Origin of the sequence: Gordonia sp. (in: high G+C Gram-positive bacteria) (genome assembly GCF_049647785.1) — a bacterium.
Classification (GTDB): domain Bacteria; phylum Actinomycetota; class Actinomycetes; order Mycobacteriales; family Mycobacteriaceae; genus Gordonia.
Window position 1 is genome coordinate 56416 of record NZ_JBARYI010000015.1, and the last position, 57671, is coordinate 114086.

Annotated in this window: 50 protein-coding genes (1 of these 50 running past the window's edge); 13 read left to right on the forward strand and 37 right to left on the reverse strand. The window is 63.7% G+C overall.

The genetic code is table 11. From position 1 onward, the window contains the following. Positions 1 to 37: 37 nt before the first annotated feature. Positions 38 to 757, reverse strand: a complete 720-nt coding sequence (locus WBA38_RS01700) for an aldehyde dehydrogenase family protein (protein WP_424321890.1) — start codon at positions 755 to 757, stop codon at positions 38 to 40. Between the two features lie 1069 nt (positions 758 to 1826). Between WBA38_RS01700 and WBA38_RS01705 the strand changes: the two genes are divergently transcribed. Beyond that, positions 1827 to 2630, forward strand: coding sequence for a crotonase/enoyl-CoA hydratase family protein (locus tag WBA38_RS01705; protein ID WP_424321891.1), 804 nt, complete (start codon positions 1827 to 1829; stop codon positions 2628 to 2630). A 344-nt stretch (positions 2631 to 2974) separates the two neighbouring features. Here the strand turns inward: WBA38_RS01705 and WBA38_RS01710 are convergent, their stop codons facing one another. Both WBA38_RS01710 and WBA38_RS01715 read right to left on the reverse strand, forming a co-directional pair. Beyond that, positions 2975 to 4567, reverse strand: coding sequence for an FAD-dependent oxidoreductase (locus WBA38_RS01710; protein ID WP_424321892.1), 1593 nt, complete (start codon positions 4565 to 4567; stop codon positions 2975 to 2977). 78 nt (positions 4568 to 4645) lie between these two features. Continuing rightward, positions 4646 to 4909 carry a hypothetical protein gene (locus WBA38_RS01715; RefSeq protein WP_424321893.1) on the reverse strand — a complete coding sequence of 88 codons (264 nt, stop codon included), beginning with the start codon at positions 4907 to 4909 and terminating at the stop codon, positions 4646 to 4648. Positions 4910 to 5750: 841 nt separating this feature from the next. Between WBA38_RS01715 and WBA38_RS01720 the strand changes: the two genes are divergently transcribed. The 4 genes from WBA38_RS01720 to WBA38_RS01735 are packed head-to-tail and all read left to right on the forward strand — an operon-like array spanning position 5751 to position 10391. Further along, positions 5751 to 6080: a hypothetical protein gene (locus tag WBA38_RS01720; RefSeq protein ID WP_424321894.1), complete on the forward strand. Its 330-nt coding sequence runs from the start codon at positions 5751 to 5753 to the stop codon at positions 6078 to 6080. Next, positions 6077 to 6514 (forward strand): hypothetical protein, encoded by a 438-nt coding sequence (locus tag WBA38_RS01725; RefSeq protein WP_424321895.1) that lies wholly within the window; start codon positions 6077 to 6079, stop codon positions 6512 to 6514. Before WBA38_RS01720 ends, WBA38_RS01725 begins: the two co-directional genes overlap by 4 nt. Before the next feature lie 27 nt (positions 6515 to 6541). Further along, positions 6542 to 7996, forward strand: coding sequence for an aldehyde dehydrogenase (locus WBA38_RS01730; RefSeq protein WP_424321896.1), 1455 nt, complete (start codon positions 6542 to 6544; stop codon positions 7994 to 7996). Between the two features lie 19 nt (positions 7997 to 8015). Next, entirely contained in the window at positions 8016 to 10391 is a 2376-nt protein-coding gene (locus WBA38_RS01735) for a CoA transferase (protein ID WP_424321897.1), read from the forward strand. Between the two features lie 103 nt (positions 10392 to 10494). Here WBA38_RS01735 and WBA38_RS01740 read toward each other — a convergent pair whose 3' ends face one another. Together WBA38_RS01740 and WBA38_RS01745 are read right to left on the reverse strand one after the other, a co-directional pair. Continuing rightward, positions 10495 to 11319: a mycofactocin-coupled SDR family oxidoreductase gene (locus WBA38_RS01740; protein ID WP_424321898.1), complete on the reverse strand. Its 825-nt coding sequence runs from the start codon at positions 11317 to 11319 to the stop codon at positions 10495 to 10497. A 44-nt stretch (positions 11320 to 11363) separates the two neighbouring features. Further along, positions 11364 to 12233 (reverse strand): alpha/beta fold hydrolase, encoded by an 870-nt coding sequence (locus WBA38_RS01745; RefSeq protein WP_424321924.1) that lies wholly within the window; start codon positions 12231 to 12233, stop codon positions 11364 to 11366. Between the two features lie 149 nt (positions 12234 to 12382). On the opposite strand from WBA38_RS01745, the gene WBA38_RS01750 reads away from it, so the two are divergent. Continuing rightward, positions 12383 to 13327 (forward strand): PDR/VanB family oxidoreductase, encoded by a 945-nt coding sequence (locus tag WBA38_RS01750; RefSeq protein ID WP_424321899.1) that lies wholly within the window; start codon positions 12383 to 12385, stop codon positions 13325 to 13327. Positions 13328 to 13499: 172 nt separating this feature from the next. On the opposite strand, the gene WBA38_RS01755 is transcribed toward WBA38_RS01750, so the two are convergent. From WBA38_RS01755 to WBA38_RS01800, 10 genes are all read right to left on the reverse strand, one after another. After that, positions 13500 to 13697: a TetR family transcriptional regulator gene (locus WBA38_RS01755; RefSeq protein WP_424321900.1), complete on the reverse strand. Its 198-nt coding sequence runs from the start codon at positions 13695 to 13697 to the stop codon at positions 13500 to 13502. Positions 13698 to 13729: 32 nt separating this feature from the next. Continuing rightward, positions 13730 to 14428, reverse strand: coding sequence for a TetR/AcrR family transcriptional regulator (locus WBA38_RS01760; RefSeq protein WP_424321901.1), 699 nt, complete (start codon positions 14426 to 14428; stop codon positions 13730 to 13732). A 58-nt stretch (positions 14429 to 14486) separates the two neighbouring features. After that, entirely contained in the window at positions 14487 to 15326 is an 840-nt protein-coding gene (locus WBA38_RS01765; RefSeq protein ID WP_424321925.1) for an enoyl-CoA hydratase-related protein, read from the reverse strand. Between the two features lie 35 nt (positions 15327 to 15361). Next, the gene (locus WBA38_RS01770) at positions 15362 to 16882 is read right to left on the reverse strand and encodes a class I adenylate-forming enzyme family protein (RefSeq protein WP_424321902.1); all 1521 of its coding nucleotides are present in this window, start codon (positions 16880 to 16882) and stop codon (positions 15362 to 15364) included. A gap of 72 nt (positions 16883 to 16954) precedes the next feature. Next, positions 16955 to 18115 (reverse strand): acyl-CoA dehydrogenase family protein, encoded by a 1161-nt coding sequence (locus WBA38_RS01775; protein WP_424321903.1) that lies wholly within the window; start codon positions 18113 to 18115, stop codon positions 16955 to 16957. Positions 18116 to 18130: 15 nt separating this feature from the next. Further along, positions 18131 to 19072: an N-acetyltransferase gene (locus tag WBA38_RS01780; protein WP_424321904.1), complete on the reverse strand. Its 942-nt coding sequence runs from the start codon at positions 19070 to 19072 to the stop codon at positions 18131 to 18133. Between the two features lie 13 nt (positions 19073 to 19085). After that, positions 19086 to 20273: an aromatic ring-hydroxylating oxygenase subunit alpha gene (locus WBA38_RS01785; protein WP_424321905.1), complete on the reverse strand. Its 1188-nt coding sequence runs from the start codon at positions 20271 to 20273 to the stop codon at positions 19086 to 19088. A 218-nt stretch (positions 20274 to 20491) separates the two neighbouring features. Then, positions 20492 to 21724, reverse strand: coding sequence for a cytochrome P450 (locus tag WBA38_RS01790; protein WP_424321906.1), 1233 nt, complete (start codon positions 21722 to 21724; stop codon positions 20492 to 20494). A 37-nt stretch (positions 21725 to 21761) separates the two neighbouring features. Then, positions 21762 to 21977, reverse strand: a complete 216-nt coding sequence (locus WBA38_RS01795; RefSeq protein WP_424321907.1) for a ferredoxin — start codon at positions 21975 to 21977, stop codon at positions 21762 to 21764. After that, on the reverse strand, positions 21974 to 22846 hold the full coding sequence (locus tag WBA38_RS01800) for an SDR family NAD(P)-dependent oxidoreductase (protein WP_424321908.1): 873 nt from the start codon (positions 22844 to 22846) through the stop codon (positions 21974 to 21976). The genes WBA38_RS01795 and WBA38_RS01800 overlap by 4 nt, the downstream gene beginning before the upstream one ends. 302 nt (positions 22847 to 23148) lie before the next feature. Between WBA38_RS01800 and WBA38_RS01805 the strand changes: the two genes are divergently transcribed. Next, positions 23149 to 23772 (forward strand): TetR family transcriptional regulator, encoded by a 624-nt coding sequence (locus tag WBA38_RS01805; RefSeq protein WP_424321909.1) that lies wholly within the window; start codon positions 23149 to 23151, stop codon positions 23770 to 23772. 40 nt (positions 23773 to 23812) lie between these two features. Here the strand turns inward: WBA38_RS01805 and WBA38_RS01810 are convergent, their stop codons facing one another. The 6 genes from WBA38_RS01810 to rpmF all read right to left on the reverse strand — a co-directional run bounded on the left by WBA38_RS01810 (position 23813) and on the right by rpmF (position 32579). Then, positions 23813 to 25291, reverse strand: a complete 1479-nt coding sequence (locus WBA38_RS01810; RefSeq protein ID WP_424321910.1) for an aldehyde dehydrogenase — start codon at positions 25289 to 25291, stop codon at positions 23813 to 23815. 140 nt (positions 25292 to 25431) lie between these two features. Further along, the gene (locus WBA38_RS01815; protein WP_424296428.1) at positions 25432 to 26916 is read right to left on the reverse strand and encodes an acetyl-CoA acetyltransferase; all 1485 of its coding nucleotides are present in this window, start codon (positions 26914 to 26916) and stop codon (positions 25432 to 25434) included. Positions 26917 to 26987: 71 nt separating this feature from the next. Beyond that, positions 26988 to 28559, reverse strand: coding sequence for a GMC family oxidoreductase (locus WBA38_RS01820; protein WP_424296430.1), 1572 nt, complete (start codon positions 28557 to 28559; stop codon positions 26988 to 26990). Continuing rightward, positions 28559 to 30064, reverse strand: a complete 1506-nt coding sequence (locus WBA38_RS01825) for an aldehyde dehydrogenase family protein (RefSeq protein ID WP_424296432.1) — start codon at positions 30062 to 30064, stop codon at positions 28559 to 28561. Before WBA38_RS01825 ends, WBA38_RS01820 begins: the two co-directional genes overlap by 1 nt. Further along, on the reverse strand, positions 30054 to 32201 hold the full coding sequence (gene betT / locus WBA38_RS01830; protein WP_424296434.1) for a choline BCCT transporter BetT: 2148 nt from the start codon (positions 32199 to 32201) through the stop codon (positions 30054 to 30056). Before betT ends, WBA38_RS01825 begins: the two co-directional genes overlap by 11 nt. 204 nt (positions 32202 to 32405) lie before the next feature. Continuing rightward, a complete protein-coding gene (gene rpmF, locus WBA38_RS01835) occupies positions 32406 to 32579 on the reverse strand; it encodes a 50S ribosomal protein L32 (RefSeq protein WP_424296435.1) in 174 nt (57 codons plus the stop codon). A gap of 210 nt (positions 32580 to 32789) precedes the next feature. On the opposite strand from rpmF, the gene WBA38_RS01840 reads away from it, so the two are divergent. Beyond that, on the forward strand, positions 32790 to 33737 hold the full coding sequence (locus tag WBA38_RS01840; RefSeq protein ID WP_424296437.1) for an AEC family transporter: 948 nt from the start codon (positions 32790 to 32792) through the stop codon (positions 33735 to 33737). On the opposite strand, the gene WBA38_RS01845 is transcribed toward WBA38_RS01840, so the two are convergent. The 3 genes from WBA38_RS01845 to WBA38_RS01855 are packed head-to-tail and all read right to left on the reverse strand — an operon-like array spanning position 33734 to position 37852. Beyond that, complete coding sequence (locus tag WBA38_RS01845; RefSeq protein ID WP_424296439.1) at positions 33734 to 34378, reverse strand: DUF1707 SHOCT-like domain-containing protein; 645 nt, start codon at positions 34376 to 34378, stop codon at positions 33734 to 33736. The two genes, WBA38_RS01840 and WBA38_RS01845, sit on opposite strands and share 4 nt — an antisense overlap. Before the next feature lie 38 nt (positions 34379 to 34416). Beyond that, complete coding sequence (locus WBA38_RS01850; protein WP_424296441.1) at positions 34417 to 36402, reverse strand: VWA domain-containing protein; 1986 nt, start codon at positions 36400 to 36402, stop codon at positions 34417 to 34419. 7 nt (positions 36403 to 36409) lie between these two features. Further along, positions 36410 to 37852: a magnesium chelatase gene (locus WBA38_RS01855; RefSeq protein WP_424296445.1), complete on the reverse strand. Its 1443-nt coding sequence runs from the start codon at positions 37850 to 37852 to the stop codon at positions 36410 to 36412. A gap of 93 nt (positions 37853 to 37945) precedes the next feature. Between WBA38_RS01855 and WBA38_RS01860 the strand changes: the two genes are divergently transcribed. Further along, positions 37946 to 38530 carry a TIGR03086 family metal-binding protein gene (locus tag WBA38_RS01860; RefSeq protein ID WP_424321911.1) on the forward strand — a complete coding sequence of 195 codons (585 nt, stop codon included), beginning with the start codon at positions 37946 to 37948 and terminating at the stop codon, positions 38528 to 38530. Positions 38531 to 38624: 94 nt separating this feature from the next. After that, positions 38625 to 40013: a lipase family protein gene (locus WBA38_RS01865; RefSeq protein WP_424321912.1), complete on the forward strand. Its 1389-nt coding sequence runs from the start codon at positions 38625 to 38627 to the stop codon at positions 40011 to 40013. Positions 40014 to 40020: 7 nt separating this feature from the next. On the opposite strand, the gene WBA38_RS01870 is transcribed toward WBA38_RS01865, so the two are convergent. Both WBA38_RS01870 and WBA38_RS01875 read right to left on the reverse strand, forming a co-directional pair. Further along, on the reverse strand, positions 40021 to 40902 hold the full coding sequence (locus WBA38_RS01870; protein ID WP_424295581.1) for a TauD/TfdA dioxygenase family protein: 882 nt from the start codon (positions 40900 to 40902) through the stop codon (positions 40021 to 40023). Positions 40903 to 41101: 199 nt separating this feature from the next. Beyond that, the gene (locus tag WBA38_RS01875) at positions 41102 to 41494 is read right to left on the reverse strand and encodes a YchJ family protein (protein WP_424293675.1); all 393 of its coding nucleotides are present in this window, start codon (positions 41492 to 41494) and stop codon (positions 41102 to 41104) included. 93 nt (positions 41495 to 41587) lie between these two features. Here WBA38_RS01875 and WBA38_RS01880 point away from each other — a divergent pair, with 93 nt between their 5' ends. The 3 genes from WBA38_RS01880 to WBA38_RS01890 are packed head-to-tail and all read left to right on the forward strand — an operon-like array spanning position 41588 to position 43604. Further along, positions 41588 to 41968, forward strand: coding sequence for a GntR family transcriptional regulator (locus WBA38_RS01880; protein WP_424321913.1), 381 nt, complete (start codon positions 41588 to 41590; stop codon positions 41966 to 41968). Next, a complete protein-coding gene (locus tag WBA38_RS01885; protein WP_424321914.1) occupies positions 41965 to 42891 on the forward strand; it encodes an ABC transporter ATP-binding protein in 927 nt (308 codons plus the stop codon). Before WBA38_RS01880 ends, WBA38_RS01885 begins: the two co-directional genes overlap by 4 nt. Next, complete coding sequence (locus WBA38_RS01890) at positions 42888 to 43604, forward strand: hypothetical protein (protein ID WP_424293678.1); 717 nt, start codon at positions 42888 to 42890, stop codon at positions 43602 to 43604. Before WBA38_RS01885 ends, WBA38_RS01890 begins: the two co-directional genes overlap by 4 nt. A 12-nt stretch (positions 43605 to 43616) precedes the next feature. Here the strand turns inward: WBA38_RS01890 and WBA38_RS01895 are convergent, their stop codons facing one another. The 11 genes from WBA38_RS01895 to WBA38_RS01945 form a co-directional block, all read right to left on the reverse strand. After that, positions 43617 to 44366: a sulfite exporter TauE/SafE family protein gene (locus WBA38_RS01895; RefSeq protein WP_424293683.1), complete on the reverse strand. Its 750-nt coding sequence runs from the start codon at positions 44364 to 44366 to the stop codon at positions 43617 to 43619. After that, entirely contained in the window at positions 44363 to 45934 is a 1572-nt protein-coding gene (gene purH / locus WBA38_RS01900; protein ID WP_424293679.1) for a bifunctional phosphoribosylaminoimidazolecarboxamide formyltransferase/IMP cyclohydrolase, read from the reverse strand. Before purH ends, WBA38_RS01895 begins: the two co-directional genes overlap by 4 nt. Beyond that, positions 45931 to 46512 (reverse strand): phosphoribosylglycinamide formyltransferase, encoded by a 582-nt coding sequence (gene purN, locus WBA38_RS01905; protein ID WP_424293684.1) that lies wholly within the window; start codon positions 46510 to 46512, stop codon positions 45931 to 45933. Before purN ends, purH begins: the two co-directional genes overlap by 4 nt. A gap of 365 nt (positions 46513 to 46877) precedes the next feature. After that, positions 46878 to 48257: a DUF6350 family protein gene (locus tag WBA38_RS01910; RefSeq protein WP_424321915.1), complete on the reverse strand. Its 1380-nt coding sequence runs from the start codon at positions 48255 to 48257 to the stop codon at positions 46878 to 46880. 140 nt (positions 48258 to 48397) lie between these two features. Further along, positions 48398 to 49240 (reverse strand): DUF5336 domain-containing protein, encoded by an 843-nt coding sequence (locus WBA38_RS01915; protein WP_424293681.1) that lies wholly within the window; start codon positions 49238 to 49240, stop codon positions 48398 to 48400. A 107-nt stretch (positions 49241 to 49347) separates the two neighbouring features. After that, the gene (locus WBA38_RS01920) at positions 49348 to 51255 is read right to left on the reverse strand and encodes an acetoacetate--CoA ligase (protein ID WP_424321926.1); all 1908 of its coding nucleotides are present in this window, start codon (positions 51253 to 51255) and stop codon (positions 49348 to 49350) included. Between the two features lie 26 nt (positions 51256 to 51281). After that, positions 51282 to 53030, reverse strand: a complete 1749-nt coding sequence (locus WBA38_RS01925) for an AMP-binding protein (protein WP_424321916.1) — start codon at positions 53028 to 53030, stop codon at positions 51282 to 51284. 22 nt (positions 53031 to 53052) lie between these two features. Next, positions 53053 to 53898, reverse strand: a complete 846-nt coding sequence (locus WBA38_RS01930) for an HpcH/HpaI aldolase/citrate lyase family protein (protein WP_424321917.1) — start codon at positions 53896 to 53898, stop codon at positions 53053 to 53055. A 2-nt stretch (positions 53899 to 53900) separates the two neighbouring features. Continuing rightward, entirely contained in the window at positions 53901 to 54389 is a 489-nt protein-coding gene (locus WBA38_RS01935) for a MaoC family dehydratase (RefSeq protein WP_424296075.1), read from the reverse strand. Next, positions 54386 to 55534, reverse strand: coding sequence for an acyl-CoA dehydrogenase family protein (locus tag WBA38_RS01940; RefSeq protein ID WP_424296077.1), 1149 nt, complete (start codon positions 55532 to 55534; stop codon positions 54386 to 54388). Before WBA38_RS01940 ends, WBA38_RS01935 begins: the two co-directional genes overlap by 4 nt. Positions 55535 to 55588: 54 nt before the next feature. After that, a protein-coding gene (locus tag WBA38_RS01945) for an acetyl/propionyl/methylcrotonyl-CoA carboxylase subunit alpha (protein WP_424296079.1) crosses the window boundary here: on the reverse strand, positions 55589 to 57671 show its 3' portion. It continues 2 nt past the right edge of the window; only the last 2083 of its 2085 coding nucleotides appear in the window; its start codon straddles the right edge of the window (only 1 of its three bases is visible, at position 57671); it ends in the stop codon at positions 55589 to 55591.

Here is a 57671-nt window from a genome sequence, read left to right on the forward strand (position 1 = left end):
CTGTGAAATTCAAGCTGTTCGCACGTCGCCGTGCCATTCAGCCCATCGACTCGGTAAACAGGTACAACGCCAGCGACTTCGGGTGGTCGTTGATGTGCTCGATGGCGGTATCGATAGACGGCACGCTAACCAGCGGCAATACCGGACCAAAGATTTCCTCGCGCATGAGCTCGGAGTCGAGATCGGGATCGGTCATCAGCGCGAGACTCATCATTAGTGCATTCACATCGATCACCCCGCCAAACGTTTCGCCGCCGTGCGTCATCGAGAGTCCGGCGCGCCGATCGAGGTGGTGCCGATTGACGATGTGGGTGGTGTCGTGTCCCGCTTGCACGGGACTGTCTTTCAACAGTCGCTCAACGAACCGGGGTCGGACAGATTCTTCGACGAGGACGAGGACGAGGACCACGCCCTTGGGCTCGAGAATCGTGAAGGTCTTGCCCGGTACCGTTGCTGCACTGATCGGCACCGACGTGGGCTTGGTCCACGCACTGAGTCGGCTCAAGGTGTGCCGGATCTCGTGACGAACGGGACCGATATCGGCCATGAGCGACGCCATCGCACGCCGGCCAAGATCGGCTCCACTCGCCGCCAAAATCTCCACCTCGCACTCATCGACAAACCGGAGCAGCCCCTGGAGTTGACTTACTCCCCAGGAGAGCGCGCGCGTCCGACCGTCACGGAAGTCGCGTCGAGCGATCTCTCCGTCCTCACTGACAGACGATCGACCGGTCGTCGCAATTTCGGTAACACTCAAGGGAAACTCCTGAAATCTTGGCCGAAGCGAAAATGCCTGCGGCACTAGATCGGCCTGGGATGTACGATCGCGAACTCGTCGAACATGGCGAGCACACAAAACGTTTTTGACGTGATGTCAATCACGCCTAAGCGCCACCATGACGCTGGACGGGACTAAATGCCCTTGTGATTCACAACACCTGCTGCGCCTACACTAAGTAGGTTTACATGAAACGTCAAGCGTAATTTGTCAGCAGATGAAAAGGTTCAGGCGACGACACCGAAACACCCCCACCCACCGGGCATACATGCAGGCCAAACCAACATCCGGCGAAATTCGGACATTTCGAGCCCAAATTGAGTGACGGAGAGTTTTCCATCCGCACTCACCTCGCGGAGTGACACGCCACCGGTCGCGAAGCGGCCCCGGAGTTACGTCCGGCAGGCCTACTAGGACGTCGGTATCGCCGCCCGCCCAGGAATGTGGTTCGGCCATTAAGCCTTCGAGGAGGGCTCTCGGCGGGCGTAGATCGTGGCATAAAGACATCGCCGACAGCGGCGGGCCGTACGCTCGATGCCCCCAGCGTGGCGGCATACTGCGGCGCAAGAGGCTTGCCGGGTGCCATGCCGCGCGCCCAATCAGTCTCGATAATCGCCTCAAGCGTCGCCTCCGTGGCCTCCATCGTCGCGAGGTAATCCGATCTCAGATCCGACGACGCGGCCGTGCGCCGACCACTCTATTTCGCCAGGCGGCATCTCGAGCCAGCCAAGACACCGATGTCCTGGATTCGGAGACGCACGCACCGATTCTGGCGGCCATGCGCGAGCGTTTGGTGGACCAGTCGCTCGCGAAACTGAGGGTGGCGAAGGTGCTTGAGAAGGCTGGGACCTCTCGAGGCCAACTCCGCCTCGGTTCGGCGCGGTGCGCCCACCGTAGATTGTGTCCGCGAATCGCCTCGCCCGTCCCGACAATTACTATAAATCTATACATGTAAGATTTACGCCAAATCCCAACCAGCCCTTTCCGATGGCGGTCCCACGGGGCGCAATGCCTGGCCGTCGGCAGCGTCAAGCGAGAGAGAGACTCCATGACAAGCGAGAACAATCCAGCCGTCCTCGTCGAGAACCGCGGCAACGTTGCCGTCATCACCATCAATCGCCCCGATGCCCGGAACGCGGTCAACTCTGCGGTCGCCAACGGTCTCGGAATCGCGCTCGAGCAAGCCGATCAGAATCCGGAGATCCGTGCGATCGTGCTGACCGGCGCTGGCGACAAATCGTTCTGCGCGGGCGCAGACCTCAAAGCGATCGCCAGCGGCGAGGGCATCAATCCGACCGATAAGGCACACCGCAAATGGGGTTTCGCAGGCACGGTCAGTCACGCGATCAGCACACCGCTCATCGCCGCAGTTAACGGCACTGCACTCGGCGGCGGCACCGAGTTGGTCCTCTCCGCTGATCTCGCCATCGCGGCGGAGCGCGCCACCTTCGGCCTCCCCGAGGTCAAGCGCGGCCTCATCGCAGGTGCCGGAGGCGCCTTCCGCATTGTTGAAGCCCTCCCCAAGAAGATCGGCATGGAGATCCTACTGACCGGTCGGGCCATCACGGCAACTCAGGCAGCGGACCTCGGCCTGATTAATCACGTCGTCCCCGATGCTGAGGTACTCGACGCGGCAATCGTCCTCGCCGAGGAAATCGCAGCCAACGCACCGCTGGCGGTGCAGGCCTCCAAGCGTCTCGCGCAGGGCATCGTCGACCGCGAGGTTCCCGGCGAGACCGCCCAGTGGAGTGCCAACACCAAAGAAATCATGACCGTGTTCTCCAGCAAGGACGCCCGCGAAGGACCCCGCGCCTTCGCCGAAAAGCGCGCGCCAGTCTGGCGCGCCGAATAGCCGAACGCACGGCAGCGAAAAGCCAGCGTCTACCCTCAGGGTCGACCGAGCGCTCCTCGGTCTACCTCGAGAGGCATGTCGATTTTGCGACTCGGATCACTTGCTCAAGTCGACCATCTCAGTAAGCCCAAATGCTTTATCCTTCTTTGCCACACACCTTGAACCGCACAGTGAGGTATCGAGGCCACCGGAAATCATCAGATGGCAGAACTGCTCGGTAGGGCGTTTGTCCGCCACTGCAACGCCGCAGCTGGGCCCCTGCGGAGTCAAATCGGAGTTGCAGCTACGGTGGCCCACTGCCGAAGGTGGTCCAGGCCCGGTCCGGCAGTCTTGAGCATCGTGCGTCAGGTCAACGCTGGCCGTGGGTCAAGGAGTTTCACGCGGGGCCGCCGCTGCTTGCGGCCCGCACTGCGCTCGTGCCGATCGACGGTGAACCAATCGGCCGCCGTCATCGCCGTCGGCCGTCGGTCCTTCACGAGGGCATCAAATACCTCGGCGTCGGAGTTCGGATCACTGAGCGCTCCAGAAGCAAAATCGGCAATCAGCGCCTCGACGGTCTGCTGTGCGCAGACTCGGTTGGTACCAATCACCCCGGACGGGCCGCGTTTGATCCAACCGGTGACGTACCGTCCGGCGACAGGCGAACCGGTCGCTGTATTGACGACCCGCCCTTCCAGATTGGCAATAGTTCCGCGGGCCTCGTCGAAAGGCAGCCCGGGGAACGGAGCACCGCGATAACCGATCGATCGCAGAACCAGACCGCACGCAAGGTCACTTGGTCCGTCGAGGCCTGCTAGGCGGATCCCGCTGACCTGCGATTCACCGAGTATCTCCTCGGGCGCACTGTTGAACCGAAAGATGATGCGCCGATTCCCCGCGGTCGGCTGCGCGGCCGCGTACTCGGCCAGCAGCCCTTGCTTGTACGTCGCATCCTCGTCGACGGCTACGTCGCCGTCGACGAGGACGTCGACGCCCGACAGTCCCGCGAGTCCGAGCAACTCGGGGACAGTCCCCGCAGCCGCTTCGGGTCCGCGACGCCCCAGCACCACTACTTCGCGGACGGCGCTGCGTGCCAGCGCATCGAGCGCGTGGTCGGCTATGTCGGTGCCGCGTAGATAATCAATGTCGGCGACAAGCACCCGCGCGACGTCAAGGGCGACGTTGCCGTTGCCGACCACCACCACTCGCTCGGCGGACAGATCAAACTCCAGATCTGCATAATCGGGGTGCCCGTTGTACCAGGCCACGAACTCGCGCGCGCTGACGACACCGGGTAGCGACTCCCCCTCGATACCGAGACGCCGGTCTTCGGTGGCCCCGGTCGCGACAATCACTGCATGATGGTGGGCGGCGACCTCATCGAGGCTTAGATGACAGCCCACCTCGACGTTCAGATAAAAGCTCATGCCACTGCGACGAATGGTGCGGGTGAAAGTCTTGTCGACCCCTTTGGTCTTCGAATGATCGGGTGCGACACCATATCTCACCAATCCCCCGGCGAACGGCAGCCGCTCAATCATGGTTACCTCGGTGCGAATATCGCGCCGCGACAGCACTTCCTCGGCGGCGTAGCAGGCCGACGGGCCGGACCCAATGATTGCCACGCGGAGAACCGAGGCGTCCACTGCAGCAGTCACCTTCGGCGGAACCACCGGGGTCGGCAGAATGACCGACTGCCCCGCGTCGCGCGTATAGAAGTCGGCATTGACGTCGAGGTAGCGGAGGTCGAGACCGGAGAGGCTGTCGTCTGGGCTGATAGCTTCAACCGGGCAGACGTCCGCACAAGCACCGCAGTCGATGCAGGTATTTGGGTCGATGTAGAGCATCTCCGTGGTGGCGTAGCCGGGCTCACCAGGAGCTGGATGGATGCAGTCCACCGGGCAGACCTGCACACAGGTCGCGTCGTTGCAGCAGTTCTGCGTTACAACGAAGGTCATGGGTGTTCCTCATTTCGATTCTTCAGAGATGTCACAGTCACTCGGATCCCGTTGAACACCGGCGAATTCGTCAGTGCCTCAAGGCGTTCGGTGTCGTCGACCAGCGCGTTGCAATTGGCTTCGGGTGGCGCGGCCGACTTCGGGATGCACATACCGGGCCCGTGGTCCCCCATCCGCGGCGATGACCGATAGCAGGCCGAGCAGCACGTAGGCGCAACGGAGCCTCTGCACGTCGATGTCGGCGACGGTTGAGATATACAAGCGCACCGGGTCCACCACGACCAGGGTGCCGCCGCGCGCCCGCAGTTTCTGCAACTGTGCCCGCACGTCCGGTGCGGTCATCGTGGATCCGTTCGACACCAGTGGGTTCGAGCCAAGGCTTTGCAGGCAATCGGTCCAGGTGGATGTCGGGCAGGGTGAGCCCGAGGTCGGTGCCGTAGGGCTGCATGGGTGCCAGGCTCTTCGGCCAGGTATCGACACTGCCCGACGAGAAGATGTTGCCGACACCCAGCGCCGCGATCAACTCGCCGAGATTAAAAGTCGAGTCGAGACGATGCGCGACCGAATTGCCTTGGTAGACCGCGCACGATCCGGGATCGCCGTTGACTAAGGCAGGCAACCGCCGATCAATCTCCGCAGATGCCGCGTCCCAGGTCGCTTGGCCGGATGCGCTGTCAGCGGGGCTGGGCTCGACGTCGAGCAGCCTCGGCGGTTCGAGCGTGAACAGAAAGCCGCACGTCGACACGCAAAGTGGACAAGGGCGCGGGTGCGTGGCGATTTTCGGCATTGTCACCTCCCCGCTCACCAATCTAACACCAATAGATTTAAGTCACAATGTGACACAGCCGGGAGGGAATGGGAAATTGCACCCACTACGTTCACGCAGTCGATGCAATCGGCTAGCCGGACTGCGCCACCGACGTATAGAAGTTCATCGCCGGGCATGACCTTCAGGTCGCCGGCAGCCTTACTCCCGGCCGACGTTCAGCTGCGTTCCACCGGAAGCGAACAGCCGCGGCAGCCAGGAATGAATCCACCCCGTCGACCACTGAAACCCTTGCCATATTTACCTAAAGGCATTAGCTTTATGGATGCACAGGGTGTGCCGCTGGCCACCATCGGGTAATCAGCATCAGTCGCTCGACGCGGCCGAGGCGCTCGCCAACACACGCAGGAGCATCCCATGTCCTCTCCCAACCTCGACGATTTCCGAGCGCGCTATGAACAGCACGTCAGGCATGTGAAATCGGGCGACATGAAAGCCGCGATTGCCGACATGGTGCAGGCGAATCTCGCAACGGTGTTCGACGGTGTGCAGGTGCCTCGCGCCGCAGTCGAGAAAGCGGAGATCGTCGGTGTTCACGCCGATGGCGACACACTGGTCGGCGAGGCCATTTATCACTTGGCGGACGGCCCGGTCGGACTCCGCTCCATCTGGGAGAACCACGACGGCCAGTGGCTCGCAGTGAAGCTGGAGAACTTTACCGCAGACGCCCCCGAGACCACTGCATGACCACCGCCGAGATCACCGACTCGTGGGGCCAGCCGCCGACAGCCTCGAGCCGCAGGATCGGGACAGGCTGCTCGCCGATGAGCTGCGCCTGCAGCGCCGCGAATGTGCTGTCCTGCGACCAGGGCGCTCCGGGCTGCTCCTCGCTAATCGATAACGGTGACATGTACGCCTCAGCCCGCCCCACCGGCGCCGCCAGCGAGGTCCTCACAGCCGACGATCTCACCGCAGGTATCGGCAAGCTCCCGGTCAACACTTGCGGCGGCAACATCGCCGACAGCTTTCGTCAATCGCATCGCTTTCGCCGTCGAAGCGGTCCGCCGGATTTGCGGCACCTCTGCACCGGGGTCGACAGCGCCAGCACCTCGCTGTTCGTCGGCGCTCCGATGGCACCACTGGTCTCGTCCACCCTGTTCGGCAACCAGAACGCGCTCTAACCGCATCAGCCCGAAGGAATCTCTGCTATGTCAACACCTTCCACCGTCGATACCACCCTGGACCGGCGCGAGCTGTTCATCGACGGGCAGTGGGTGGCCCCCGCGAACGGTGCCACCACCGACGTAATCGAAGCCGCCACCGAGAATGTCCTCGGTGCGGCAGCCTCCGCCTCAGCATCGGACGTCGACGCCGCGGTCGATGCCGCTCGTCGTGCCCTGCCCGGCTGGCGTGGAATGGCCATCTCGGACCGAGCCGAGGTCCTCGATTGGTTCGCGCGCGAGCTCAAGACTCGCGCCAAGGCCACCGCGGTGCTCACCAGCCGTGAGAACGGCATGCCGATCTCCTTGTCGATCGGCGCCAACGGCTATGCACCGTCGATGATGGTGTCGTACTACGCGAAGTTGGTGCGCGAAAGTGCCGCCGAGGATATCCGCCCAAGCGCGATGGGCAAGCGCACCGTGGTGCGGCACGAGCCGGTTGGCGTGGTCGCGGCGATCACCCCGTGGAATTACCCCCAGTCCCTGGCCGCGATGAAGATCGCCCCCGCACTCGCCGCAGGCTGCACCATCGTACTCAAGCCCTCTCCTGAAACAGCCTTGGATGCCTACGCTTTCGCCGATGCCGCCCACGCTGCGGGACTGCCCGCAGGCGTGCTGAACATCGTCCCCGGCGGCCGCGAGGCCGGTGCGTACCTCGTGGAGCATCCCGGCGTCGACAAGGTCGCATTTACCGGGTCGACGCCCGCGGGCCGCGCGATTGGTGAGGTCTGCGGACGTCTCCTGCGTCCAGTCACCCTGGAACTTGGCGGCAAATCGGCGTCGATCGTCGCCGACGATGCCGACCTCGACCACTTTGCGGCACAACTCGCAGGCGTCTCGCTGCCTAACAATGGGCAGACCTGCCACGCGTGCACCCGGATCCTCGCGCCGCGCTCCCGCTACGGCGAAGTGGTCGATGCAGTGACCGCTGCGGTCGCCGCCCTGCAAATCGGCGACCCCCTGGACAAGAGCACCCAGATCGGCCCGTTGGTGACGCGGGCACAGCAACTCCGCGTCCTCGACTACATCGAGATCGGCAAGCACACCGGGCACCAGCTCACCGTCGGCGGCGACATCCCCGACGGGATCGACACCGGGTGGTACGTCGCACCGACTGTTTTCGCCGATGTCGACAACTCAGCGCGGCTCGCTCAGGAAGAGATCTTCGGGCCGGTCCTCACCATCACCCCTTACACCGACGAGGCCGAGGCGATCGCCATCGCAAACGATTCCCCGTACGGCCTCGGCGGCTCGGTGTGGACCTCCGACGAGGAACACGGCCTCGCCATCGCAGATCAGATTTACAGCGGAACGGTCGGCGTGAACCACTACGCGCTCGACTTCGCCGCCCCATTCGGTGGTGTCAAAGCGTCCGGCCTTGGCCGGGAACTCGGCCCCGAGGGCCTTGCTCCGTACCGCCGAACCAAGTCCATCTACCTGTAAGTGAAGCGAGTTCAGTGACATGGCCCTCCCACTTTCGGCAATCCGCGTCGTCGATCTGACCGACGGCTTCGGCGAATCCGCCGGACGACTCCTGGCCGATTTCGGTGCTGACGTCGTGCGCATCAGCGGCGAGGCCCCCTTGGCGACCTTCGATGCCACGACCGCCCTGCGTAACGCCAACAAGTCGATCCTGCGTCTCGACCCAGCGGCAGCCGATGCTGCAACCACGGTGCGGCAGTTGATCGTCGCCTCCGACATCGTCATCACGTCCGCAACCTCCGCAACGGTGCCCGGCTGGGATATCGACATCAACGCACTGCGCGCCGATGCACCGCATCTGGTTTGGCTGGCCATCACCGGGTTCGGGTTGACCGGCCCCTACCGCGACCGGACTGCCGACGAGCAGGTGCTCTATGCCATGTCCGGGGTGCTCTCGAGGTCCGGAGTGCCCGGCGAGGTGCCGCTACTGCCACCGGAGGGCCTCGCCGAGGGATCGGTCGCCGCGCACGCGGTGTGGGCGGCGTTGCTCGCGTACCACCGGCGGCTCGACACCGGCGTCGGCGACAACGTAGATGTGTCCGCCCTCGAAGCCATGGTTCACGGCTTCGATCCCGGCTTCGGCACGCAGGGATCGGCAGCCGCCGGGCGCTCCGAGGACTACCCGCGCAACCGGCCCGACGCCGCCAGCTTTTATCCAGTCTTCGGCTGCAAGGATGGCCAGGTCCGCATCTGCCTGCTGGCCAAGCGGCAGTGGCGCAACATGTTCGACTGGCTCGGCCAGCCAGCAGAGTTCGCCGACACACGCTACGACACGATCGCCGCGCGCTTCGCCGACGCCGATCGGCTACATCCGCTGATCAGTGCGTTGTTCGCCGATCAGACCTGTGAGGACCTCGTCGCCGAAGGCGCGCACCGGGGTATCCCGGTCGGCGCGGTGTACACCCTCGACCAGGCACTTTCCGCCGAACACTTCGCTGAGTCCGGTGCCCTGATCGACGCGGAGATATTCCCTGGGGTCACCGCCCGCATCCCGTCCGGTTACGCGTGCTTTGGCGATCGGCGCGCTGGATTCCGTTCTGCGGCAACGGTTCTGCCTGGCACACCGACGTGGGCACCGCAGGCACTCGACACTCAAGAGTCCAACACGGCGGCACTGACCGACACCGCGCCGCTGGCAGGCATCCGCGTCCTCGACCTCGGCGTTATCGTGTTTGGTGCCGAACTGAGCCGACAGCTCGCCGACTACGGTGCCGACGTCATCAAGATCGAGAACGCAAAATACCCCGACGGACTTCGCCAGTCCAAACGCGGCGCCAAGATTCCGGCGTCGGTCGCCTGGGGGCACCGCAACAAGCGCAGTCTCGGTATCGACCTGCGGTCGGAAGCCGGTGCCGAACTGTTCACCCGGTTGGCTGCCGAGGCCGACGTCGTGGTCGCAAACTTCAAACCGGGAACCCTGGCATCAATGGGATTGTCGTACGAGGTCCTCTCGGCACTGAATCCGCGGATCATCGTGGCCGAATCCAGCGCCTTCGGCGACGTCGGCCCGTGGCGCACTCGGATGGGCTACGGCCCGCTGGTGCGTGCGGCCTCGGGCGTGTCCGCGCTGTGGCGCTACCCCGATGCCGATGGTGCTTGCGGCGGTTCGAATGCCGAGGATCTCCTGTGCGATGGTTCCACGGTCTATCCCGACCACATCGCAGGCTACATCTGTGCCACCAGCATCCTCGCCGCATTGATCGAGCGTCGACAGACCGGCCGCGGAACCTCGATCTCCCTCGCCCAAGTCGACGTCGCCCTCAATCAGATCGGCGCGGACCTGGCGGCGGAGAGTCTGCGCCCAGGCAGCATCTCGGCCCGTGGCAACGACGACCCCGCGCACGCCCCGAGCGGCGTCTTCGCCTGTGCGGGTGACGACGAGTGGAGTGTTCTGACCGTCCGTACCGATGGCCAGTGGGCGGCGCTGTGTCGCGTCATCGGTAGGCCCGAACTCGTGGCCGACCAACGGTTCTCGACGCCGCAGGAGCGCCTGGCGCATCGTAACGAAGTCGACGGCGTGGTCGCCGATTGGACCACCACGCGAACGCCGAGGGAAGTCGCCGCAGCTCTGCAGGCCGTCGGCATCGCCGCTGCCCCGATGGTGAGGTTGCCCGAGTTGCTCCAGGACGAGCACCTGCTGGCACGCCGTACCTACACCACGGTGACGCACGAGCTACTCGGAATGGCGCTTCCCGCGACCGCGCGGGCGGCAGTGTTCGGGGCGATCGCCGATCCGCCAACCAGGCAGGCACCGATTGCAGGCGAACACACTCGAGAGGTCTGCGCCGAGTTGCTGAACATGGACGACACCGAATTCGCCGCGCTGGTGCAAGCCGGTGTCCTGCAGCCGGACTAGCGCCCGCTGCGGGTCCCGTTCGCGATAGGCAGAACCCCTCATTTGCCTCGGGTGTAGGCCACTGAGGGGTTCTGTCAGTTCTGCGGGATGTCGCAGGTCCGGACTACCGGTTGTTGTAACCGGCGTCGACCGGCAGAGTCACACCAGTGACGTACCGCGCTTCGTCGGAGGCGAGGAACACAATCGCGTTGCTGATGTCGACGGACTCGACCAGTTCCACTGGCATCGGATTCTTGTAGGCGTCGTCGTTGGCCACTTCCGGATGCGACATCACAAACTCGCCATACTCCGCGTTGGCGACCATCGGCGTGTTGACGCCGGTTGGGTGAATAGTGTTGACGCGAATCAGATCCTTGGCGAGCTGCTTAGAGTACAGGCGCATCAGACCGACCACACCGTGCTTGGCAGCCGAGTAGCCCGCTTGACCGGGCAGGGTGTTCAGACCGATGCTGCGCAGTCCAGCAGCCGAGCTGGTGATGGTGATCGTGCCGCCGCGACCCTGTTCAACGAGGATCGGAGTCACCACGTCTAGCACCTGCCACACACCCGTCAGCATCACGTCGACGGCGTCGAACCACGCCTGCTTCTGTTCGCCTGGTCCAATAACCGGCATGATGCCCGCGTTGGCGATCACCGTGTCGAGGTGACCGAACTGCTCGATGCCGGTCTTCACGATGGCTTCGATGTCTTCGCGTTTGCGTACATCACCGATGCTGGTGACGATCTGGCCGCCAGCTTCCTTGACCAAGCGTTCGGTCTCGGCAAGGTCTTCGCGAGTGGCCATCGGGTAAAAGACCGACGGGATCTGTCCACAGATATCGATGCCGATGATCGACGCGCCTTCTTCGGCGAGACGAACCGCGTGCGAGCGTCCCTGACCGCGGGCGACACCGGTGATGAAGGCTACTTTGCCCTCGAGTCGTGCCATGTGTTCATTCCTTTCGTGGGGTCGAGCCTGTGTTAATGCGTGGATTAGGTAACGCCTGGGCGAAGCAGACTCGCGCAGAACTCGGCGATGCCGACGCTGAGAACGTCGTTGTCGTCACCGGAGACCATGTGCCCGGCACCGGCCACCTCAACGTGGCGGGCGGTGGGGATCAGGCTCAGCAGATCGGCAACTGCGTCCTCACCGACGACGTCTGACTGGGCGCCGCGAACCAGTAGGGTCGGCACCGAGATTCGTTGGGCAGCAAGCCGAGCCGTACGCTCCCGGGTGCCGGCCGCGGCAAGCGAATTCTCCCGTTGCGAGAGAATGCGGGGATCCCAGTGCCAGTACCAGCGCCCGTCTCGTTCCCGCAGATTCTTGCGCAAGCCTTCGACGCGAGGGGTCCGTCGGCGGTTTGGGTTGTAGGCAACGACAGCGGCCAAAGCATCGTCGAGACTGTCGAAACCTTCGATGCCGCGCGCCATGAAGTCGTGGATCTTGGCCAGGCCTTCAGGCTGAGCCTTGGGCGCGATATCGACGAGTACCAGCGCGCGCGCGAGGTCGGCATCTGCGGATTGGGCCAGTAACGACGCCATTCCACCCAGCGACGCCCCGATCAGCACCGGCGGCTCACTCAGCCCGCCCGCCACAGCGGCAACGTCGCGCGCGTGCGCGGCCGTCGTGTAGTCGCCGTCGGGAGCCCAGTCGCTACCGCCGTGCCCGCGCAGATCCAGTGCGTGCACCAACCAACCCTGCTCGGCCAACCGCTGACCGGTGCGCTGCCACGAATGCCTCGTCTGCCCGCCACCATGGAGCAGCAGGACGATTCCGGCGGGCTCCTCCACGGCGGCGAAGGTACTCGCAGCGAGGTCCACTCCGTCGCCACGAAAGCGGTGGAGAGCTTCGGAGAGGGGCATAGCGGCACCGCCTTGAGCGGGCCGATCAAGACCCGCAAGAGTCATGGCATTTCCACGGAAGTTGAGTCGACACCAGCAAGAATTGGTTGCTCCCCTAAAACTAATAGCATAAGATTAATGGGTACTCAACCATTTTCGGAAGGCCCGTAATGTGCACCACCTATCGCTCGCTGCGCATCGCGGCCCGCGACGATGTCGCCGACCAGGTGGTGTCGCTGCGCCTAGTCGACGCCGACGGCAAAGTCCTTCCGCAGTGGTTACCGGGCGCACATATCGACATCAATCTCGCCAATGGCCTGACCAGGCAGTATTCACTCTGCGGCGAACCGAACGACGACTTCTGGCAAATTGCGGTGCTCCGGGAGCACGCCGGTCGCGGCGGCTCCGCTTACGTTCACGACGAGCTTGAAGTCGCGATGGTCATCGACTCCGACGGCCCGCGAAATCATTTCGCGTTCGTCGACGCACAGTCGTACCTGTTCGTCGCAGGCGGCATCGGAATCACTCCACTGTTGCCGATGATGCGAGCAGCCGAACGCGCAGGCAAGCCGTGGAAACTGCTCTACGGCGGACGGACGCGTGGCAGCATGGCGTTTGCTGACGAGATCTCCACCCAGTTCCCCGCGCAAGTGAGCCTCGCACCGGCCGACGAAACCGGTTTGCTCGACCTGCAAACCGCCGTCGCGGACGTCGCGACCGGCGGCGTGGTGTACTCGTGCGGACCCGAGCCACTACTGGCGGCACTGGAGGATGTCTGCGACCAACTTTCCGTGACGTTGCATGTAGAACGCTTCGCCCCCAAAGAACTCCCGACCGATCTGGTCGACACGAGTTTTGAGGTCGAGTTGGCGCAGTCTGGTCAGACTATTGCGGTCAGCGAGGGGGAATCGATTCTCGACGCCGTGCTAACCGCGGGTATCGACGCCGATTTCTCCTGCCGCGAGGGAACCTGCGGCACTTGCGAAGTCGCGGTACTTAGCGGCACCCCCGACCATCGCGACTCGGTCCTCGATGAGGACGAGCAAGCCAAGAACGACGTGATGATGATCTGCGTTTCGCGGTGCAAGTCCAGCCACCTGGTCATCGACCTCTAAGCGACTACTGGCAGCAGGGCAGGCACCAGGGACAGCCGGAGCTTGGTCCGGAAGCGATCCATCGGCTCAGCAGTCGAATGTCGAGGATTTTACCCAATCCTCACCGAACAACTTCCGGTGCTGCGGTGGCGTTGACCCGCGAACTGTGGAGCCCAACCTCACCGAATCGCAGTCATGGCAAGTGCCGTCGACGAGACAATCGCGGAATTCGCGCCAACTGCCAATGGAGGGCCGCGCGGCGTCGTGATTCATGCGCGAGCGCCGGACCACCGACGCCATGATGTGCTGTCGCGGTCGCTAAATGATGGTAGACGGTGGCGCGGGATGTCTCCGCGGCCTGCGCGACATCCTCCATCGTGGTCTTGGCCATGCCGAATCGTTCAAAGCACGCCTCAGCTGCGGTCAGGATCCCATCGCCGACGTCGCCGGCGGCCCTTGATCGTCGGTCCCCGACTGCGTGTCAACTGGGATTCCGACTAGCGGCCCGCCCGAGCCCCCCGGTATGAACGCGGGTAGCACAAACGTGCGGAGCATCTCGCGGTGCGACGGATCATCAGAATTGTCGAAGTCGAGTCGGCCAACGAGGATGAATTGGACCAGGGCGATCCACTCCGCCATCTTCGTCCGATCGAGATCGTCGCGGACCTCGCCGTTTGCGATGGCCCGGTCGAGAATCGGCTCCCACATCTCTGCGGTCAACCGCGCCGCGAGGCCCGAGCTACCGACAAGTGGTTCAGCCAGTTGCATGTGCTCAGGGGACACCAGAACGCGAATGAGCGGGTCCTGACGACCACGATCCACCAGGTAGATCAGGCCTTCCACCAACTGGTCAGCAAAGGTCGGTTGCCGAAGCAGGAACTTCCGCGCCTTGGCGAACAACATGCGCGAGCGTCGTTCAATTAGTGCCGAGATCAGCGCATCGCGGCCCGCGAAGTAGCGATAGACGGTCGGGCGCGAGACACCTGCCTCACGCCCGATGTCGTCCATCGTCGTCTTCGCTGGGCCAAATTTGGCAAAGACCGTCTCCGCTGCCACCATGAGTTGATCACGGGCTTCATCTGCATCCTCGGAGAGGACACTTCCAGTCTTCCTGCGAGCCATTGTCCCAGTCCTGTCGTCGTGTCGTTAGAACACCACGTTACATGAGACACTTCGTGTTCTATGTTTTCGGTTGCCAATCGAAGTCGGCACCGTGCGCGCCAACGGCACCAGAAAATTCTGGCGGTCGCTTCTCCAAGAACGAAACAACGCCTTCTCTGGCATCGCTTGAGCTCCCACGTTCCACCAACAACCGGGATTCGACAGCGTGCGCCGTTTGAGGGCTCTCAGTCGCGAGCATCTGCCACAGCAGCTGCCGCGTGAGTGCCACCGAGACCGGTGCGGTGCCTGCCGCGAATTCGTCGGCGATCGCCAAAGCGCGTTGCAGGACTTCGGCTTTCGGAACTACTTCGGACACCAGACCTGCTTCGAGGGCCTCCCCGACCGATACCGTCGCGCCCGCCATCAACCACCGCAGCGCGGTTGCCACACCGACGATCCGCGGCAGGAACCACGACGAACACGCTTCCGGAACCAGGCCGCGGCGGGTGAAGACAAAGGCGAACTTGGCATCGTCGGACGCAATGCGCACGTCCGCAGGCAAGGTCATCGTCACACCAACTCCCGCCGATGGTCCATTGACAGCGACAATCACCGGCTTCAGCGAGGCGAAGATCCGCAACGACGTCGTGCCGCCAGAATCAGGCGGTACACCATCGAAGCCCGTTTCCGGGAGGAACGTCTCGCCGCCTGCTTCCAGGTCGGCGCCTGCACAGAATGCCCGGCCGGTGCCCGTGATCACCACGGCACGGACTGAATCGTCGGCATCGGTGGCGTCAAAGGCTGCGAGCAGGTCGTCGCGCATGGCAAGGGTGAATGCGTTGAGCCGGTCCGGCCGGTTTAGCCAAATCACGGCTGTGGTGCCGCGCCGTTGCACCCAGAGGGTCGGACGCTCCAACATCACGAAGTGGTGCTCGCCCGCGGCGTTGCCCGAACTCAACGCACCTTCTCGAACCGCTGGTGCACATCCTTGTACTCGTTGCGGATCGTCGCCTTGGCGATCTTTCCAGACGGCAGTCGAGGCAAAGGATCTTCCGTCACGACCACATAGCGAGGCACCTTGAAGTCTGCGAGAACGGTCGAGCAATGCTCGATTATTGCCTCCGCGTCTACACCGTTGCTCACCGTGACGATGGCTGCCGGAGTCTCGCCAAAGCGGTCGTCGTGAGCTGCAATGACGGCAACCTCGACGACTCCGTCGATGGAGCCAATCGCAACTTCCAACTCCACCGGCGAGATGTTAATGCCCCCCGAGATGATGAGGTCCTTCAACCGATCTACGAACTTGACACGGCCGGATTCGTCAGCCTCGCCTAGATCGCCACTGTGAAGCCAGCCATCGCGGAGCGCCTGCTCGGTGGTCTCCGGATCATTCCAGTACCCGGGGGTCACCCCGGGACCGCGGACCACCAGTTCGCCTGTTTCACCCGGAATTGCTTCCTTGCCATTGGCGTCGAACACCTTGACCTCGGTAAAGATGGAGCCGGTACCGCAGCGGTCCGGGTAGTCCATGGCCTCGGAGCGGATCGTTGCGGTCGCAACGCCTCCGGCTTCGGTCATGCCGTAGATCTGTCGCAGCAGCACGCCCTTGTCGGCCCACCGGCCCAGGAGATCGGTCGGCACCGCCGCTCCGCCGACGATCGCGGTCTTCAACGCCGACAGATCAGCATCGGCGAATTCCGGGGCCCGCGAGATGGCTTCGAAGATGAGCGGGACGCCGAAGATCGCCTCCACCGAGTGTTTCTCCAGCAGGGTCACCGCGCGCGAGGGCACCAAGTCGGGCTCGACGACCAACGTGCCGCCGAGCACTGTGGTAATCAGCAGTCCGTAGACCAGTCCGGGGGTGAACGCCAGCGGGAGAACCAGGAGGGTGGTGGTCCCGGGTCGGAACCCTTCCTCGGTCAGGGTGTTCTCGAGGACGATCGACAGCAGCGTGCGATTCGTGAGGACCACGCCCTTCGAGAGCCCCGTGGAACCGCTCGTGAACAGAATGGTTGTCGGCGCATCCGGCGCGACATCGACGCGGTAGCTGTCTGCGGAACCTTCGCGCAGACCCTCAAAGTGGGCGAACGGCACAATTGAGAAACCCTCGCCCATCGCCGCGGTCCGCTCCGCGAGCTCTTCAAAGCCGGGAGCGACGATCACAGCGGACAAACCCGCATCGTCGGCAATCTTGCGGAGCTCGGCTGGCTGATACCTACTGTTGAGCGGCACCAAGACCCCACCGGACTTCAAAATCGTCAGGGCCATGACCGGCCATTCGAGCGAGTTGGAACCCAACAGGCCCACCCGTTCCCCCGGGTTCACTTTCACCGTTTCCACGAGGTGGCGGGCCCCGCGACTTGTCCAGTCGCGCAGCGGTCCATAGGCGAGTTCCTTTCCGTTGAAAACGAGGGCGACGACGTCGGGCTTAGTGCGTCCCCACCAGTCGAGAGCTGCTCCAATAGATGCGGTCATGGTTACGTTCCTTTGATCGAAAGATGGGGCGGGATTGAAGTGCGGCCAACAGGGGATTCTGCGGCCAAGAAATCAAGTGGTAGGTCGGGCCAGTTCATGTCGACCGATGATGTGTTTCATGATCTCGTTTGTGCCGCCGTAGATCCGCTGAATGCGGGCATCCGTGAAAGCACGGCCGACCGGGTACTCGAGCATGTAGCCATATCCCCCGTGCAGTTGTACACAGGCGTCAATCACTGACCACTGGTTCTCCGTGGCAATCAGCTTCACTTTGGCCGCGTCTTCTGGCGTCAACGATCCGTCGTTGTACCGGGCGACTGCTCGGTCGAGATAGGCGCGGCACGCCTCGGTCCGGGTGATGTGATCGGCGATGGTGAAGGAAGTGTTCTGAAAGTCGCTGATCGCCTTGCCGAATGCGCGACGCTCCCGCACGTAGTCGACAGTCCACCGAAGTGTGGCTTCGGCGGAGAACTGCCCGGCAAGGGCAATTCCGAGCCGCTCCAGGGGGAGACTGTCCATCAGGTAGCCGAAACCGTGCCCGACGTCACCGAGGACGTTCGTGTCGGGCACGAAAACTTCGTCGAAGAACAACTCCGCGGTGTCCTGCGCATGGAGGCCGACTTTCCGTAGTTTGCGTCCACGACGGAATCCGGTCATCCCTTCCTCGACAACGAGGAGGGTGAAGCCCTTAGAGCCGGCGGCGACATCGGTGCGGGCAACCACGATCACCAGGTCGGCAAGAATGCCGCTGGTGATGAAAGTTTTGGATCCGGAGAGGTTCCAGCCACCATCAACCCGTTCTGCGGTGGTCGTGATGCCCTGTAGGTCGCTGCCAGTACCCGGCTCACTCATCGCAATCGCGCCGATGGTCTCACCGGTGGTAAAACCGCGGAGCCAGCGCTCGGACTGCTCTTCGTTCGCCAGCCGCAGCAGGTAATTGAGCACGATGTCGTCGTTGGTCGAGAACCCGGACTGCAGCGAACTGGCACCGACGCGGGCGAGTTCGTTGATCAGTGCCGCCCGGAATCGATAGTCGGTGACCGCACCGCCGCCGAAGCGTTCCGGGACCGACAGTCCAAGCAGCCCCTGCTTGCCCGCCGCCATCCACACCGACCGATCAATTTGCCGGTCTTCTTCCCACTCGTCCAGGTGGGGGACCACTTCGCGGGCCACAAACCTGCGCACCGAGTCAGCGTAGGCAAGGTGATCGGCCTCAAATAGATCACTATCCATGAAAACTTATCTCCCTCAATGGATTTCATAAAGCACGTCGGTGCGGTCGTGTTGGAAACCCAAGTGCCTACCGACCGCGACGAACTCTTCGTCGGCCGACGACGTGTACACAATGAGTCCATCCAGGCCAGCGTTTGCCGCACGCGCGCCAGCCCCAGCGAGGAGGTCTGTCAGGGCCGTGCCGCGATTGGGACCGACGATCCCCGGTGCCGTGCCGAGGTAGTCGATGCCTGCGCACTTGCCAATGTCGTCGATGTGCACCGGCGTCAGGTCAAGATCGACGACGCCTACGAGGTCAGCTCCATTCGACACACCAAGGGCAACACGCGTCGGTGCGTCCGACGCCGCAATCGCCAGCCGGTCACGCTCATTGTCGGATGCCTCCAATGCGGTGAGCAGCGCCGCGACCGCCGAATCGTCGGCCCCAGTCAGCTCGTTGATACGGCCACCGTCGTCAGCCCCACACTCACTGCTCGGGCGCACTAGCTTCCAGATTCGCCTGGTTCGGGGAAGCAAGTTGCGGTCGCCGATGCGCCCAGAGGCCGGGTGGTTGCCACGGGCCCAGCCGCGCACGCCCGCGAATCCGCTCGCCAGCCATCCGCCATCGGCGGAGAAGTCCGTTCCTTCGCGCTCGAGCAACAGCGTGACGATGCCAATCGACCGGAAGTCAGGATCGATCACGATGGTGCCATCGGCCCAGCCGTCACTGCGCGGCACAAACCGGATGACACCGGCAACCTGGTCTGCCATGGAGCCGTCCGGCATCTCCTGCCGTTCGGTGAGCCAGATGACGAGGTATCGCACCTCGCCGCCTGCGGCCAGATCCCGGTCGACCTCGTCCGGGTCGATCCGGTTGTACTCGGGTTCGGCGTCGTACGCGGCGGCCCTGACCAGCAGGTCGCGGAGTTGTTGCGCGTCCCCGCCTGTGAGATGCGTGCACCACTCATAACGAATCACTGTGACACTCGATCTAGCTGTCGGCGGCCGCGGCACGACCGGCTGCGACCAGCCGTCGCGTCTCTCGGCGGAAGACCTGGTTCGCGACCTCATTGCGGCCAAGCAGCATGCCTCCTGCATCGGCACTACCCAGCGCCTTCTGTGAGCTACGCAAGAGCGGGAAGTCCTCGTTGTGAAGGACTGCTAGGAGAATGTCCCAGTTCTTGGTCCAGATCCGCTGCCACCGCGCTTCGTCCATCCCACTATCCTCGACGCGCGGAACAATCAGTCGCTGCTCCATCCGACTCCGGGTCGGGTCCGTCGGGTGAGGCCGGAACGTCAGCAGCTGGAAGTGGTCTGGCTGCCGCAGCAGCGTGGAGTTCGGCAGCAGAAAGTGCGTCTCGGTGACGTGCTTGTCGAGCGGACTGTTACCCGGGTCTTCTTCAAGGTAGCGGTCGATCGACTTTCGAGGCGCAATAAACCGGCAGTGCCGACCGAAGTCCTCTATCGCCACGACGTTGGTGTGGATGATCTTGCCCGCGGTGTTCGGATGGGCATACTGGACGTGATAGGCGTCGAGGAAGGCATCCTGCATGAGCTTCCAGTTGGTCGGCTCATTAAACCCGCCAGCCTTGAAACATACCGAGTCTTCCAGGTGGTAGCTGCTCAGGATCGTGTCCATCTCTGGGCCCAACCAGCTCGCGACGTCGATCGTCGCGTGGGCGTTGTCCACGACCCAGACGAAGCCGTGACGTTCTTCCGCGGGAACCTCTATCAGACCGTGCTCAGAGCGCTCGACATCGCCGAAGGTGGCGTCGCGCGTAATGGTGCGTAGGCTGCCGTCTGGGTCGTACGACCACCGGTGGTACGGGCAAGAGAAGATGCGACTGCGCCCGCTCTCACACTCTTCGAGCATGGCGCCGCGGTGACGACAAAGGTTGACAAAGGCCTTCACACTGCCATCTTTCTGGCGAACGATGAGAAGGTTATTGCGGGGCATCTGCACCGTGACGAAGTCGTTCGGCCGGGCAATCTCGGAACCGTGAGCGACAATCGACGGCACGGTACCGAAGATGTAGTCACGCTCTTCTTGCGCAAGAGCCGGGTCGGTAAACTCCCCCGGCTCGAAGTCAACCACCTCGTCGAACTTGTCGGTGGTCTCGCCGCGGAGCAGGTCTAGTGCGCGCCGAATCCTGTCCTGGCGAGGTAGCGAAGTCGTCATGAGTATTCCCATCGTGTCTCGTGTCAACACTGTCGGCGTCCGCCGAACTCCGGTCGATCCGGTTAGAATTAACCTATCGCATTTAGGTTTAAGGGGCAACGAATTCGGGAAAAATCAGGCCCCAAGTTGATCCCAGAAAGAAGGGTCCGACCCGCGCCAAAGCCATCTAGGGTCGGACCTCTCCTTTCACACTGAAGAGCCCCCAAAAGGTCGGACAATCAGCGCGATTCGGGCGTGAACTCGATCGGCATCCGCGCACAACCACGAACCTGCGACGAGTGGAACACCGGCGGATCCGACTCTACGAATCGGTAGTCAGGAATCCGCGCGTGGATGGCTTCCATCGCTACCGCGAGTTCAATTCGTGCCAAGTGCGATCCGAGGCAGCGATGCGCACCGCCACCGAACGACAGGTGCCGATTAGGGCTGCGCTCGATGTCAAGCACTGCCGGATCGTCAAACTCGACGCTGTCACGGTTCGCAGCACACAGCATGAGAATGAGCTGCTCGCCCGCGGCAATTTCCTGTCCACCCAGAACCGTGTCGCGCGTTGCTCGACGTCCCGGGACCACTGCGGCTTCGATTCGGAGGATTTCTTCCACGGCGCTCGGAATCAGGGCCGGATCCTCGGCAACATCGCGGCGCTGATCGGGGTTGGCGACGAAGTGCTTTATCATCCACGCCAGCGACCCCTGGACGGTGTGCAGGCCGGCGATCAGCAGAAGGAAGAACATCCGATTGAGCTCTTCGTCGGTTAGCAGGCGCTTACCGTCGAGGAGTTCCACCTCGGTGTGAATCAACGTCGAGGTGATGTCCTCGCCTGGAGTTGCGCGCCGGTCGTCGACCATCTTCTGGAAGTAGCCGAGCATCTGCATGCCTGCAATTGCGCGGGCCTCCAGGGACTCCTGCTCAGTGCCTCCGGGCTTACCGAAGAGCACCACGTCCGTCGCCTCGGTAAACAACGGCGCATCAGACACCGGCCAGTCCATGAGCGCGAGGAACACTCGTGCCGGGAGTTCGTGGGCAAATTCCGACACGAACTCCGCACTCCCCTTCGCGGCGAACCCGTCGATCAACTCGTCGACCACCGCCCGAATGTCTTCGGTGAGCTGCTTCATTCGCGCGGGACCAAAGAGCGGCTGCAGCGCCTTGCGATACCCGGTGTGCTCCGGGGGATCGAGCTCGATCGGAATGAACTTGCCGAAGGCTTCGTTCGTCACCAGGTTGTTGGGATGGCTCGAGAACGTCTCGGCATCACGAAGAACTTCGTGAATCTCCTCGTACGACGTCACGATCCAGTGGCCACCGTAATGGGGCGACCAGACAACCGGGCCCACTGCCGCAAGTCTGGCAGCGTGATCCTGAAAATTGTCGACCGGCGCGGCAAGAGCCTGGTCGTAAACGTCGAAATCCACCGTGACATCGTCACGTGAACTCTGAACTGCAGTCATAGCGCTTCCTTGAAGTAGGTGTTGCGAAGGTGAATTGTCATGCGAACGCCGTAACCAGGGTCAATGCACGCTCGGGGCACGCCGAGACGGCGTCCCGCGCACGCGCGGACTCCTCCTCAGTCAGCTGCCGATCAGGCAGGATCGGATCGCCCTCTTCGTCGCAATCGATCAGCTCCGGCGCCGTCGCGTAACACATGCCATGACCAGCACACGCCACCCGATCGATGGTTAACATCTGCGATCCAGCCGTCATTGTGCGTGGGGGTTCGGCTGGTTGAGGTCCTCTGGGAACCACATGCCGACGCGCGACAAGGTGCCACCGTCAGTGGACCCTAGGACGGCGCCCGAGATGTACCCGGAGTCGTCCGAAGCGAGGAAGAGCGCAACCTTGGCGTTGTCGAGCAGGTTCGGCGGGCGATTCAGCTTGAGCGGAATCGGCGAGACAAAGGGCTCCCACGGTCCGGAAACTTCCTCGTAGGACTGTCCGACCACGGGCGATCCGGCGGGCATGAGGAAGTTGGGCGACATGCCATGCGTCGGTGCCAGTGCGTTGACCCGAATACCGTACGGACCCAGATCCATGCTGAGGCCGCGGACCAAGCCGTTTACGCCAGCCTTGGTCGCACTGTAGAGCGCGATGTCATGGTAGGAGACAAGCGATGCGGCCGATGAGGTCGCGAGGATGACGCCACCGCCGTTGGCCTTGAGAGCAGGCACGGCGGCCTGCGCCGTGTAGACAACGCCGGACAGGTTCACGCCGAGGACGTCGTTCCAGTCCTCAACAGTCAAGTCTTCAAAGAGGACCTGCTCGCCGCCAGCGACGGAGGGCACGCCGCCGCGCGAGACCACGCCTGCGTTTGCCCAAGCGATGTCGAGCTTGCCGAACGTCGAGACCGTGAGATCGACGGCCGCGGTGATCTGGTCACGCTGTGCGACGTCGGCGGTAATGGCCACCGCCTCGCCTCCCTGCTCCTTAACGAGTTGAGCAGTCGCCTCGGCGCGCTCCGGATCGATGTCGACCACAGCAATCTTGGCGCCTTCCGACGCGAAGAGCTGGGCGGACTGGCGACCGAGACCTGATCCCGCACCGGTGATCAGTGCGACTTTGCCTTCGAGTTTCATTCGTTCTCCCTGTGAGTTTCGGGCGACATGCGCGGCAACTGAGGAATTCAACTTGCCGACTGACGGTGGGCGGCAGGCGCCCACCGAATAGAGCGAACATCAGCCAGATCGGCTGTGATGCTTACCACTCCTACGCCTAACATATTACGACATACACGTGACGTCAAGCGTTATTTGTCAGCAGTTGATGCTTCGATTACCCGCACGCCTCGAACAGACGCGGCCAAACCTATGCTGGAGAGACACCAAGTCCGGCCCGGAGCGGTCGATCCGGATAATGACCGACGAGCGAAAGGCGTTCCATGGCACGCCCATCCAAGCCCCTGATCAGTCGCGACGCCGCAGTGAAGGCGTCAATCGACATCATCGACACCGAAGGCTTGGACGCCTTCAGCCTGCCCAAGCTCGCGAAGCACCTGGGAGTCAGAGCACCCTCGCTCTATCACCATTTCGCGGACAAAAACGAGATCCTCGTCGAGGTCGCGAAATACATCGCAGGCACCACGGTCGCCACACCGCGCCGACGTCCCGGGCCAGATTGGCCCGAGTTTTTCGTCGCGCTCGCGTTGAACTTCCGCCAGTCGATTCTTCGCCACCGCAATGCCGCCCCAGTTCTGCTGCAGCACCTGCCACGCGATCTCTTTGTCGCAACTTACGAAGACACGGCCCGATTCCTCCTAGAGTCGGATGTGCCGACGGAACTGCACGTGCGGATCTTGGACGGCATGGAGACGATGGCCATCGGTGCGGTGTTAATGGAGGCTATGCGCAAGCCTCGAACAAAATCGACGATCTTCCCCAACGTCGACCCTGAGTCTCAGCCCCTCCTGTCTGCAGCGCTGGCCAGCAACGAACTGACCCAGAAGCAGCTATTTGAAGAGACCGTGCGGAGCTTCCTTCACGGTGTGATCCGCGATCATCTCTGACCGCAGATCACACCTCTAAAGTCAGGAATTCACACCCAAATCAGGACAGGTGCACGGTCTTGGTCTCGAAGAACTCTTCGAGACCTTCCGGGCCACCTTCGCGCCCCACGCCAGACTGCTTGTAACCACCGAACGGGATCGTGAAGTCGATAACGCCACCGTTCACGTTCACCGTGCCGGTCCGAATGCGCTTCGCAATGTTGTAGGCGTGGTCGGCGTCTGCGGAGAACACCGCACCGGCCAGCCCGAACTGCGAGTCGTTCGCGATCGCAACAGCTTCGTCCTCATCGCGGTAGGTGATGATCGATATCACCGGACCGAAGACTTCTTCCTGCGCGATACGCATGTCGTTGGTGACGTTGTCGACGATGGTCGGTTCGACGAAGAAGCCGTGCTCAAACCCTCCGCGCCCGCCACCGTGAACGATGGTCGCACCCTCAGCTTTCGCGGTCTCGATATAGCCCTCAACGCGATCACGCTGTCGTGCGGACGCCAACGGACCTAGGAAATTCGCCTCTTCCCACGGGTTGCCCAGGGGGAGCATACCGAGAGCTGCTTTGTATGCGGCGACGACCTCGTCGTGACGCTTCTCCGAGACCAGCACTCGGGTCAATGCGATGCACGCCTGACCGGACTGCAGGCAACCACCCATGGGCAAGGCCTGCATCACCGACGCGAGGTCGGCGTCGTCGAGCACAATCGCCGCCGACTTGCCACCCAGCTCCAACGAGACCTTGGCGATTCGCTCGCTGGCAACCGCCATGATCCGTCGGCCAACAAGGGTGGACCCGGTGAACGTGATGTGGTCAACGGCCGGGTTTGCCACCAGTGACTCGGAGACGTCGCGATCAGCAACCACCACGCTGACGACGCCCTCCGGAATGCGCCCCTCGGCAACAAGCTCGGCGATGACGTCGGCGAACACCGACGGCGACAGCGGCGCTTCCGGCGATGTCTTCAGCACCACTGAACAGCCAGCAGCCAAGGCTGGGATCACCTTGAAGGCGATAGTCCCAATCGGTCCGTTCCACGGAATAATGACACCAACGACGCCGTTAGGTTCCTTGAGTACGCGCGAAATCCCGCCGTCGGCACGGGTCCGTTCATCGACGAGCTGCACCTTGCGCGCTTCCTCGGCGACCGCCCGGAAGAGCCCGACAGTCATCTCCTGCGTCATCGCGCTGACGGGCACGGGTATGCCAACCTCCGCGATCCCGATCTGAATCAGCTCGGGCAAACGCGCTTCCAGCCGATTTGCGATCTCGTCGATCACGTCGGCGCGCTCAGCGATCGGAGTTGAGGCCCAGACGCCTGCATCGAACGAGGCACGGGCCGCAGCGACCGCCGCGTCGACATCGGCAAAGGTGGCCGCGCGCACCCGTGCCACAACGTCCTCCGACCACGAGTCGACAACGTCGATCCACTCGTCACCGGACGATTGGACCCACTTTCCACCGATGAAGACGTCGGCGCGGTCAGGGAAAGTCGGGGCAGTCGGGCGCATGGGTGTTGTAGTCATCGTCGAATCTCCTCGTAGATCAATATGGACGCGTGACGCGCGCCACCAACCAGTGAGTCGCATCACACAGGAGCCTAGATTATCTACAGTCGTTAGGTCAACAAATGACAGGATTGGTCATTTGTATCACTGCCTACGACTTATTCGAGGCCATCAACAAAGCCGGACGCGCCCACGCGAATGCCCGCTCCGATGAAGTCAGTGTCGATTAATGCACCCAGATGCTCCGGACGATCGGTGCCAACCAGCGCACGTCCGTCGTCGGGAGTTCGAACAGAGATAAAGGCGCGCTCAGGCTCCCCATCGCGGCCATGCGCCACGGAATACGACTCCACGCGGGCCAGGCCCTCGTAATCGTTCCTGGCGCTCACGGTGGGATGGCGGTCGACCTCTGCCTGCACATCGAGGTGCCTGAACAACTCACGCGGCGGCTTTGCGCCGTAGACCCCCATCGCATGCTTCGTCAGGTAGCCGCCATTCGCCGTCACCAGCCCCATCTCATCCGGGCTTCGCCGAAGCGCGCTCGTCATCGTGGCGATGGCGTGGGTGCTGTAGTTGTTCCACGGCCCGCCAGCAAAAGTCAGGCCGCCAGTAACCGTCAACGGCACTGCGGGATCGTCGACAGGAAGTCCGAGTTCACGCGCGGCAACCTGAACCGCCGACGGGAAGCACGAGTACAGGTCGACCATCCCCATGTCCCCAATGTCGACCGCCGCAGCTTCCAGCACTCGCGCCCCGGCTACCCGGATTGCAGCACTGCAATCGAGTCGCTCGCGTTCGGCAATGTCGTAAGTGTCGTGCGCATCGGCGGCCGAATGAAGGAACACCCAGTTGTCCCGCGAAATACCCAACTCCGTCGCCAGACCCACCGAGCACACAATCACCGCGGCAGCCTGATCGACCATATTATTCGAGTTCAACAGCTTGGTGTAAGGCCGAGAAATCCAACGATTCTCCGCACTCGGGGTAGTGATGCTGGCCGCTGAATACTCTTTACGCAGCCAGGCATTCGGATTCGACACCGCCACATCGGCAAATCTCGACCACAGCTCGCCGATCACCGCTCGATGTTCGTCGACACCGCGCCCCAACGATGCGCGCAGCGCCTCCTCAAAGAGGGGATAGACATACGCAGGGCGGTCCAAGCCGATTCGCTTGTGTGAATCAAACACCATGGGTACGTCAGCGACGGCGAGCTCGGGCGGATCGACATCATCGCCTTGCATCGTCCACGCCGGACGATCCCCGTTTGCCCGAAGCTTCATTCGCGTACGCCAGGACTCGGCGCCTGCCACGAGAACGGCGGCCGATCGTCCAGCGACGATATCAGCGGCCGCCGCCGACACCAGCGATTGCGGACAGTTTCCGCCATCACCAGTGGTGGCAGTGTGGACTGCAGGTGCCCCGATTCGATCGGCAACTAAAGCGCCGGCGTTACGGTACTTCCACGACAGCATCCGCACCAGCCGGATCGAGTCGATACGAGTGAGCAGACGCTTCGACCCCGCCTCGGCGGATGCCGCCGTCGCCGCGTCAGCGATCAAATCGACCGGCTCGATGCCACCGTCGTGATTACTGATCTGTCCACCGCCGACAAGGATCGGGGTCCGGGGGTCGAGTGACATTAGGGCTCCAGTCGATAGTTCGAATCGCTACATCGACCAGGATACCTACACGCATTAGTTAAATGGCGCCCCTATCCCCGAATCATCTCCGCACACTTCTCCCCGACCATCATCACGGTGATGTTGGGGTTCACCGAGGTGTGCTCGGGGAAGATCGAAGCGTCGGCGACCCGCAGACCGTCGACGCCCTTGACCCGCAGCTCGGCGTCGACGGGCGCATGGTCGGACGAGCCCATCGCGGCTGTACCAACCGGGTGGTAGACGGTGTTGTGGGTGCGCATGATGTACTTCGTCAACTCGGCGTCGCTGTTGTTGTCCGGGCCGGGGAACAGTTCCCGACCCGCCCAGTCGGCCATCGCGGGCTGCTTCACGATCTCCCGCGCGCGTCGGATGCCCTCGGTCATGATCCGCATGTCGTAGCCCTCGGGATCGCTGAAGTACTTCGGATCCACCAGCGGCTTGTCGCGGAAGTCGCGCGAGGCCAGACGCACCGTGCCGCGCGAGCGCGCGTGCGTCACATTGGGCGTCAGGCAGAAGGCGTTGTCGACGGTCGGGAAGCCGCGGCGCACCGTGTGCATGTCGAACGGCACGCTGCCGTAGTGCATCATCAGGTCCGGCCGGTCGAGGCCACTGTCGACCATGTCGAAGATCCCGATCTCCCACCACTGGGTGGAGTCGGTGACCATCGGCTGCTTGGCCTCCCACGAGAGAACGCCCTCGGGATGGTCCTGCAGATTGCTGCCGACGCCCGGCGAATCGAGCAGCACCTCGACGCCGCGGCCGGCGAGGTGCTCGGCCGGGCCGATGCCCGAAAGCATCAGCAGTTTCGGGGTGTCGATCGCGCCTGCCGCCAGAATCAGTTCGCGACCGGCGCGGATGGTCTGGGTCTTGCCGAACTGGTTGTCGACCACCTCGACACCGACGCACCGCAGGCCGTCGAAGATCAACTTCTTGGCACGCAGCCCGGTGAGAAGGGTGAAGTTCGCACGGTCGACGATCGGGTGGATGTACGAGACCGACGACGACGACCGGGTGCCGTCCGTGCGCGAGTTGATCTGGAAGAAGTTGGCACCGGAGGTCACGGTGGTACCGGTGTTGAACTTGACCGTCGGAATGCCGAACTCGCTCGCGGCCTCCAGCAGCGCGACGCCGCACGGGTCCACCGGCGGGACGTTCATCAGGTGGACCGGTCCACTGTCGCCGTGGTGCGGCGCGTCGGGTCCAGCGTCTTCGTTAGTCTCCAAGCGCTTGAGCACCGGCCACATGGCTTCCGCATTCCAGCCGGTGGCACCGAACTTGCTCTCCCACTCGTTCAGGTCCTCGGCGGGCGGCCAGAACGCGATGCACGAGTTGTGCGACGAACAGCCGCCGAGCACCTTGGCGCGGGCATGCCGCATGAAGGAGTTGCCATTGGGTTGCGGCTCGATCGGGTAGTCCCAGTCGTAGCCCGACTCCAACAGTTCCATCCACCGGTTCAGCTGGAGCACCTCGGGGATGCCGCGATCATCTGGGCCCGCCTCGATCAGCGCCACGGTGACCGACGGGTCCTCCGACAGCCGTGCGGCCGCCGCACACCCGCCGGATCCGCCGCCGACGACGACGTAGTCGAACTCCCTGATCCCTGCCTCAGACACTGTGCTCATCAGCCTTCCTCGTGAGTCCGGTCGGCGAACCATCCGGTGACCGCCGGTGCAATGTTGTGATAGACGTGCTTGGCTTCGCGGTACTCGTCGAGTCCCGTCGGCCCCAGTTCCCGGCCCACGCCGGACTGCCCAAAACCGCCCCATTCCGCCTGCGGCAGGTAGGGGTGGAAGTCGTTGATCCAAATAGTTCCGTGGCGCAATCGGTTCGCGACCCGCTGTGCGCGGCCAGCGTCCTGTGTCCAGACCGCACCGGCGAGACCGTAGACGGTGTCGTTGGCGATACGAACGGCGTCGTCTTCATCGGTGAATGTCTCGACGGTGACGACGGGGCCGAACGCTTCGTCGACGACGACCGACATGCCCTGCTTGACGTTGTCGATGATGGTCGGCAGGTAGTAGAAGCCAGCGTCAAGGTCGGAGGTACCGGACTGACCGGTCGCGAACTCGCCACCGCATCGGACGCGGGCACCTTCGGCGACCCCGGCTTGCACGTAGGCGTGAACCTTGTCGCGGTGCTCGGCAGAGATCAGCGGGCCGGTCTCGGCGGCATCGTCGAATGGTCCGCCGAGCACAATCCCGCGAGCCCGGGCGACGAGTTCGTCAACGAACCGTTCGGCGATCGACTCGTGCACAATCAGTCGCGCACCCGCCGAACAAACCTGGCCCGAGTGTACAAACGCCCCGTTGAGCGCGTTGTCGAGGGCGGCGTCGAAGTCGGCGTCAGCAAAAATCACGTTGGGGTTTTTGCCACCGAGTTCGAGAGCAACCTTCTTGACTGTGCCCGCAGCGCTCGCCGCAATCACCCGGCCCGTGACCAGGCCACCGGTGAACGACACCAGGTCGACGTCCGGGTGCGACGACAGCGGCGCACCCGCAGTCACGCCAGCGCCGGTGACCAGGTTGGCAACACCCGCGGGCAAGCCCAACTCGTCAAGCAACTGCATCGTCAGGATCGCTGTGTGCGGGGTCAGTTCTGCGGGCTTCAACACGAAGGTGCAGCCTGCAGCGATGGCCGGGGCAATCTTCCACGCCGCCTGCAACAGCGGGTAGTTCCACGGTGTGATGAGCCCGCACACGCCCACCGGCTCGTACTGGATGCGACTGACGACCTCGGCCGATCCGGCATCCACCAACCGGCCCGCGTCCTGGGCGCCGATGTCCGCGAAGTAGTCGAAGCAAGCGGCGATGTCGTCCATGTCGAGGCGTGCCTCAAGCATCCGCTTGCCCGTGTCGAGAGCTTCCGCGCGCGCGAACTCCTCACGACGCTCGCGGATACCCGCAGCTACCTTTCGGAGCAGGGCGCAACGCTCCGGTGCCGGGACCGACGACCAACGACCGTCATCGAATGCCCGACGCGCTGCCGCGATCGCCAATTCGGTGTCGTCCCCGGTGGCCTCACTGATGGTGGCAACGAGCGTGCCGTCGGCCGGGCAACGGATCTCCCGCGTTCCGCCAGCGGAAGCACCGGTCCACGCACCGTCGATGAATAGGGTTTTAGGGCTCACGGACCGTCTCCTCTTCCAAGGGGTCTTCAACATCGGTTAGCTCAAAGTCGCCAGACCAATCCAGGGTGGCTTCGGATTCCACGGGCTCAGATTCCGCGTCGCCCACAGAATGCAGGTACTGAATGTGCCGTTCATAGTGGTCGAGCACGTTGGAACTGATCTGTTCCTTGGTGAAGCCGAAGACGTCGAACCCTTCGCTGCCGAGCGCGGTGAACACTTCGAGGCGGTAAAACACATCGGACGGTTCCGGGCTCATCCCGAACACCGGCGTCGGATGCTGCGTTGGGTACACCTGGTAATGGAATGGCTTCTTACCGTTGAACGACACGTCCAGGTGATAGGAAACCATGTCGTACGCCTCCACCTCCGTTGAACCCACCGACGCATTCATGTCTGTCTTGGTGAGTTCTGCGGCCACATCGCGCAACGCCGGGGCGACGGTGTTCTCGGTGAACCGTCGGACGTCGTTCACGTTGGGATACCGCACGGCGCGCGCAGCACGCTGTCGCCAGTTCAAGGCTGTACCGCCGGACGAGCGGTGCGAAAGTGCCCGGCTCAGCGCACTTTGACGCGAATCAATCCAGCCCGCTTCCACCTGCAATGCGCGGAAAAGACCCAGCATGATCAGCAGAATCACCACCGCAAACGGCAGACCCATAATCACTGTCGCCTGCTGCAGCGTCGTAATGCCGCCGATCATCAGCATCGCCAAGGTCAGCAGGCCAGTCGCGAACGCCCAAAATACGCGCAGCCATTTGGGTCCGTCAGTGTCGTTGTCCTCGATGCGTGACGAGAAGTGCGCCATCACCAACGCGCCCGAGTCGGCACTTGTGATGTAAAACAGCAGGCCGGTGAAAGTCGCGACAACCACCAGCAGCGGGGCGGCCGGATACTCGTGGAGCAGGGCGTAGAAACCCTTTTCCGGCGTGTCGATCGCCGTCGTCTCGAACGCCTTCGCTTCAGCACCGCCGCGACGAACAATCTCTAACGCGCTGTTGCCGAAGATCGAAATCCACACCCCGATGAACATGAACGGCACGATCAGCGTGCCCGACACGAACTGTCGGATGGTGCGCCCGCGCGAGATGCGCGCCAGGAACAGTCCGACAAACGGGGCCCATGCGATCCACCAAGCCCAGAAGAACAGCGTCCAACTGGCCATCCATTCTTCGGGGTAGTCGTAGGCCATGGTGTCTAGTGCCATGCCGGGGAACCGCGAGGCGAAGTCGCCTAGGTTTTGGACGAGGCTGTTCATGAGGAACGTCGTCGACCCGGCGATGAGGACGAACAGCATCAACCCGACGGCGATGAGGACATTGGCCTCCGACAGTCGCTTCACGCCTTTATCGACGCCGAGTACCGCGGAAAGTGTGGCCACCGCGACGGCGACGGCGATCAGTCCCGCTTGGGCCCACGTGCTTTCCGGTATCCCGAAGAGATCATCGAGTCCCACGTTGAGCTGTGCGACGCCGATACCCAAGCTGGTCGCGAGACCGAAGATGGCACCGAGGAGGGCCGCAATGTCGACGGTGTCGCCAAGCAATCCCTTCACCCGGTCGCCGAAGATCGGCTGCAGTGCCGATCGGAGACTCAGGGGCTGGTTATAGCGGTACGAGAAGTATGCGAGCGCCATGCCGATCAGTGCGTATAAGCCCCAACCCATGAGGCCGTAGTGGAACAGCGTCCAGACGACCGCTTGCCGCGTGGACTCCAACGTTCCGCCTTCACCCACCGGTGGTAACGCGCGCTGAAACACCGGCTCGGCGACCGAGAAGAACATCAGGTCGATGCCGATGCCAGCCGCGAACAGCATGGCAGTCCAGGAGAAGACGCTGTAAGTCGGCTTGGAGTGGTCGGGGCCTAACTTCACACGCCCAACCCTCGAGACTGCCGCCCAGATGACGAACACGAGAACGACGGTCACCACCAGGATGTAGAACCATCCAAGTTCGCGAGCGACCCATCCGACAGCGGTACCGATTATCCGATCGGCACCTTCTTGATCGATGAGCGCCCAGATAATGATCCCGAGGATTCCTGCGCCGGATCCAAAGAACACGGTCTTGTTGACCTGTACGTTCTTTTTGTCCCGTGCGCCGTTTTGCCCAGCATCCATTGATTGAGTTGTTGAAGCCACGACCACATCCCTGACAAACTTCGCATTAGTTACGTATGACCCAAAGTATCGACTACTTCAAACCTACTGGGTGCGAATCCTCAGTTTGCTTGGCCCCATGAGTTCGAGACCTCACCGTGACTGGTATCAGCCTCGCAAATACCAAAAAAGCTGTGCCCGACGATTTCTCGTCGGGCACAGCTCTCTAAGCTTTGACGCTAGCGTTTAGCGGCGGTCGAGGTCGACCAAGCCGAGCTTCGCGGCCTTGACCAGGCGACGCGGGATACGCTGCGAAACGCCGTTGATCTTCTCTTCTTGCAGTGTGACGTTGTCGGCCTTCCACTGCGAACGACGACTGCGGGTGTTGGCCCGCGACATCCGGCGCTTGGGTACTGCCATGGTTCCAGCCCTTCTCTTACCTGGTGCGGGTGGGATTCGGGAGGAAGCCCCGATCCGCCAAACCCACTGATCGCTTGGTCACCACGGCATAGCGACCGCGGCACACAACCAGACCAGATTAGCCGCACGAGGGGCTGCGACGCAAAACGCCAGGGGTTGGCTGGGCCACAATATTTCGCGACCGTGCTATCGCGGGCATAGGTTCGACGAGTGTCAGGCGTCGTCTCCGGGTTTACCGTTATCTTTCTTGTCGTCTCGCTCGGCTACCTTTTGGGCCGGACCGGCAGCCTCGGCGAGCACGCGTCGTCGGTCCTGGCACGCCTTGTCTTCTTCGTCTGCACGCCGGCACTGCTCATCCATTCTCTCGCCACCAGCGACCTGTCGGTGGTCTTCTCCGCGACCCTGGCGATCGCTTCGGCTTCCGCGCTCATCGTGGGTGCCGCCTATGTGGTGATCGCCCGCCTCTGGCTGCGTCGCGCTGTTCCCGAGTTGGTGATCGGCGCACTGTCGTCGTCGTACGTCAACAGCGTGAATTTGGGATTGCCGATCGCGATCTTCGTGCTCGACGACGCCTCGTTTATCGCGCCGCTTCTGCTGTTCCAGATCGTCTTCTACTCCCCCATCGCGTTGACTGCGCTCGACTTGACTGCCCTTGACCCGGTTGCCGGACCGGGCGGCAAGCGCACGTCGACGTTGAAGACCGCCCTCGTGCCACTGCGGAATCCGATCCTCATTGGTGGCGTGATCGGCCTCGCGGTTTCGCTCGTCGGTTGGACGCCTCCGCAGTCGGTGATGGAGCCGCTCAACATGCTGGGGCAGGCATCGGTGCCGCTCGCGCTCCTGACGTTCGGTCTGACATTGACCGGCGTCGCCGTCTTCAAGAAGGGGCAAAGCCCGCGCCGCGACATCGCCCTCGCGTCGGTGATGAAGATGGTCGCGATGCCGCTGGTGGCGTTCGCCTTGGCGAAGTGGGCGTTCGGCCTCACCGGTCACGCACTGTTCGCACAGGTCGTCATCGCCGCACTTCCGACCGCACAGAACGTCCTCGTCTACGCGACGAGATACCAGCGTGGCGAAGTCCTCGCCCGCGACTCCGCCCTCATGACAACGTTGGTCTCGATCCCGGTCATCGCCCTGATCGCGGCGACGTTGGCCTAACGTGCCCGGCGCGGCCCAATGTGTTCGCCGCGCGGCCGACGTTGGATGTTGATGCTGCCCGCGACTGCCCGTCCCTGCACGACCACCCGGGGAGCGCCCTCACCGCCGGGGCCGGCCGCCGAGCTTTCGACGCCGCCGACGATGCCGTTACCGTGCACTTCCAGCGTCACATCTGGCGGCACCGTGATGTCGATGGTGCCCATGAATGCACGACACTTCACGGTCAGGACGGGGGCGGTGAACTCGGCGTCCCGGAGGTCGAGCGCCACACTGCCCATCGTCGCCTTGACTCGCAGCATGTCGCCGACGACGGCACCGCCGCCCACATCACTGCTCCCGATAAACCCGGTCACCTTTGTCACCGGATTAGCGCCCGACGCACTGACCTGTGTCGCCTTACTGACTTGGGTATTCCCAGTCTGCGACTGGACGGCCACCCGCAACTGATCGATCGGCAGATCGGCCGTCAACAAATCCAGGTCGGCGCGCGTCTGCGCGGCCGCGGCACGACCGGCCCGCTCGGTGTACTCCTCCGGATTCAGCACTCCCAACGACATCGCCGCCGACAGATACGAATGGGTGTGCTCCCGATCGGCATCGCTGACGCGCATGATGGGGGCTGGCTCGCTCTGATCGGTCATGGCCACCAGCCTAATGCCGTCCCCCCGTTGATTGCCGCCTACGACCGCCGCGCTCGCAGGTAATCTCCCACCACTGCCGCGCCAAGACCGTCCAATTCCGGTGCGACAACGCGGCCGCCGATCCGGCGTGCGATGCGGTCGATGAAGCGGGCCAGACCGGGATCGTCCCCGAGGCGGAAAAACGTGGTCTGCGTTCCCATGCGGGACAGGTGGTCGAGTTCGGCGACCGTCAACCCGATGGTCCGTGGGTGCGGTGGGTAGAAGAAAAACTCTTCACCGTTTGATTCCAGGTGGGCGGTCGGTTCACCGTCGGTGACGATCAGCAGGACCGGTTGCGCGTTCGGGAAGCGACGAAAGTGCCTCTGCGCCAACATGAGTCCGTGGTGCAGATTGGTGCCCTGCTCCATCCGCGGATCGAGGCCGGTCAGCTTTTCGACGGTGGTGTCGCGGGCGATGCGGCCAAACTCGATGAGGTGCAGTTCGTCGGTCCGGAACCGCGTCGAAATCAACTGATTGAGCGCGAGCGCGGTCCGCTTCATCGGCGTCCAGCGCCCCTCCATCACCATGGAGAACGACGTATCGACCAGCAGGACGACGGCTGCCTGTGTGCGGGCCTCGGTTTCGATGACCTCGATGTCGCCGACGTCGATCCGGACGCCGCTCCCCGCGGCCAGGTCGGCGGCAGCGGATGGATTTTCTGAAACGGTTCGCAGCACCGCGTTGGTGACGGTGCGGGTCACGTTCCAGGGTTGGGTATCGCCGAACTGCCATTCGCGGCTGCTACCTGTCGGTTCGCCGAGTCGGCCAGCCTGATCTGCATCCCGGTCACCGCCGCGCGCCGACAACTGCTGCGCGATGTCACGCAAGATCGCCTGGCCCAGCCGGCGCATCGCCTTCGGGCTCAGTCGCGTCTTCCCGTCCGGCGTGCGGTCGAAGTAGCCTTCCTCACGCATCGCCTTGTCGAGCTCTGCGAGCGTGCGGGCATCGGCGGCGGCTTCGTCACCGAGCTGTCGGGCTAGCGCATCGAGGTCAATATCGTCGAGTTGCGCGCCGGCATATCCCTGCGAGAGCTGCTCGGCGAGGTTCTCAAGGTCAGCGATGTCACGCAGGGCGGCCGCGCCCTCGCCCATCCCCATCGGGTTGTCGCCCGAGAACTGTTGCCCGCCATTCCAATTCAGGTCAGGTCGCGCTTCCTGCAACGCGGCGTCCATCTGCGCGAGCTGCGACATCAACTTCGGCGACCCGAAGGCTTGCGCCGACAACTCAGCCAACTCGGCCTGCTGCTCGGGGGTGAGCGAGTTGAAGAACTGTTGCGCCGCCGCTGAGCGTGCGGCGAGCGAGTCGACGAGTTCCTGGGTGTTCTCTGGGTTCTCGGGGAAGTACTCGCCGTGCTTGTCCATGAACTCTTCGAACTGCTCGGTGGTGTCCTCGCCCCGATTGTGCGCGGCCAACAGCTCGTTCAGGTCGTCGAGCATCTCCGAAATCCGCTGCCGATCCTCATCGGTGGCACCTTCGAGCGCCTCCTTCATGCCGGCGAAACGTTGGTCGAGCGCCTCGCGACCGAGAAGGTCGGAGATCTTGTCGTAATCGGCCTTCGCCTCCGGGCTGCGCCAGTTGTAGTCCGACAGTTCTTTGACGGCCTGCGCGGTGGACGCCGGGAGGTTCTCAATCTGCATTTCGGCGAACCGTGCGTCGTCGTCTAGGTCGCGCGCGAGCTGCTTGCGTTCATTCAGCACGGCCGAATCGAGGAGTTCGCGGATCTCGTCGAATGTCCCATCCAGATTGCGGTTGCGAAGCAGTTCGCGACGACGCCGATTCGCCATCTCCGCGAGCTTGTCCAGTCCGCGCATGTTTTCACTACCGCGACGCAAATACTCGCGGAGCGCACGGTCGGGCGATGCTCCCGACATCACGTCGTCGCCGATGGCCTCCAGCGCTTCGCGGAGGTCGACCGGTGGTGCCAGCGGGTCGGGCCCGCCGGTATAGCGCCGGTAGGCGGAACGATGAAATCGACGTCGCGTCATGGGTTTGTCACTCTTCGTCTGGAGATTCCACCAGGTAGGTGGTCCGACCGTATTCGTCGGTGTCCTTGCCGATCCGGCGCGCCAAGTACAGGCCTTCGAGAGCGAGTTCGGCGGCGCTGGCCCGCTCGGCGTCTTCGGTGGCGTCGAGCCGGGCAGCAATGTCGTCGAGAAGTGCGGCAACCTCACCGTTGTCGCCGAGTGCGGTCAGCACGTCGGTGGCGGGCACGCGATCGCCAGTCAGGACTTCTTCGCCAGCTTCGAGGGCGGCGACCAGTGGTCGCATATCGACGCCGCCGAGGTGCGCGCGGACGGTGTCGGCGACCGACTTGCGGAGCAGGTAGTCGAGAATCTCGAGTTCACGGCCTTCTTCGCCGGACTCGAACTCCACCTTGCCGCGCAGGACCTCAATCACCGATTGCAGGTCGACTGGACGGGCGACGGGAAACTCTTCCCGTGCGACTGCCGAGCGGTGCAGCGCCGCCGCCGCGACGGTCTCCGCGCCCGCGATGGAGAAGCGGGCCGAAACGCCCGAGCGCTGGTCGATCGACGGGTGCTCGCGGGCGTAGCGGGTGAAACGCGCGAGGACCTCGATGAGGTAGTCGGGCACGGTCGCGACGAGGTCCGCTTCCTGCTCGATGACGTCCATCTCGTCTTCCAAATCCAGCGGGTAGTGCGTGCGGATCTCGGCACCGAAACGGTCCTTGAGCGGGGTGATGATGCGGCCGCGGTTGGTGTAGTCCTCGGGGTTGGCGCTCGCGGTGACGAGCACGTCGAGCGGCAGTCGGAGGCTGTAGCCGCGGACCTGCACGTCGCGTTCTTCCATCACGTTCAGCATCGACACCTGGATGCGTTCGGCGAGGTCAGGTAGCTCGTTGATGGCGATGATGCCGCGGTGCGACCGCGGGATCAGACCGAAAGCGATGGTTTCCGGATCGCCGAGGCTGCGACCTTCGGCCACCTTCATGGGGTCGACGTCGCCCACCAGGTCGGCGACGGAGGTGTCCGGGGTGGCGAGCTTCTCGCGGTACCGCTCGGTGCGGTGACGCCACGCGATGGGAAGGTCGTCGCCCAGTTCGGCGGCCCGTCGAATCGATGCGGGCAAGATCGGGGTGAAGGGATGCTCGTCGAGGTCGGAGCCGTCGATGACGGGCGTCCACTCGTCGAGCAGCGCGACGAGGGTCCGCAGCAGGCGCGTCTTGCCCTGGCCACGTTCGCCAAGCATCACCACGTCGTGACCGGCGATGAGGGCGCGTTCGAGCTGAGGAAGGACGGTGTCGTCGAAGCCGACGATCCCATCCCACGGGCTTTCGCCCGCGCGCAGTGCGGTCAGCAAGTTGTTCCGGAGTTCATCGCGAATGCTGCGTTCGGTGTGCCCGGAGGCACGGAGTTCGCCGAGAGTCGTGAGAGCCGGTGCAGGAGTGTCGAAATCGGAGACAGCCACGCGTTCCACGCTACCTGTAAACCGATGCTCACTGCGGAAGCCAGGCGATAGTCGCAGGTCCGGGCTACGCTTTTTCCCATCCCTTTCCGATCGGAGCAAGCCATGCCCTGGAACGCCCTTGATATGTACAACAACGGCCTCACCTTCTTTAGCGACATTGTTGCGGCGGTACCCGACGACGGGTGGGCGGTGGCCTCGCCATGCGAGGGATGGTCGGCGCTCGATGTGCTCGGGCACGTAGGCGACGCCACCAACATCGGCACGCGCATTTTGCGTGGCGGCGAACGCGACTTCAATCCGCACAACCCACCATCGTCGGCCATTGACGGCAACGCGGCGCAATGGTGGGCGGCCACCGTCGCCGAGGCCCGCGATGCACTGGCCAACGTGATCGACCTCGACCGCGAAGTCGACAGTCCCGCCGGTCGTCGGAGTGTGCGCGACGGACTGTCGTTCCCGGCGGTCGACCTGTTCCTTCACGGCTGGGACCTCGCCGCCTCCTCCGGCCAGCAAGTCACCTTCCCCGCCGAAGCCGTCGAATACATCCGCGGCATCTTCGCCGAAGTTCCCGAAGAGGTGACCCGAAGGCCGGGAGTTTTCGGGCCGGCAGTCGACGTTCCCGCGGGCAGCGACGACACCGCGCAGGTCATTGGGTTCGCTGGACGCGACCCGGCTTGGACGCCGTAACTCGCGTTCGCGTACTTCGTTGGTCTTCGCTCCGTCTGTGCGGGAGCGAAGACCAACGAACTACGCGAAGACCCGAAGCACTAAACTCCTGGTCATGAAACTGGGTGTACTTCTGAGCGTTTCAACGCTTGCCGTGGCCACGCTGATCACTGCCGCGCCTGTGCACGCCGAGCCGCCCCGTCTCACCGCGCCGAATCTTGCGCCACTGCCCGGTTGGGTGGTCGAGGGCGTCGACGAGGTGGTCCCGCCAGCACCCATTCCGCGACTGAAGACCATCCCGCAGCGCGCCTACTCCCCCGGCTACGACCACGCCACGCTGGAATTACGGAATGCGATCCTGCCCGACCCCATCGGCGACGCGATGCTCGACCGCTGGCCGACGAGCCTGGCCAAACGGGCGCCGGGTGCCGTGATCGCGACCCGCGACGTCACCAGCGTCGCCGGGTTCCTGGTGACCGTCCCGATCCGCAGCGCACGGATGTTGAAGTTCCGTTCGACCGATGTGCACGGACAACCGATCCCGGCAACGGCCACGGTCATCGAACCGCGGGCGGCGTGGAAGGGCTCCGGTCCTCGCCCAATCTTGGTGAACAACCTGCCGATTAATGGCCTGGGCACCGAGTGCACCGCCGGGTACACCCTCACCAACGGTTTCTCGGACAAGACCAATCAGACGGACCTCTTTCCGCCGACCACGCAGTTGGCACTGTCCCGCGGGTACACGGTGATCGTGCCCGACCACGAGGGGCCGCGGATGGCCTATGCCGAACCCGAACTCGCCGGGCACATCGTCCTGGACTCGATCCGGGCGGCGGCCAAGTGGAAGCCGTCGAAGTACGCCAAGAGCCGGGTCGCTATCACCGGCTACTCCGGCGGCGCGATCGCCACCAACGGTGCCGCGAAGGTTCTCGGAAAGTACGCCCCCGACCTGACCCCGCGCATGGTCGGTGCCGCGCTCGGTGGCGTCCCCGCCGACTTCCGGCTACTGGCACAGGCGATGAACGCGAACGTCGCCACCGGCGTCATGCTGGCCGCGACCCTCGGCATCGCCCGCGAGCGGCCCGAACTGCTGAAGCTGACGAACAACCTCGGCCAGTGGGTCGCGACCTCGGAGTTGAAGAACTCGTGCGGCTCAAACTACGGCCTTGCGGCCCCGCTGCTTCTGCCCGCGCAGATTCTTTCCAGTGACCCCGACCCGTTCAACTCCCCGCTCGCCAACCGGATTTACGAGCTGACTGAGATGGCGGATGTGAAGTCCGATATGCCGCTGTACATCTATCACGGTGCGCAGGAGATCTGGATTCCAGTTCAGGGTGCCCGCAATCTGTACGCCCAACAGTGCAAGCTGGGCGCGAACGCCACCTACCGCGAGGTGCTGGGTGAACACCTCTCGGCAGCGGTGATTGGCTACCCGGAAACCATGGAATGGCTCGACGCGCGGTTGCGCGGCATACCGGCCAAGAGCGAATGCCCGAAACAGTAGTCCAGCCTTAAACCCCCACCGGGATGTCGCCACGGAGCGTCACCCGATGCATGCGACGGCGCTCGGTGTAGTCGCGGTTCGCGTAATGCAGCGTGGAACGGTTGTCCCACAACACCACATCGCCAAGCTGCCACCGGTGTCGGACGATGTGCTCGGGTTTGGTGATGTGCGCGTAGAAAGCGTCGAGCAGGCCGCGGCTTTCCGCGTCCGACACGCCCTCGATGTGCGACGTGAAACCAGGATTGACAAACAGCGTTTTGCGGCCCGATTCCGGATGAACGCGCACCACCGGATGTCGTACCGGCTCCAGATCGGTGACCCGACCACCGTCCCACTCGTTGCCTTGCCCGCCGCGGCGATGCCGCAGGTAGTAGCCGAATTCGCGGGTGCCGTCGTGCAGGGCAAACAGCTCATCCGCCAGTCGTTGCAGCGGCGACGACAGCGATGCGTACGCGGCCTCCCCGTCGGCCCAGTTGGTGTCACCGCCGAGGCTCGGCAAAATCAGCGGGCGCAAGATCGACGCGGCCGGCGGTCGTGCCATGAACGTGACGTCGGTGTGCCAGGTGTCGGCGAAGCCGTCCAGCGTGCTGTCGAGTGAGTACACCTCGTCGGGCACGTCGCCGCTGTCCCACACCGGATGCCCGGTCGTCACCTCGCCCAGCCTGCGCGCAAACGCAATGTGCTCGGCGTCGTCGATGTGCTGGTCGTGCAACACCAAGACTTTGTGTTCGACGAGGGCCGCGCGGATGTCGGCGATCTGATTGTCGGAGGCTGAGGCGATCTCGATGCCGGAAACCTCGGCACCGATGTGCGGGCCGAGTCGATTGATATCGATGGTTTGGCGAATGGGTTCGACCGCGGTGTGGCGAAGCTCTGCTGTGGTGGTCACCCTCCAACATCTACGGCCCCACCAGCTGCCCGCCCACCCAAAAACCCGCGGCGGCTTTAACCCGCTTCGTATTTGAATCCCCTATAGCGAGACATCCAGCGAATAATTGGGAAAATTGGCCAAATCGGGGATTCAAATACGAGCGACCCCGGACGGACTCCCCAGCCAGCCCACGTTCGCGAACGCTTCGACTACGGAGCTACCCCACCACCCCATCGACGTACAGCCACGCGCCGTCGACGCGTTCAAAGCTGCTGCGTTCGCGCAACTCCCCACGACCGGCGGCGTCGCGATAGGTGGCGGTGAAGGCGACGATGCCGGTCTGGTGGAAGGGCGAACCGTCGACGGTTTCGAGAATCTCTAGATGCAGCCAGCGGGTGTCGCTGTCGAGATCGAGGTCGGCGGGGCGCGTCGTCGGATGCCAAGTGGCGAGAAGGTGCTCTTCGTCGCCGAGCGCGAATGCGGTAAACCTGCTGCGCATCAATGCTTCTGCCGTCGGAGCGAGCTTCCCTTCACCCAGGCCGGCCAGGTATCGCCCACAGCAGTCCGACAGGATTTCGCCCGAACCGCACGGGCAGCGACCGTTCTTCACAATTGCCAAATCTACCCTTGACATTCCCGCCAGTTAGTTACATGGTTAGTTAGTCGAGTAACTAACCAATGAAGCAGAGCGAGGAGGTGCCACATGATTGACGATGGCCGGGCAATTTTTCAACAGATTGCCGACAGCGTCGCCGATTCGATCGTCGACGGCAGCCTCGGTGAAGAAACCCGCGCACCCTCCACCAACGAGCTCGCGGCCTTCTACCGAATCAATCCGGCAACCGCGGCGAAGGGCATCAACCTCCTCGTTGAGCAGGGCGTCCTCTACAAGAAACGCGGTGTCGGCATGTTCGTCGCCGACGGTGCCCGCGCCGCCCTTCGGAGACGACGACGCGAAGCCTTCGCCGACAGCTATTTGACGCCGCTGCTGACCGAAGCACACAGGCTCGGACTCACCCCCGACGACGTCATCACCCTCATCAACGAACGCTCATCCACCGCACCCGAAGGAGACCGGCCATGACCATCACCACCGGCTCGCCCGCCATCAGTGCCCGCGGCCTCACGAAAACCTACGGCTCCACCACTGCCCTCGACGACGTCACGTTCAACATCCCCGAACACATCATCTGCGGCCTCTTCGGCCGCAACGGCGCAGGCAAGACGACGCTCATGTCGATCCTGACCGCGCAGAACTTCGCGACCGCCGGCGACGCCCTGATCTACGGGGAGCCCGCCTACGAGAACTCCTCGGTGCTCCCCCGACTCTGCTTCGTCCGCGAATCGCAGCGCTACCCGGAAGACTCACAGCCGGACCAGGTGTTCGCGATGGCACGACTGTTCTTCCCGAACTGGAACCAAGACCTCGCCGATCAACTGATCGCGGACTTCGACCTCCCGCTATGCCGCCGGATCAAGAAAATGTCGCGGGGCCAACGGTCGGCCGTCGGGGTCATCATCGGCCTCGCATCACGCGCCGACGTGACCTTCTTCGACGAGCCATACCTCGGCCTCGACGCCGTGGCCAGGCAAATCTTCTACGACCGCCTCATCGCCGACTACAGCGAGTCCCCGCGCACCATCTTGCTGTCGAGCCACTTGATCGACGAGGTCGCGAACCTCCTCGAGCACGTCCTGGTGGTCGACGACGGTCGCCTGGTTTTGGATCGCTCGGCCGACGATCTGCGCGGCATGGCGTTCACCGTCGTTGGCCCGGCCGATGCCGTCGACACCTTCGTCGGCGACCGCGAAGAACTCCATCGGGAACGTCTCGGCGGCACAGCGTCAGTTACCGCCATGGGCCAGTTGACGTCGTCCGACGAGGCACGACTGTCGTCGCTAGGCCTGTCGATGTCGCCGGTGTCGTTGCAGGAGTTGATCGTTCGTCTCACCACTCGCACCGACCGACGCGAGTCCGCCATCAATTCAATGGGAGCCCAGTCATGACCACCGTCCTGACCACGCGGACCGCGAATGTGGTTCGCATGCAATTAATCAACCGGAAGATCTTCATCTGGTTGCCGTTGATCATTCTTGCCGGAGCGTTCGCGGTGTCGATGATCATCTACGGCGCGATCTACGCATCCGTCGACGACATCACCGAACCCATGTACGGCGGCGGGTCGCAGGCACCGCTCTGGTACTTCGCGGTCATCGGGATTCAGGCGATGTCCATGACGTTCCCGTTCTCGCAGGCCATGAGTGTCTCTCGACGCGAGTTCTACGTCGGAACCACCATGACTGCCGTGCTGGCGTCACTCGGCTTCGCCCTGCTGTACCTGGTGGGCGGTCTCATCGAGAAGGCCACCAACGGGTGGGGCATCGACGGCTACTTCTTCGCCGTCCCATGGATTTGGGGCCAAGGCGCGGCGGTCGCGACGCTGCTGTACTTCATGGCACCGATGCTGACCTTCACGATCGGCTTCTTCGCCGCCACCATCTACAAGCGGTACGGCATCACGGCGCTCGTCCTGATCGGCGTCGCCCTGGCCCTGATCATCGCGCTCTCCGTCCTTGGCACCAGCCTCGGTGGCGGATGGCCGGCCGTCGGACGATGGTTCATGGATCTGACGCCGCTCAAGGTTGGCGGCTACGGCCTGGCGGTGACTGCGGTGCTGTCGGGCATCTCGTTCGCCGCGATCCGCCGGGCAATCCCCTAACCGAGCAAGCCGCTAGCCCGACACGCCCAACCACACGGCCAACCCGATCCCGCTCAGCCCAATCACGATCCGCAGGGGCTGGGCGGGCAGTCGTGCGACGAGGGGCGGACCGATCCAGCCGCCCAGCAGGCAACCGATACCCATCGCGATCGCGGCGGGCCAGTGGACCGGACCGAAGATGATGAAGGCAATGGCGGCGACGGCGTTGGCGACACCCAGGAGCGCCGACTTCAGCAGTACTGAATGCCACAGCGGCAGCGACGTCAACAGCATCGCGAAGGCCAGAAAGATGACGCCTGCACCGGCACCGAAGTAGCCGCCGTAGATCGAGACGACGAAGACCGCCGCCGACCACAGGTTGGGGCGGTCACCGCCTTTTTGTACCCATTGCCGCAGGTAAGGCTGCAAGAGCAGCGCAATAGACGCGAGCCCAACCAGATAGGGGACGGTGTAGCCAAATGCTTCCGGCGGGGCCAACAGCAGCAGTCCGGCACCGACGATGCCGCCGGCAATCGCGAACAACGACCACCGCACCAACGACCGCCCGCGCTCCCCGCCGACCAGTTCCCTGCCCGACTTCGCCATGCTCCCAACGCCGACGGCCACCAACGCCACCGTATTGGTGACGTTGGCGGCCAACGGGTTAAGTCCTACCGCTAGGAGTGCCGGATAGCTGACGAGCGACGCCAGCCCGGTCACATACCCGACGACGCCCGCACCGAAACCGGCGAGGACGAGGCCGAGGAGTTCGGCGATGCTCAGTGAGCGAAGTGGCGTGCGCCGGTCAGGTACATCGTGACGCCAGCAGCCTTGGCCGCCTCAATCACTTCGTTGTCACGCACCGATCCGCCGGGCTGGACCACGGCGCGAACGCCGCCGTCGATCAGGACCTGCAGACCGTCCGAGAACGGGAAGAAGGCATCCGATGCGCCGACCGAGCCCTTCGCGCGGTCGCCCGCACGATTGACGGCCAGGTGCGCCGAGTCAACGCGGTTGACCTGGCCCATGCCGACGCCGACGGACGCACCGTCGTGGGCCAGCAAAATGGCGTTCGACTTCACCGCACGGCAAGCACGCCACGCGAAGACGAGGTCGCGCAGGGTCTCCTCGTCGGCGGCTTCGCCGGTCGCGAGGGTCCAGTTGGCGGGATCGTCGCCCTCGGCGTCGATCACATCGCGCTGCTGCACCAGGAGGCCGCCGGAGACGGGTCGCATTTCCAACCCGGTCTCGGTGGGTGCCTGGGCAATCAGGATGCGAATGTTCTTCTTGCGCGACAGCACGTCGACGACGCCATCGGCGTAGCTGGGAGCAATGATGACCTCGGTGAAGATCTCGGCGACCTGCTCGGCCATCTCGATCGACACCTCGCGGTTGGTGGCGATGACGCCGCCGTAGGCGCTGACGGGGTCGGACGCGTGCGCCTTGCGGTGAGCCTCGGCGATATCAGCGCCAACCGCGATCCCACACGGGTTAGCGTGCTTGATGATCGCGACTGCCGGTGCATCGTGGTCGTAAGCAGCACGCCAAGCGGCGTCACCATCGGTGTAGTTGTTGAACGACATCTCCTTGCCGTGCAACTGCTCGGCCTCAGCCAAGCCCGGTGCGGCGTGAGTGTCGACGTACAGCGCGGCCGCTTGATGCGGGTTCTCGCCGTAACGCAGGGTGGCCGAACGAGTCCACGTGGCACCGGCCCACACCGGGAAATCGCTCTCAGCGTCGGGGGCGACAACCGAGCTCATCCACGACGCGACAGCGACGTCGTAGTCGGCGGTGTGGCGGAAAGCCTTGGCGGCCAACTGCTGGCGATCGGCGAGCGAGAAACCGCCCGCGGCAACTGCGGCAGCAACCTTGTCGTAGTCGGTCGGATCAACCACAACGGCCACCGACGGATGGTTCTTCGCGGCAGCGCGGACCATCGAGGGGCCGCCGATGTCGATCTGCTCGATGCACTCGTCGGGCGTGGCACCCGAGGCGACGGTCTCGGTGAACGGGTACAGGTTTACGATGACCAGCTCAAACGGGGTCACGCCGAGCTCGACGAGCTGCGCGAGGTGGTCTTCCTTGCGGGTGTCGGCGAGGATGCCAGCGTGCACGCGGGGGTGCAGCGTCTTGACGCGCCCCTCGAGGCATTCGGGGAAGCCGGTCAGTTCACTGACCTCGACGACCGGGACGCCAGCGGCGGCGATGGTCTTCGCGGTGGAACCGGTCGAGACGATCTCGACGCCCGCAGCATGCAGGCCGGTCGCGAGCTCGGCGAGCCCACTCTTGTCGTAAACACTGATCAGGGCGCGCTTAACTGCGCGGGCTCCGGATTCGGCGGGTGCATTCACTTGATGTGGGCCTTTCGTCCGTCTGTGACAACGCCACGGGTCACGACCGCGTTCACTACTTCTGGCAGCAAGACGCGTTCGACTTCTTTAATTCGTTCGTGAAGGGTCTCTTCAGAATCGTCGGGCAGCACCTCCACGATGCGCTGCGCGAGGATCGGTCCGGTGTCGACGCCGCCGTCGACCAGATGAACCGTGCTACCGGTGACTTTGACGCCGTATGCGAGGGCGTCGGAAACCCCGTGCGCGCCCGGGAAGGCTGGCAGCAGCGCGGGATGAGAGTTGAGGATCCGACCGCCGAAACGCGCCAGGAAGTCGACACCCAGGATCTTCATGAAACCCGCGGTCACGACCCACTCGGGTGCAAGTTCGGCCACGGCCGCGGTGAGAGCGGCATCCCATGCAGCACGGTCGGGATAGTCGCGGAGTTCACACAGGACGACGGGAAGCCCGGCGTCGACTGCCCGGTCGGCGGCGGCGCAATCCCGATCGACGACAACCCCTACCACCTGGAACGGTGCGTCGGCAGTAGCGGCGAGGTCGAGAATGGCGGCCATCAACGATCCGGTTCCGGATGCCATGACGACTACGGGCACACGTGCGTCCTGGGCTGATGTCACGCCGTACAGCTTAGTTCCTGCCGTTTCCCAGCGTTGCGGGAGGTCCAAGCTGCTCCTCGATACACTCCCTCGCTCCGCTCAGTCGCTACTCGGAGAGCGAGGGACGCACGCACAGTCGTACCTTCCGGTCTCCGAGTAGCCGACGGAGCGCAGCGGAGTCGGCGTATCGAGGAGCGCCTCCTCGATACACTCCCTCGCTGCGCTCGGTCGTTACTCGAAGAGCGGGGATGGCTGCGCTCGGTCGCACTCGGAGAGCGGGGGTGGCTGAACTCGGTCGCACTCGGAGAGTTGAATACGGGGGCGTCCCCGTGAAGGGTCACCGCGGACTATTTGTCGTCGGCAGGGGCTGAGGGGGACGCTCCCTCAGCTTCTTCCGCATCTTCCTCTGCGAACTCGTCTTCCACATCGAGCTCATCAACCTCGACATCCGACTCGGCGATCTGCTCGAAGTCGTCGTCCTCGTCGAAGAACGGCTCGTCCAGTTCTGCTTCGTCGGAGCCGTCGACCTCCACCTGAACGGGGGTACCGCGGCGGCCGACCAACCAAAGCACACCCGCAACCAGCGCCGCGGTGACGCCGACCGACGTGAACGTGAAGACGCCGGCGACGGGAATGCTGACGCCGACCTTGCCTATCTCGCCGAGCGTGCCACCCGAAACTGCGGTTACGACGACCATGAGGCCCGAGGCGAGGGCAGCGCCGACGCCGATCGCTCGAAAGTGGGCCTTCACGTTGTCACTGCGCGTGTACCAACCGAGGAGAATCCCGGCGGCAATTGGCGCCGCGAACATGAGAGCCCCGGCGGCACCGAGGTCGTTGGTCGGGACCACGCCCGCTACCGGCAGCGGAGGCACCGCACCAACGTAAGTACTGAAGGAATCGAGAACGGTACCGCCGAACGTCGCGCTGGCACCGACGGTCATCGCCGCAGCGCCGATCACCATGTTTGGCAAATACAGGATCGAGAGCCCGGTGAGGCCGAGGTAACCGTCGAAGGTGTTGCCGTCGGCGATCAGGTCACCGATCGCACCGAAGTGGGTGAGGTAACCGAAGAACACGGCCAGCGCCCCACCGACTATGAGCACCGCAAATGCGGCCGCGCCGCCGCGCGCACCAACGCGGTCGGATGCGGGGATCGCGAACTCTTCCAAGAACGGCTGCACCACCCGGGGCAGCAGGCCGCACATGGCGGCCACACCGTGCACCAGGATGGTGGTGCCGAAAGCGGCCAACGCATTGGGATTGCCGATCGCACTGGCCGAAGCACCGTCCGCCACCACCGCAAGCGCCAACGCCGTCGCCAACAACGGGCCCGCCACAGCGGTACCGGCGATGCTGAGAAGTTCGTTGAAGGAACCCGACTCGGCGGTCGCCCGCTTCACCACCCGGTAGGTGCCGTAGCCAACGAGCAGGGTCGGCACCAACGGCAAGACGCCGATCGTGACGCCGCCGATCATCAGCGACGTCTGGGTGACGGCGAGCCAGCCGGCGGCAGTGACTGCGCCGATACCGGAGAAGCCATCGCCAGCAGCTAACTTCACAATCAGCACGACGACGGCAATGGCTAGCCAAGCGATGGTCGGAACCGTCAGTGCCACCTTGATGACATGCCAGGTGACGGGCGGTTTCGGGGCCGTGTCCACACGCTTAGCCAGGCGGACCTGTCGCAGACGGGTCGCCAAGTTCTCGGTGGAAGGCGCAGACATCACGTTCGAGAGTGTCATGCCCCGCCGAGCGGTGCCTCTCGACGCGCCGCGCGCTCAGGAAACTGTGTCCAAAAGCAAGAAAGCGGTGCGAGAAGGTTCGTCAGAGAACCCTCTCGCACCGCTTCCGGCGGAGCTGAAAACTACTGCTGCTGGCCGTTGTCCGGCTGCTGGAACACCGTGGTGGAATCGCTCGCACCCGGAGCCGGGTTAGAAGGCGACGACGGCTGGCCGTAACCCGACTGGGCAGGCTGGCCGTACGGCGACTGTGCGGCCGGATCGGACTGGCCGTATGCGGCAGGCTGCTGTGCCTGCTGGCCGTAGCTGTACTGCTGAGCCGAAGCGTCAGCGGCACCCGGGGTAGCGGCGACAGCCGGAGCGGTCTTGATCTGCCCACCCTCGATCAGGAGCCAAACGACGGAGGCAAGGAAGGCAAGGATCGAGAAGATGAGGAGCAGGATCGCGCCGACACCCTTGTCGTACTCGACAGTTGAGAACTGGAAGATCGTCACCAGCGCCGACACCGTGGTCAGTGCGAACACGCCGCCCGCAACCCACTTCTCGCGGCCCAGCAAGAACGTGACCAGCGCGAGGACTCCAGCGACGGCGAGGAGGACGTAAGGGCCGACAAAGTTGGTTTCGAAAACCTTGGCCGTCACCGTGGTGCGGTAGCCCTCAGCCTTCGCTCCGGCCAAAAAGCCGAGGAACAGCATGATGACGCCGAGGCCGCCGATAACGCCCGCGAGGATGGTCGTCGTGTTAGCGGGCAATCCCTGGCCGGCTGGCTTAGGCGCCTGGTAACCGTAGCCCTGCTGGCCATACTGCTGCTGACCGTACTGCTGCTGACCATAAGCGGCCTGCGGCTGTCCGTACTGCTGCTGTCCGTAGCCGGCCTGCTGCTGCTGGCCGTACTGCTGCTGACCGTATGCCGACTGGGCTCCGGCGTCGCCCTGGCCGTAGCCAGAACCTGACTGCGGATAAGTCATCCAAATACTCCTAGTGAGATGTGGGCCACCGGTGTTGATGACCGTCGAACTCCGTCAACGCTAATACACAACCCCGACATCCCGCGGGTGACCATCCGCTGTTCGGCTCACCAACGATGCTTGCGCCCCTGGTCGGCATACCAATCGATCAGCGCATAATCATCAACGGACTTGGGGTCGATATTCACTTCACTGCGGCCAGCGAGGATCGCGGTGACCGGGACTTCGAGCTTTTTCCCAGTCCGCGTATGCGGGATACCGGGTGCCACGACGATTTCGTCAGGCACATGCCGCGGCGACAGTTTCTGCTTCACTTCACTGGCGACCCGCGAGGTAAGTTCGTCGGTGAACTCAGCACCGGGCACCAGGGTCACAAACAGCGGCATCCAGTACTTGCCGGGCGGGCCGTCGACTCCCAGGACAAAGGCTTCGGCGATCTCAGGAATGCCTTCGACGATCTCGTAAATGTCTGCCGACCCCATGCGGATGCCGTGCCGATTGAGCGTGGCATCGCTGCGGCCGTGAATAACCAACGATCCGCGGTCTGTAACTGTGACCCAATCGCCATGTCGCCAAACGGGTTTCGCGGGCCCCTCCCCCTCCCACGTGTGCGTGAAGTAGGCATTGCGGTAGCGCTCGCCGGTGTGGTCGTTCCAGAACATGACGGGCATCGACGGCATCGGTGCGGTGATAACCATCTCGCCGACCTCGTCCACGAGCGGCTCGCCCGACGGCGACCAGCTCTCCAACGCGACGCCCAGATACCGCGTCGACAGTTCTCCGGCCACCACTGGCACGCCGGTGCTTCCGCCAGCGAAGGCGCTCACGACATCCGTGCCGCCGCTAATCGAGGAGATCGGGAGCCCGGCTTTCACGTTGTCGTCGACCCAGTCGAACAGGTCGGCGGCCAGTGTGGAGCCTGTACTGCCGAGCAGGGTCAACGACGACAGGTCGTGGTCGGTGCCGGGGTGCAGGTTGCCCTTGCGACTGGCCTGCAGTTGTCCGGGACTGGTGCCAAAGAATGTGACACGCTCACCTTCGACGATCTGCCACAGTCGATCGGCATCCGGATAGAGGGCCGAACCACTGTATGTAATGATGCGCGCCCCAACAAGCAGCCCCGCCACCTGGTAATTCCACATCATCCAGCTCAGCGCGGTCTGCCAGAAGAACACCGACTGCTCGGTGAGGTCGGACTGGATGGCTGCCGCCTTGAGGTGTTCCAGGACGACGCCGCCGTGGCCGTGCACGATGCCCTTGGGCTTGCCCGTGGTGCCCGACGAAAATAGGACCCACAGCGGGTGGTCGAAGGGGACCTTCAGCGGCTCGGGAAGGTGGTCGGTGTCGGCCACGATGTCCGACCACCGCGTCACCGAGTGAGCGCCCGGGTCGCCGACCATGATGTGGGTGAGGTTCTCGCCGAGCAGGCTCGCTAGTTCCACCGACTCGGCACGCTTGTCGATATCGCGGCCGTTGTAGCGGTAACCGGCTGCCGAGATCAAGACCTTCGGGTCGAGTTGCGCCAGGCGTCCCGCCGCACCCTCGGGTGCATAGTCCTGGCCGCACCCGGACCAGATGGCACCCAGGGACGCGGTCGCGAGGAAGGCGATCACCGTCTCCGGAAGATCCGGTAGGTAGGCCGCGACCACGTCTCCAACACCAACACCAGCTTCACGCAGGGCATGCGCCACCGCGCCGACGCGGGTCGGCAACTCGGCCCACGTGATCGCGCCGCGGTTACCGTCCTCATCAAGGCCGACGATGGCCTCGCCCGGTAGACCCGCGTGCCGCAGAATCGCATCAACGTAGTTGAGCTTCACCTCCGGGAACCACACGGCACCGGGCATGGAGTCGTCGGCGAGAACAGCGGAATCACCTGCCGCCAAAGGGGTTTCAGCGATCGCGTCGAGATTGAAAAAGTCCCACACGCCCCGCCAAAAGCCCGGCAGATCAGTGACCGACTGCTGCCACAAAGCGCCGTAGGTGGAGAGATCTTGACCGGTGCGGGCGCTCATCTGCTCCGCGAACCGTGCAACTACGGTCACTTACTCAACCCCAAAAACTCGATCGACTGCGCGCGCATTTCCACCTTCCGTACCTTGCCCGTGACCGTCATCGGGAACTCGTCAACGACGTGTACATACCGCGGAATCTTATGCCGGGCGATGTGACCGGTCGCGAACGCGCGGACGTCGTCGACGGTCAGCGGCGATGCGCCCTCGCGGAGCTGAATCCACGCCATGAGTTCTTCGCCGTACTTCTCGTCGGGGACACCGATGACCTGGGCATCAATAATGTCCGGATGGGTGTACAGGAACTCTTCCACCTCGCGCGGATAAATGTTCTCGCCGCCGCGAATCACTAGGTCCTTGATGCGTCCGGTGATGCGGACATAGCCGTCGTCGCCCATTACCCCGAGATCGCCGGTCCGCATCCAACCTTCCTCGCTGAGTACCTCGGCAGTTTTGGCTGGATCGTTCCAGTAGCCCTTCATCACCGAATAGCCGCGCGTGCAGAACTCGCCGGTCTCGCCCCGAGGGAGCGTCTCGCCCGTCACCGGATCGATAATCTTGATTTCCAGATGCGGGCCCACGCGCCCCACGGTGGCCACGCGCAGGTCCACGTCGTCGTCCATACGCGTTTGGGTCGACACAGGACTGGTCTCAGTCATGCCGTAGCAAATCGACACCTGCGACATATTCATCTCGTCGAGCACGCGACGCATCACCTGCTCGGGGCACGGCGATCCCGCCATGATCCCCGTCCGCAACGACGACAAGTCGAATTCCGCGCCAGCTACATTTGGCCCGCTCGCTCCGCTCCCGGCGCCAGCTACACTTGGCCCGCTCGCTCCGCTCCCGGCGCCAGCTACTTTTGGCCCGCTCGCTCCGCTCCCGGCGCCAGCATCAAGCGCAGCCAACTCCGCAATGAACATGGTCGGCACGCCATACAGGCTGGTGCAGCGGTACTTTTCGACGGCCCCCAGGGTGTCCCGCGGGTCGAAGCCAGGGCCCGGGATCACCATCGTTGCGCCGAAGGCGATCGCCGCAAGGTTGCCCATCACCATGCCGAAGCAGTGGTAGAAGGGCACAGGCAGGCAGATGCGGTCGGCTTCGGTGTAGTCGAGCAGCGCACCGACCATGTAGCCGTTGTTGCCGATGTTGCGGTGCGTCAGGGTGACGCCCTTCGGCGCGCCGGTGGTGCCCGACGTGTACTGAATGTTGATCGGATCGTCGTCGGTGAGACCTGCGGCCAACTCCGCAACCTTGGTGACCTCGTCCGACGACGGCTCCGTCAACATTTCGGCGAACGTGTCCGACTCGAAGACCACCACTTCCCGCAGGTCGGGAACCTGGTCGCGGACGTCGTCGATCATGACGGCGTACTCGGCGTCCCGGAACTTCTCGGCCGTCAGCACCAGCGTTGCGCCCGACTGTTTCAGCGCATACGCCACTTCGCTTCGCCGATACGCCGGGTTCAGGACCACCAGGATCGCGCCGATTTCCGCCGCCGCAAACTGCGTCAGCACCCATTCGAAACGGTTGGGTGCCCACAGGGCAACGCGGTCCCCGGTCGTGACCCCGTGCCGCACCAGGCCCGCGGCCAAGGAAATCACGTCGCGACGCAGTTCGGCGTAGGTCCAGGTGCGGTCCACCGCCGCATCGATCAGCGCGTCGGAGTCCGGGAACTTGGCGGTCGTGGCGGCAAGCGTCGTCCCGATCGTCTGAGTCAGCAGTGGCGGCTGCGATTCGCCCGCCGCATACGAGAGTGAAGTGTCGAAGGCAGTCATGGAAGGTGCGCTCCTATTCGGATCAGCGGGGGTCGGTCGTCACACGGGCCAAGACCGCGCGTGCCTGCGCAATCACCGGTCCGTCAATCATCTGTCCGTCGACGGCAAAGACGCCGCCATCGTTCTCTACGGCACCAGCCATCACCTTGTGCGCCCACTCAACGCGTTCGGGTGCTGGCGCGTACCCGGCCCGGATGTGCTGAACCTGACTCGGGTGAATGCATGCGGTGGCCGTGTATCCCTGAGCGACGGCATCGCGAACTTCACCAACGAGGCCGTCAACGTCGTCAATATCGATGTGAACGGAGTCGATCGCAGCAACACCGAAGGCGGCGGCGGCCAGTCGCACGCGGGCCCGCACATGCCGGGCAATGTCGCGGTAGCTACCCGTATTGGCTTCGTCGTCGCCGAACCGGCTGGACGTACCACCCATACCCGCAGCCAGATCCTCGGCACCCCACATGAGTCCGACGCAGTTCGGTGCGGACGCGATTTCTTCTACGCGCACCGCCCCGAGTGGGGTTTCGATTAGCGCGAGAGTGGGCAGGCCGTGCGCGGTGAGCTGCGCGGCCGACTCCACCTTGGCCTGCATCACCACGCGGTACGACGTCGCCTGCACCGCATCGAGATCCAGTTGATGCTCGACACTGTCCGCCGGGTTGATGCGGACGATGACGCGGTCGGCGGCAATCGGGTTGCCGATAAGCGCTGACCGCGCCTGCGCCTTGTTGGCCTGCGCGACAGCATCCTCAAGATCGAGGATCACCACGTCCGAGCGATCGAGTGCTTTCGCATACCGTTCGGGGCGGTCGGCGGGACAGAACAGAAGTGCCGGGCCCGCGGGCGTCCACGCTTCTTTCGCGGCCATCGTCATTCCCCTTCCGGGCGCACGCGCACCAGCGTGGACCGCGAAGCCCGCGCCACCAGCACCCCGTCTTGGTTGCGCCCAATGTGCGTCAGGTCGACGATGCCCTCACCGGGCCGCGACTTACTCAGTCGCTTGCCGGTGCATTCGGTTTCGGCGTACAGGGTGTCACCGGCGAACATCGGTGCCGGGAAAGCAATTTCGTGGAAACCCAGATTGGCTACCAGGGTGCCCTGGGTCAGCTGCGCCACCGACAGTCCCACAATCGTCGACAACGTGAACATCGAGTTCACCAGGCGTTGTCCACCAAATCCCGGCTGCGTCGCCGACCATGCGGCGTCCAGGTGCAGAGCCTGGGTGTTCATGGTGAGAGCGGTGAAGAAAGTGTTGTCCGCTTCGGTGACGGTACGTCCGGGCCGGTGCTCGTAGATGGTTCCGACTTCGAACTCCTCAAACCAGAGTCCGCGCTGTGTGACGCGCTTGCCCTCAGTCATGCGTTCAATCCCAACGATCGGGCGATCAGCATGAGCTGAACCTCGGTGGTGCCCTCACCGATCTCAAGGATCTTGGAGTCGCGGTAATGGCGCGCCACCGGGTACTCGTTCATGAAGCCGTAGCCGCCGTGGATCTGCGTCGCCATGCGCGCATTGTCCATCGCCGCCTCCGACGAGACCATCTTCGCGATCGCCGCTTCCTTCTTGAAAGGCTTGCCAGCCAACATCTTTGCCGCAGCGTCGTAGTACGCCATCCGCGAAACGTGCGCGCGGGCCTCCATCCGGGCAATCGCGAACGACACCGACTGGTACTCGGCGATCGGCTTCCCGAACGACTTGCGCTCGCGCGCATACTTGATCGACTCGTCGACGCACCCCTGCGCCACGCCCGTCGCCAGTCCGGCGATCGCGATGCGCCCCTCGTCCAAGATCGACAGGAAGTTCGCGTAACCGCGGCCCCGCTCGCCGAGCAGGTTGCCGCGCGGCACGCGGGCGTCGTCGAAGCTCAGTGGATGCGTGTCCGAGGCATTCCAGCCGACCTTGTTGTAGGCCGGTTCGGCGGTGAAGCCCGGGGTGCCGGCAGGCACGATGATCGTCGAGATTTCCTTCTTGCCGTTGCTGCGCTCCCCCGTCACCGCAGTGACCGTGACCAGCGACGTGATGTCGGTGCCCGAGTTAGTGATGAACTGCTTGTTGCCGTTGATGACCCACTCGTCGCCGTCCTCGCGGGCGGTCGTGACGGTGGCCCCGGCATCGGATCCGGCACCGGGTTCAGTAAGCCCGAATCCGGCTAGACGCTTACCCGCTAGGAGATCCGGGAGCCAGGTTTCCTTTTGCTCCTGCGTGCCGAAGCGGTAGATCGGCATGGCACCGAGCCCGACGCCAGCTTCGACGGTGATCGCCACCGACTGGTCGACCTTGCCAAGTTCCTCCAGCGCCAAAGCGAGCGCGAAGTAGTCGCCGCCCATGCCGCCGAATTCTTCGCTGAACGGCAAACCGAACAGGCCCATCTCGCCCATCTGCGCGACGACCTCGTACGGGAACGACTTCTCCTCGTCGTGCTTGGCCGAGACCGGCGCCACCACGGACTGGGCAAAGTCGCGCACCGTGTTCACCAGGTCGGTGTATTCCTGAGTCAGTTCCATCTGATCGACAATCCTTCTTGTTCGTACGTGCCGTATTCGAAAGTTCTGGTGGTGCTATGCCGAAACATGCGCGAGCAACTGCTGCGCATCGACCTTCTGGCCGACGCGCACACTGATCGACGCTGTTCCATCGACCGGTGCGCGGAGCGTGTGTTCCATCTTCATGGCCTCCACAACCACTAGCGGATCGCCCGCGGTAACGGGGTCGCCGTCGACGCCCGGCACCGCAACCACGGTCCCCGGCATCGGGCTGACGACGCTGCCCGCAGCCTCCCCCTCATCGTGGTCGGAAAGCATGTGGACTGTCTGGAAAATCCACGTTCCCGGTTGCCCCGACACCCAACGACGACCGCCGGCCGCGTCGAGTAGCACTTCCCAGCGTCGCGAACGACCGTCAAAAACCAGGTCGAAGACACCGGGCGTCACTTGGCGGAGTCGGACGGGTGCGTTCCAGCTCTCCGGCTGCGCTTCGTCTTCGTCGACATTGGTTTCAATCGTCACGTCGGCGTCGAGGAGACCGGGGCTGGTATCCGTGATCTGCGCGGACACCGTGTACCGGCGGCCAGCCCCAGACAGTTGTGCCCCCGACAGTCGTGCCACGACGGGCGACGGCGCGCCGATCCGGAAGCCGAGCGCCGACGACCACACATCGTCCGGGGTACCGAGGTCGAGTGCACCGAGCGTCGCCGCAACGAGGGCGCGCGGGTCGGCTTCGGGTGCGGTGTAGTCGACGGCGATGCGGTCCAGGAGTTCGGTGTCGAGAACGCCGTCGCGAACTTCGGGCATGGCGAGGACGTGTCGACAGAAATCAATGTTGCTAACCACGCCTAGCAGACGCGTGTCGGCGAGAGCTTCGTCGAGTCGGTCGATGGCCTCGGCACGGTCGGCACCATAGGCGATTACCTTGGCCAACATCGGGTCGTAGTCGCTACCGATCACCGATCCGGCGACAATGCCGCTATCGATGCGAATACTCCCTTCGCGACCCCCCATCGACGCATGGGTAGGCCACGTCAGCCGCGCCACGGAGCCACCGGTTGGCAGGAAACCCTGCGCGGGATCTTCGGCGTACACGCGGGCCTCGATGGCATGCCCGGTCAGCACGATGTCGTCTTGCGTCAGCGAGAGGGTTTCACCGCGCGCGATCCGGACCTGCTGTTCCACGAGGTCGACGCCGGTCACCATTTCGGTAACGGGGTGCTCCACCTGCAGGCGGGTGTTCATCTCCATGAAGAAAAACTTGTCGGGCGCGGTGGCCGACACGATGAACTCCACCGTGCCCGCGCCGGTGTAACCGACACTGCGTGCGGCGTCGCAGGCCGCCTCGCCAATCCGAGCCCGAGTGGCCTCGTCGAGCAGGGCCGACGGCGCTTCTTCAATCACCTTCTGGTGGCGACGCTGCAGCGAACACTCGCGTTCGCCGAGGTGAATCACGTTGCCGTGGTTGTCGGCCAGGATCTGCACTTCGATGTGGCGGGGCGTCAGCACGAAATGCTCCAGGAACAAAGTGTCGTCACCGAACGCAGAGGCCGCCTCGCGTCGTGCCGTCGCCAACGCTTCGGGCAGGCCAGCAAGGTCTTCGACGCGGTGCATACCCTTGCCGCCGCCACCCGCGCTGGGCTTAATCAGGACGGGGAACCCGACGCCGTCGGCCCCGTCAATCAATTCCTCATCGGTGAGACCCGGACGGGAGATGCCGGGAACCACGGGAACATCACGGGCGGTGACGGCGGCGCGGGCGGTGATCTTGTCGCCCATCGTCGCGATCGCCGACGCGGGCGGGCCGATGAAGATGATGTCCGCGTCGGCCAGGGCCTTCGCGAACTGTTGATTCTCGGACAGGAAGCCGTAACCGGGATGGACGGCGTCGGCCCCGGTGATCTTGGCCGCTTCGATCACGGCGTCGATGCGCAGGTAGCTGTCAACCGCAGCGGCTGGACCGAGGCGAACCGCTTCGTCGGCTGCCTTCACGTGGGGCGCATCTGCATCCGGATCGGAGTAGACAGCGACCGACTTGATGCCCATCTGGCGCAGCGTATCGATAACGCGGCAGGCGATTTCACCGCGGTTGGCGACGAGCACCTTGCGGATGCTGCGCGTGCGGGTGACGGGAGTGCGGGTGTTTGCAGGAGCGTTC

Coding starts and splice junctions, on each gene's coding strand:
- WBA38_RS01815 (WP_424296428.1), bottom strand. CDS start 26,916: ATGTCACTCGACCCCCGGACCCCGATCCTTGTCGGCGGTGGACAGATC.
- WBA38_RS01810 (WP_424321910.1), bottom strand. CDS start 25,291: ATGACTACAACACCCATGCGCCCGACTGCCCCGACTTTCCCTGACCGC.
- WBA38_RS01880 (WP_424321913.1), top strand. CDS start 41,588: ATGATTGACGATGGCCGGGCAATTTTTCAACAGATTGCCGACAGCGTC.
- WBA38_RS01770 (WP_424321902.1), bottom strand. CDS start 16,882: ATGACCGCATCTATTGGAGCAGCTCTCGACTGGTGGGGACGCACTAAG.
- WBA38_RS01890 (WP_424293678.1), top strand. CDS start 42,888: ATGACCACCGTCCTGACCACGCGGACCGCGAATGTGGTTCGCATGCAA.
- WBA38_RS01735 (WP_424321897.1), top strand. CDS start 8,016: ATGGCCCTCCCACTTTCGGCAATCCGCGTCGTCGATCTGACCGACGGC.
- WBA38_RS01935 (WP_424296075.1), bottom strand. CDS start 54,389: ATGACTGAGGGCAAGCGCGTCACACAGCGCGGACTCTGGTTTGAGGAG.
- WBA38_RS01740 (WP_424321898.1), bottom strand. CDS start 11,319: ATGGCACGACTCGAGGGCAAAGTAGCCTTCATCACCGGTGTCGCCCGC.
- WBA38_RS01850 (WP_424296441.1), bottom strand. CDS start 36,402: ATGACGCGACGTCGATTTCATCGTTCCGCCTACCGGCGCTATACCGGC.
- WBA38_RS01800 (WP_424321908.1), bottom strand. CDS start 22,846: ATGAAACTCGAAGGCAAAGTCGCACTGATCACCGGTGCGGGATCAGGT.
- WBA38_RS01715 (WP_424321893.1), bottom strand. CDS start 4,909: ATGACCGCACCGGACGTGCGGGCACAGTTGCAGAAACTGCGGGCGCGC.
- rpmF (WP_424296435.1), bottom strand. CDS start 32,579: ATGGCAGTACCCAAGCGCCGGATGTCGCGGGCCAACACCCGCAGTCGT.
- WBA38_RS01920 (WP_424321926.1), bottom strand. CDS start 51,255: ATGAGCGCCCGCACCGGTCAAGATCTCTCCACCTACGGCGCTTTGTGG.
- purN (WP_424293684.1), bottom strand. CDS start 46,512: ATGGCATCCGGAACCGGATCGTTGATGGCCGCCATTCTCGACCTCGCC.
- WBA38_RS01775 (WP_424321903.1), bottom strand. CDS start 18,115: ATGGATAGTGATCTATTTGAGGCCGATCACCTTGCCTACGCTGACTCG.
- WBA38_RS01910 (WP_424321915.1), bottom strand. CDS start 48,257: ATGTCTGCGCCTTCCACCGAGAACTTGGCGACCCGTCTGCGACAGGTC.
- WBA38_RS01805 (WP_424321909.1), top strand. CDS start 23,149: ATGGCACGCCCATCCAAGCCCCTGATCAGTCGCGACGCCGCAGTGAAG.
- WBA38_RS01725 (WP_424321895.1), top strand. CDS start 6,077: ATGACCACCGCCGAGATCACCGACTCGTGGGGCCAGCCGCCGACAGCC.
- WBA38_RS01915 (WP_424293681.1), bottom strand. CDS start 49,240: ATGACTTATCCGCAGTCAGGTTCTGGCTACGGCCAGGGCGACGCCGGA.
- WBA38_RS01720 (WP_424321894.1), top strand. CDS start 5,751: ATGTCCTCTCCCAACCTCGACGATTTCCGAGCGCGCTATGAACAGCAC.
- WBA38_RS01940 (WP_424296077.1), bottom strand. CDS start 55,534: ATGGAACTGACTCAGGAATACACCGACCTGGTGAACACGGTGCGCGAC.
- WBA38_RS01860 (WP_424321911.1), top strand. CDS start 37,946: ATGCCCTGGAACGCCCTTGATATGTACAACAACGGCCTCACCTTCTTT.
- WBA38_RS01765 (WP_424321925.1), bottom strand. CDS start 15,326: ATGTTGGAGCGTCCGACCCTCTGGGTGCAACGGCGCGGCACCACAGCC.
- WBA38_RS01885 (WP_424321914.1), top strand. CDS start 41,965: ATGACCATCACCACCGGCTCGCCCGCCATCAGTGCCCGCGGCCTCACG.
- WBA38_RS01750 (WP_424321899.1), top strand. CDS start 12,383: ATGTGCACCACCTATCGCTCGCTGCGCATCGCGGCCCGCGACGATGTC.
- WBA38_RS01795 (WP_424321907.1), bottom strand. CDS start 21,977: ATGACGGCTGGATCGCAGATGTTAACCATCGATCGGGTGGCGTGTGCT.
- WBA38_RS01730 (WP_424321896.1), top strand. CDS start 6,542: ATGTCAACACCTTCCACCGTCGATACCACCCTGGACCGGCGCGAGCTG.
- WBA38_RS01755 (WP_424321900.1), bottom strand. CDS start 13,697: ATGGCCAAGACCACGATGGAGGATGTCGCGCAGGCCGCGGAGACATCC.
- WBA38_RS01710 (WP_424321892.1), bottom strand. CDS start 4,567: ATGACCTTCGTTGTAACGCAGAACTGCTGCAACGACGCGACCTGTGTG.
- WBA38_RS01930 (WP_424321917.1), bottom strand. CDS start 53,898: ATGGCCGCGAAAGAAGCGTGGACGCCCGCGGGCCCGGCACTTCTGTTC.
- WBA38_RS01790 (WP_424321906.1), bottom strand. CDS start 21,724: ATGACTGCAGTTCAGAGTTCACGTGACGATGTCACGGTGGATTTCGAC.
- WBA38_RS01785 (WP_424321905.1), bottom strand. CDS start 20,273: ATGACGACTTCGCTACCTCGCCAGGACAGGATTCGGCGCGCACTAGAC.
- WBA38_RS01760 (WP_424321901.1), bottom strand. CDS start 14,428: ATGGCTCGCAGGAAGACTGGAAGTGTCCTCTCCGAGGATGCAGATGAA.
- WBA38_RS01820 (WP_424296430.1), bottom strand. CDS start 28,559: ATGAGCACAGTGTCTGAGGCAGGGATCAGGGAGTTCGACTACGTCGTC.
- WBA38_RS01925 (WP_424321916.1), bottom strand. CDS start 53,030: ATGACTGCCTTCGACACTTCACTCTCGTATGCGGCGGGCGAATCGCAG.
- WBA38_RS01845 (WP_424296439.1), bottom strand. CDS start 34,378: ATGACCGATCAGAGCGAGCCAGCCCCCATCATGCGCGTCAGCGATGCC.
- WBA38_RS01745 (WP_424321924.1), bottom strand. CDS start 12,233: ATGCCCCTCTCCGAAGCTCTCCACCGCTTTCGTGGCGACGGAGTGGAC.
- WBA38_RS01865 (WP_424321912.1), top strand. CDS start 38,625: ATGAAACTGGGTGTACTTCTGAGCGTTTCAACGCTTGCCGTGGCCACG.
- WBA38_RS01705 (WP_424321891.1), top strand. CDS start 1,827: ATGACAAGCGAGAACAATCCAGCCGTCCTCGTCGAGAACCGCGGCAAC.